47 protein-coding genes (2 of these 47 running past the window's edge) are annotated in these 57,671 nt (G+C 49.9%); 37 read left to right on the top strand and 10 right to left on the bottom strand.

Annotated features, from left to right (window positions below; translation table 11 throughout):
* On the top strand, positions 1–2,040 hold the 3' portion of the coding sequence (locus tag AC6ESO_RS20270) for a carbohydrate-binding protein (protein ID WP_497092948.1). The gene continues 894 nt to the left of window position 1, outside the view; only the last 2,040 of its 2,934 coding nucleotides appear in the window; the start codon falls outside the window, past its left edge; the stop codon is at positions 2,038–2,040.
* A 47-nt stretch (positions 2,041–2,087) separates the two neighbouring features.
* Here the strand turns inward: AC6ESO_RS20270 and AC6ESO_RS20265 are convergent, their stop codons facing one another.
* On the bottom strand, positions 2,088–3,893 hold the full coding sequence (locus AC6ESO_RS20265; RefSeq protein ID WP_497092947.1) for a cache domain-containing sensor histidine kinase: 1,806 nt from the start codon (positions 3,891–3,893) through the stop codon (positions 2,088–2,090).
* A 16-nt stretch (positions 3,894–3,909) separates the two neighbouring features.
* Positions 3,910–5,484, bottom strand: coding sequence for a response regulator (locus tag AC6ESO_RS20260; RefSeq protein ID WP_497092946.1), 1,575 nt, complete (start codon positions 5,482–5,484; stop codon positions 3,910–3,912).
* A gap of 200 nt (positions 5,485–5,684) precedes the next feature.
* Between AC6ESO_RS20260 and AC6ESO_RS20255 the strand changes: the two genes are divergently transcribed.
* The 3 genes from AC6ESO_RS20255 to AC6ESO_RS20245 all read left to right on the top strand — a co-directional run bounded on the left by AC6ESO_RS20255 (position 5,685) and on the right by AC6ESO_RS20245 (position 9,364).
* Positions 5,685–6,656 carry an ABC transporter permease subunit gene (locus AC6ESO_RS20255; RefSeq protein ID WP_494821633.1) on the top strand — a complete coding sequence of 324 codons (972 nt, stop codon included), beginning with the start codon at positions 5,685–5,687 and terminating at the stop codon, positions 6,654–6,656.
* A 24-nt stretch (positions 6,657–6,680) separates the two neighbouring features.
* Entirely contained in the window at positions 6,681–7,571 is an 891-nt protein-coding gene (locus tag AC6ESO_RS20250; protein ID WP_210660147.1) for a carbohydrate ABC transporter permease, read from the top strand.
* Between the two features lie 140 nt (positions 7,572–7,711).
* Positions 7,712–9,364, top strand: a complete 1,653-nt coding sequence (locus AC6ESO_RS20245; RefSeq protein WP_497092945.1) for an extracellular solute-binding protein — start codon at positions 7,712–7,714, stop codon at positions 9,362–9,364.
* A 247-nt stretch (positions 9,365–9,611) separates the two neighbouring features.
* On the opposite strand, the gene AC6ESO_RS20240 is transcribed toward AC6ESO_RS20245, so the two are convergent.
* Positions 9,612–10,184 carry a CGNR zinc finger domain-containing protein gene (locus tag AC6ESO_RS20240; RefSeq protein ID WP_497092944.1) on the bottom strand — a complete coding sequence of 191 codons (573 nt, stop codon included), beginning with the start codon at positions 10,182–10,184 and terminating at the stop codon, positions 9,612–9,614.
* Between the two features lie 221 nt (positions 10,185–10,405).
* Between AC6ESO_RS20240 and AC6ESO_RS20235 the strand changes: the two genes are divergently transcribed.
* On the top strand, positions 10,406–10,954 hold the full coding sequence (locus AC6ESO_RS20235) for a pyridoxamine 5'-phosphate oxidase family protein (protein WP_497092943.1): 549 nt from the start codon (positions 10,406–10,408) through the stop codon (positions 10,952–10,954).
* 37 nt (positions 10,955–10,991) lie between these two features.
* On the opposite strand, the gene AC6ESO_RS20230 is transcribed toward AC6ESO_RS20235, so the two are convergent.
* Positions 10,992–12,086: a sensor histidine kinase gene (locus tag AC6ESO_RS20230; RefSeq protein WP_497092942.1), complete on the bottom strand. Its 1,095-nt coding sequence runs from the start codon at positions 12,084–12,086 to the stop codon at positions 10,992–10,994.
* On the bottom strand, positions 12,076–12,780 hold the full coding sequence (locus tag AC6ESO_RS20225) for a response regulator transcription factor (protein WP_497092941.1): 705 nt from the start codon (positions 12,778–12,780) through the stop codon (positions 12,076–12,078). Before AC6ESO_RS20225 ends, AC6ESO_RS20230 begins: the two co-directional genes overlap by 11 nt.
* 200 nt (positions 12,781–12,980) lie before the next feature.
* Here AC6ESO_RS20225 and AC6ESO_RS20220 point away from each other — a divergent pair, with 200 nt between their 5' ends.
* The 19 genes from AC6ESO_RS20220 to AC6ESO_RS20130 all read left to right on the top strand — a co-directional run bounded on the left by AC6ESO_RS20220 (position 12,981) and on the right by AC6ESO_RS20130 (position 31,566).
* Entirely contained in the window at positions 12,981–13,826 is an 846-nt protein-coding gene (locus tag AC6ESO_RS20220; RefSeq protein ID WP_497092940.1) for a D-alanyl-D-alanine carboxypeptidase family protein, read from the top strand.
* A complete protein-coding gene (locus AC6ESO_RS20215) occupies positions 13,819–14,868 on the top strand; it encodes an acyltransferase family protein (protein WP_497092939.1) in 1,050 nt (349 codons plus the stop codon). The genes AC6ESO_RS20220 and AC6ESO_RS20215 overlap by 8 nt, the downstream gene beginning before the upstream one ends.
* A 94-nt stretch (positions 14,869–14,962) precedes the next feature.
* On the top strand, positions 14,963–16,039 hold the full coding sequence (locus AC6ESO_RS20210; protein WP_497092938.1) for a D-alanine--D-alanine ligase family protein: 1,077 nt from the start codon (positions 14,963–14,965) through the stop codon (positions 16,037–16,039).
* 14 nt (positions 16,040–16,053) lie between these two features.
* Entirely contained in the window at positions 16,054–17,295 is a 1,242-nt protein-coding gene (gene alr, locus AC6ESO_RS20205) for an alanine racemase (protein WP_497092937.1), read from the top strand.
* Between the two features lie 248 nt (positions 17,296–17,543).
* Positions 17,544–18,719: an epoxide hydrolase family protein gene (locus AC6ESO_RS20200; RefSeq protein ID WP_497092936.1), complete on the top strand. Its 1,176-nt coding sequence runs from the start codon at positions 17,544–17,546 to the stop codon at positions 18,717–18,719.
* 166 nt (positions 18,720–18,885) lie between these two features.
* A complete protein-coding gene (locus tag AC6ESO_RS20195; protein WP_497092935.1) occupies positions 18,886–20,097 on the top strand; it encodes a sensor histidine kinase in 1,212 nt (403 codons plus the stop codon).
* Positions 20,091–20,753, top strand: a complete 663-nt coding sequence (locus tag AC6ESO_RS20190; protein WP_497093014.1) for a response regulator — start codon at positions 20,091–20,093, stop codon at positions 20,751–20,753. The genes AC6ESO_RS20195 and AC6ESO_RS20190 overlap by 7 nt, the downstream gene beginning before the upstream one ends.
* A 200-nt stretch (positions 20,754–20,953) precedes the next feature.
* A complete protein-coding gene (locus tag AC6ESO_RS20185; protein ID WP_497092934.1) occupies positions 20,954–21,313 on the top strand; it encodes a hypothetical protein in 360 nt (119 codons plus the stop codon).
* Between the two features lie 307 nt (positions 21,314–21,620).
* Positions 21,621–22,781, top strand: a complete 1,161-nt coding sequence (msrA, locus tag AC6ESO_RS20180; protein ID WP_497092933.1) for a peptide-methionine (S)-S-oxide reductase MsrA — start codon at positions 21,621–21,623, stop codon at positions 22,779–22,781.
* The gene (msrA, locus tag AC6ESO_RS20175) at positions 22,771–23,733 is read left to right on the top strand and encodes a peptide-methionine (S)-S-oxide reductase MsrA (RefSeq protein ID WP_497092932.1); all 963 of its coding nucleotides are present in this window, start codon (positions 22,771–22,773) and stop codon (positions 23,731–23,733) included. Before msrA (AC6ESO_RS20180) ends, msrA (AC6ESO_RS20175) begins: the two co-directional genes overlap by 11 nt.
* A 99-nt stretch (positions 23,734–23,832) precedes the next feature.
* Positions 23,833–25,323 (top strand): spore germination protein, encoded by a 1,491-nt coding sequence (locus tag AC6ESO_RS20170; protein ID WP_497092931.1) that lies wholly within the window; start codon positions 23,833–23,835, stop codon positions 25,321–25,323.
* A 17-nt stretch (positions 25,324–25,340) separates the two neighbouring features.
* Positions 25,341–26,447 carry a GerAB/ArcD/ProY family transporter gene (locus AC6ESO_RS20165; RefSeq protein ID WP_497092930.1) on the top strand — a complete coding sequence of 369 codons (1,107 nt, stop codon included), beginning with the start codon at positions 25,341–25,343 and terminating at the stop codon, positions 26,445–26,447.
* A complete protein-coding gene (locus tag AC6ESO_RS20160) occupies positions 26,357–27,595 on the top strand; it encodes a Ger(x)C family spore germination protein (protein WP_497092929.1) in 1,239 nt (412 codons plus the stop codon). Before AC6ESO_RS20165 ends, AC6ESO_RS20160 begins: the two co-directional genes overlap by 91 nt.
* A 502-nt stretch (positions 27,596–28,097) precedes the next feature.
* Positions 28,098–28,544: a MarR family winged helix-turn-helix transcriptional regulator gene (locus AC6ESO_RS20155; RefSeq protein WP_497092928.1), complete on the top strand. Its 447-nt coding sequence runs from the start codon at positions 28,098–28,100 to the stop codon at positions 28,542–28,544.
* A gap of 82 nt (positions 28,545–28,626) precedes the next feature.
* Positions 28,627–29,025, top strand: a complete 399-nt coding sequence (locus AC6ESO_RS20150; protein WP_497092927.1) for a DoxX family protein — start codon at positions 28,627–28,629, stop codon at positions 29,023–29,025.
* Positions 29,026–29,126: 101 nt separating this feature from the next.
* Complete coding sequence (locus AC6ESO_RS20145; protein ID WP_497092926.1) at positions 29,127–30,074, top strand: ring-cleaving dioxygenase; 948 nt, start codon at positions 29,127–29,129, stop codon at positions 30,072–30,074.
* Positions 30,074–30,688: an alpha/beta hydrolase gene (locus tag AC6ESO_RS20140; RefSeq protein WP_497092925.1), complete on the top strand. Its 615-nt coding sequence runs from the start codon at positions 30,074–30,076 to the stop codon at positions 30,686–30,688. Before AC6ESO_RS20145 ends, AC6ESO_RS20140 begins: the two co-directional genes overlap by 1 nt.
* Positions 30,689–30,712: 24 nt before the next feature.
* Positions 30,713–31,324, top strand: a complete 612-nt coding sequence (locus AC6ESO_RS20135; protein WP_497092924.1) for a flavin reductase family protein — start codon at positions 30,713–30,715, stop codon at positions 31,322–31,324.
* 14 nt (positions 31,325–31,338) lie between these two features.
* Entirely contained in the window at positions 31,339–31,566 is a 228-nt protein-coding gene (locus AC6ESO_RS20130) for a DUF896 domain-containing protein (RefSeq protein ID WP_494821607.1), read from the top strand.
* Positions 31,567–31,636: 70 nt separating this feature from the next.
* On the opposite strand, the gene AC6ESO_RS20125 is transcribed toward AC6ESO_RS20130, so the two are convergent.
* Entirely contained in the window at positions 31,637–32,245 is a 609-nt protein-coding gene (locus AC6ESO_RS20125) for a nitroreductase family protein (RefSeq protein WP_497092923.1), read from the bottom strand.
* A 159-nt stretch (positions 32,246–32,404) separates the two neighbouring features.
* Between AC6ESO_RS20125 and xylB the strand changes: the two genes are divergently transcribed.
* The 7 genes from xylB (at position 32,405) to AC6ESO_RS20090 (ending at position 42,528) form a co-directional block, all read left to right on the top strand.
* Positions 32,405–33,904 (top strand): xylulokinase, encoded by a 1,500-nt coding sequence (gene xylB / locus AC6ESO_RS20120; RefSeq protein ID WP_497092922.1) that lies wholly within the window; start codon positions 32,405–32,407, stop codon positions 33,902–33,904.
* A 17-nt stretch (positions 33,905–33,921) separates the two neighbouring features.
* Positions 33,922–35,772, top strand: coding sequence for a glycosyl hydrolase (locus AC6ESO_RS20115; RefSeq protein ID WP_497092921.1), 1,851 nt, complete (start codon positions 33,922–33,924; stop codon positions 35,770–35,772).
* Between the two features lie 118 nt (positions 35,773–35,890).
* Positions 35,891–36,757 (top strand): M15 family metallopeptidase, encoded by an 867-nt coding sequence (locus AC6ESO_RS20110; RefSeq protein WP_497092920.1) that lies wholly within the window; start codon positions 35,891–35,893, stop codon positions 36,755–36,757.
* 59 nt (positions 36,758–36,816) lie between these two features.
* Complete coding sequence (locus AC6ESO_RS20105) at positions 36,817–37,512, top strand: response regulator transcription factor (protein ID WP_497092919.1); 696 nt, start codon at positions 36,817–36,819, stop codon at positions 37,510–37,512.
* A complete protein-coding gene (locus tag AC6ESO_RS20100; RefSeq protein WP_497092918.1) occupies positions 37,505–38,626 on the top strand; it encodes a sensor histidine kinase in 1,122 nt (373 codons plus the stop codon). Before AC6ESO_RS20105 ends, AC6ESO_RS20100 begins: the two co-directional genes overlap by 8 nt.
* A 259-nt stretch (positions 38,627–38,885) precedes the next feature.
* Positions 38,886–39,683 (top strand): DUF429 domain-containing protein, encoded by a 798-nt coding sequence (locus AC6ESO_RS20095; protein WP_497092917.1) that lies wholly within the window; start codon positions 38,886–38,888, stop codon positions 39,681–39,683.
* A gap of 238 nt (positions 39,684–39,921) precedes the next feature.
* A complete protein-coding gene (locus AC6ESO_RS20090; protein ID WP_497092916.1) occupies positions 39,922–42,528 on the top strand; it encodes a sugar-binding protein in 2,607 nt (868 codons plus the stop codon).
* Between the two features lie 157 nt (positions 42,529–42,685).
* On the opposite strand, the gene AC6ESO_RS20085 is transcribed toward AC6ESO_RS20090, so the two are convergent.
* The 3 genes from AC6ESO_RS20085 to AC6ESO_RS20075 are packed head-to-tail and all read right to left on the bottom strand — an operon-like array spanning position 42,686 to position 47,554.
* Positions 42,686–44,299 carry an extracellular solute-binding protein gene (locus AC6ESO_RS20085; RefSeq protein ID WP_497092915.1) on the bottom strand — a complete coding sequence of 538 codons (1,614 nt, stop codon included), beginning with the start codon at positions 44,297–44,299 and terminating at the stop codon, positions 42,686–42,688.
* Positions 44,296–45,744, bottom strand: coding sequence for a response regulator (locus AC6ESO_RS20080; RefSeq protein ID WP_497092914.1), 1,449 nt, complete (start codon positions 45,742–45,744; stop codon positions 44,296–44,298). The genes AC6ESO_RS20085 and AC6ESO_RS20080 overlap by 4 nt, the downstream gene beginning before the upstream one ends.
* Positions 45,737–47,554, bottom strand: a complete 1,818-nt coding sequence (locus AC6ESO_RS20075) for a sensor histidine kinase (RefSeq protein WP_497092913.1) — start codon at positions 47,552–47,554, stop codon at positions 45,737–45,739. The genes AC6ESO_RS20080 and AC6ESO_RS20075 overlap by 8 nt, the downstream gene beginning before the upstream one ends.
* Before the next feature lie 303 nt (positions 47,555–47,857).
* Here AC6ESO_RS20075 and AC6ESO_RS20070 point away from each other — a divergent pair, with 303 nt between their 5' ends.
* The 4 genes from AC6ESO_RS20070 (at position 47,858) to AC6ESO_RS20055 (ending at position 53,245) form a co-directional block, all read left to right on the top strand.
* The gene (locus AC6ESO_RS20070; protein ID WP_497092912.1) at positions 47,858–49,297 is read left to right on the top strand and encodes an ABC transporter substrate-binding protein; all 1,440 of its coding nucleotides are present in this window, start codon (positions 47,858–47,860) and stop codon (positions 49,295–49,297) included.
* A gap of 84 nt (positions 49,298–49,381) precedes the next feature.
* The gene (locus AC6ESO_RS20065; RefSeq protein ID WP_497092911.1) at positions 49,382–50,299 is read left to right on the top strand and encodes a carbohydrate ABC transporter permease; all 918 of its coding nucleotides are present in this window, start codon (positions 49,382–49,384) and stop codon (positions 50,297–50,299) included.
* A 17-nt stretch (positions 50,300–50,316) separates the two neighbouring features.
* A complete protein-coding gene (locus AC6ESO_RS20060; protein WP_494821592.1) occupies positions 50,317–51,159 on the top strand; it encodes an ABC transporter permease subunit in 843 nt (280 codons plus the stop codon).
* A gap of 25 nt (positions 51,160–51,184) precedes the next feature.
* A complete protein-coding gene (locus AC6ESO_RS20055; RefSeq protein ID WP_497092910.1) occupies positions 51,185–53,245 on the top strand; it encodes a DUF5107 domain-containing protein in 2,061 nt (686 codons plus the stop codon).
* Positions 53,246–53,564: 319 nt separating this feature from the next.
* Here the strand turns inward: AC6ESO_RS20055 and AC6ESO_RS20050 are convergent, their stop codons facing one another.
* Positions 53,565–54,143, bottom strand: a complete 579-nt coding sequence (locus tag AC6ESO_RS20050) for a GNAT family N-acetyltransferase (RefSeq protein ID WP_497092909.1) — start codon at positions 54,141–54,143, stop codon at positions 53,565–53,567.
* Between the two features lie 252 nt (positions 54,144–54,395).
* On the opposite strand from AC6ESO_RS20050, the gene AC6ESO_RS20045 reads away from it, so the two are divergent.
* Both AC6ESO_RS20045 and AC6ESO_RS20040 read left to right on the top strand, forming a co-directional pair.
* A complete protein-coding gene (locus AC6ESO_RS20045) occupies positions 54,396–55,970 on the top strand; it encodes a response regulator transcription factor (RefSeq protein WP_497092908.1) in 1,575 nt (524 codons plus the stop codon).
* Positions 55,971–55,993: 23 nt separating this feature from the next.
* A protein-coding gene (locus AC6ESO_RS20040; RefSeq protein ID WP_497092907.1) for a sensor histidine kinase crosses the window boundary here: on the top strand, positions 55,994–57,671 show its 5' portion. The gene runs 41 nt beyond the window's last position; only the first 1,678 of its 1,719 coding nucleotides appear in the window; the start codon lies at positions 55,994–55,996; its stop codon lies off the right edge, out of view.

Below are 57,671 nucleotides of genomic sequence, written 5' to 3'. Positions count from 1 at the left end.
CAGGTCATCACGGAAGCACCTCCACTTGGAGCACCGCTGGATAAGAAGAAGTTCGGGTCGATCAAGATCTCTGCCTATGCGGATGCAGTTGTCATCCAGAATGGTGACTATGCCGTTACATATCGCACGGATAACGGAGTGGCGGACTATGCCTGGAAGGATAAGACGATCGCCAAAGGCGTATACAGCAAGTTCGACGATAAGGCGAGCAGCTGCTATGACAGCCACAGCTTCTCTATGGCAGATGTGACCCCTCTGAAAGACGGGTTCGGCAAAGGCATTAAGGTGAAGTTCGTCAACAGCCAAGAAGGAAGTCCGACATTGAACCAATGGTACAGCTTTTATGAGGATACGCCTTATTTCTTCACTGGAACAGAAGCGGTATCCGCAGTAGAAATACAAACGAATTATATGGCTCCGCTCGTAACGAATACAACGGGTGGCATCGATATTGGCAGCTATACGGACGGGCGGGTATTATCCGTTCCTTATGACAACGATATGTGGATTCGCCATCAAGCCGTGCCTATCAATTCAGCAGACATGAGTTACGAAGTGTCCGCGATCTATGATAATGCCAGCCGTAACGGACTCATTGTAGGTTCGGTAACCCACGATACTTGGAAAACGGGGATTCAATTCATCGGCGAGAACGATCGCTTGAATCGGTTGGAAGTATTCGGCGGCGCGTCGACCGCGAAAACGCATGATTCGGTCCCTCATGGAACCATTAAAGGAACTGTGCTGACGTCGCCAACGGCATTCGTAGGATTCTATGGCGATTATCGGAAGGGCATGGAAGAGTACGGCAAGGCAAATGCGGTAATCGCTCCGCCGCTCGCATTCGGCAAAAAGGTTCCCGAAGGTGTGCCTGTCGGCTGGAACAGCTGGGGTGCTGTTGGCAGCAACCTGACTTATCAGGATGTGCTGGACACATCCGATTATGTGAAGCAGCATCTGCAGAAGGACGGCTTCAATAATAAGAAGGTCACCTATATCAATTTGGATTCGTACTGGGACAACCTATCGGAAACGCAGTTAGCGGACGTAGTTGCCAAGATCCACAAGAATGGACAGAAAGCCGGCATCTACTGGGGACCATTCGTCTATTGGGGCGACAATATGGAGCAGCAGGTGGAGGGATCCAGTTACAAATACGGGGATATCATCCTTCGTGACGAGTCCGGCAACCCGTTGCCTAAATTGGACGGCGCCTATGCGGTAGACCCGTCTCATCCGGGGGCTAAGGAACGGATCACCTATTTCCTTAACCGCTTTAAGAATCTCGGCTTTGAATATATCAAGCTGGATTTCTTGACGCACGGTGCTTTGGAAGGAAAACATGATGACCCTGCGGTTCAAACCGGAACGCAAGCGTATAACCAAGGAATGGCTTACGTCGACAGTCTTATTGCGGATAAAATGTTTATCAGTGCTTCAATAGCACCGCTGTTCCCAAGCCAATACGCGCATAGCAGACGTATTGCTACCGATACGTTCGGCAGCATCTCCGACACGGAGTTCCAGCTGAACGCGCTCACGTATGGCTGGTGGCAGAACGGCACGATCTATCCTTATACGGATCCCGATCATATGGCATTGTCCAGAGCGGGTTCCTTGACAGAGGCCAGAAGCAGGGTCAATTCCGCCGTCATTTCGGGTACTGTGTTCTTGGATTCGGATAACGTTCACGATGCGAAAGCACAGGAGTACATGGCGGCGCTGCTGACGAACAAGCAGGTTCTCGAGGTCGCTCAGATCGGAAAAGCATTCCGCCCGGTCGAGGGGAATACCGGTGCCAAGGCTGCGGATATATTCGTACTGAAGGATAAAGGCGATTATTACATCGCACTGTTTAACTACGGCAGCGCGCCTGTCGACAAAACAGTCGATCTGGCAAGGGCCGGATTGGATGGCAGCGCGGCTTACAAGCTGAAGGATCTCTGGACGGGGGCTGTTTCCCAAGACGTTCACGGCTCCCTGCAAGTGACGCTTGAGCCCATGGAATCCAAGCTATTCCGATTGTCGCCTAAGAACTAAGCGATGCAGAAAAACCGGAGGCCAGCGCCTCCGGTTTTTCTTGCTTCTTATAAAGGACCCCTTAACGGAATAAGGATTTTAACCGCCGTACCAATGCCCAAGCGGCTATAAATATGGACGCCGTAGCTTTCTCCGAAGGTCAGCTTAATGCGGCGGTCCACGTTACGGATGCCATAACCGGAAGTTCCGTCACTGTCACTATCCTCTTCACCGAGTATCCGTTTAAGCTTCTCCGGCCGCATGCCCATGCCGTCGTCGATGACATGGAGCACAAGGGTGTCTTCCTGTATACACGCCCTTATGATTACGTTGATGCCGGCTTCATCGTCCCATATCCCGTGATTGACCGCATTCTCGATAAAAGGCTGCAGCATCAGCTTGATAACCGGATATGGCAGCGCCGCTTCCTCAATGTCAAAGTGAACATGCAGGAGCCCTTCGAAACGCAGCTGCTGGATGGCAATGTAGGATTTCGTCAGCCGCAGCTCTTCGGCAAAGCCAACAATGGTTTTTCCTTTGTTTAGTGAGATCCGGTAAAACTTCGCAAGATGGGTAACCATGTCTTGAATGCGATTATCGCCGCTGCGCATCGCTAACGATGAGATGGAAGCCAGCGTGTTATAGAGGAAATGCGGATTAATTTGCGCCTGCAGCATGCTCATTTCCGCTTCCTTCTTCGCAATCTCCTTCTTATACACCTCGTTAATGAGCTCCTTCATCCGTCTGGCCATCTTCATCATGGCGAAGGATAGCAGTCCGACTTCATCATGCCAGGTCGAGACGGCTTGGACATCGAAGTCTTCCGATTCGATCCGGCGCGTGAGCTGCAGCAGCTTCTCGATTCGGATCGTGAACCACCGTGCCATTATATAAATAAGGATGATCGATAGAATGAGGCTGGCAATGGCAATCGTGAACAGACGGGAGAACGCGATCTTTACGTTCATTAAGAGGCTGTTATAGGACACGATGGAGACGGTTTTCCACCCATTGTCGATGGAGTTGAATACGACAAAAACACGCTCGCCTTTATACATACCGATGAAGCTGCCGGCTTTGCTGTTTCCCCAGTCGCCCCGCACGAATTCCTTTAGATTGTGGTTGATCTTGCTCTTGTCCTTGCCGGAAATAATGGCTCCATCCTCGGATACGATGAAGAGCTCTTTGTTGTTGTTTTCTTTTGCCATCAGGGCGTAAATGTCGGCTTCCGGAATATCCATGGTCAGGATGCCGTACGGGTAGTTCAGGCTGTTATTGTCCAGCAGACGAGCGAGTACGATGCGGGATGGTTTGCGCTCCTCAATACCTTGTGTCACCTGTTCGCTTGACGGATTGGTCGCGGGCATAACGGTGAACGTCACGCTCCCGTAGGATCTGCTGGCTAGACTATACCAGGGGTAACGCATCAAGTTGTTATCGGAACGTTTAATAAACACCTGGTCGGTCGGCAAGGTCAAATTGTTCGTATAAACCGTTACACTACTGAGGTCCGTGTTGGTGACCAGCAGATTTCGGAACGTGCTGTCGATATATTCATAGGCATCGACGTATTGGTTATTATCGGAATAATCCATGGTCAGGAAGTCGCGCAGGCGGCTGTCCAGATACAAGGAGGAGGAGACTTTGGAGTAAGAGTCGAGCTTCATCTTCAGGTTGGAGCCAATCTGATCGGTAGTGGAGAGCATGTTGGAATACATCTGCCGAGTCAGCTCGCTCTTCATTGTCTCATAGGAATAAATCGCCAAGAAAATAAGGGGGATTACGGAAACAAGTCCGAAGACGACAAACAGCTTGTTGCGTAAGTGCATATTGAGAAAAGGTCTTACAAGCAGACGATGAATGAGGCCGGGCACGAAGCGTCCCTCCGAATCAGTAAATTTGTTTGCGATAGTGGTTGGGAGTCATGCCCGTTGTCTTATGGAAAATGGAGCAAAAATAAGAGACATTCTCGTAACCGACTAAGCCTGCGATTTCATGGACTTTGAGCGATTTGTCGGCGAGCAGCGCGGTTGCTCGTTCCATTCGTGTCTCCGTAATGACCTCAAGAATGGTGCGTCCGGTCTTCTCTTTATAGATGGTGCGTATGTAGTTCGGCGATAAGTAAACTTCCTTCGCGATATCCTCCACGGTTAGCGGCTTGTGATAGGAACGGTCAATAATATCTTGAATGTGCCGGGCGATATGCTGATGGCGGTCTTTGTCCTTCTCGGAGAGGGCCATAATCAAGCTGTGGCAGACATGCAGGACATGCTCGCCAATATCGTCTAGCGTTTGGCAATGGCTCATAATCTCCCATTCGCTGCTGAACGGGCCGACTTGAAGCTCATTAATTGCGCCGCCGAAATGCTGTTCCACCGCCGTAATGAGACGAACGGCTGCGGAGCGGGCAAGATGGGGATGAACATGCTTCTCCCGAAGCTTATGGATGAAAAGATTGACCTCATGTTCCGTTTCCTCGGAGCGCTGATGCACGATGGTGCGGCAAAGTGCTGCCCGGTGTTCTTCAACTTCCACCTCTTCTGTAGTCGGCTTATGAATGTCTTCTGCCGAGAGCAGCGCCCCGTTACCGAAATAGAACGCCTGCCCCGCAGCGTCATGCGCTTCCTTAAAGAGGGTATAGGCATCTTCCAATCTTTCGCTTGTCCTGGATAGACCGATTGTCAGCGATACGGGAAAATCCGCTTCAATTAGCTTCTGTAATTGCTGCCAGGTCTCCCGTTCACCGTCAAAGAGGGAGTCCGGAAACACGCCGGCGAATGTACGATACTCCCAATCGATCAGCTCCCCAATATAGCCGAGCGCCATTAATCGGTTATGTACCGCTTCGCCAATGCTTCTCTCAAGCGGGTCCGGCATGCTCGCATCCGTAGCTGAACCGTCATTTCGGCTCGGGCGGTCAATGACCAAGCAGGCTGCTTTATAGGGACCGCGAAACGGCGGCTGGGTTATTGAATCCAACTGCAGCAGCTTCTGCACCAGCTCGATACGCCGATCCGGCGCTTCCTCCATAAGGAGCATCCGCAGCAGCTTCTCCTTGGCCATCTCTTCCGAGCGTTCCGTGAGTTTGGCTTCCTCGCACTTCTGTTTGACCTTCTCCATGAGATGCCTGAGCTCTTCCATGTCGATGGGCTTGAGCAGATAACCGGACGCTTCGACGGCGAGTGCGGCTTTAATATATTGAAATTCGTCGTGACCGCTTAAGAATACGATTTTGACCCGCTTGCGAACTTGCTTCGCACGTTTCACGAACTCCAGTCCGTCCATGATCGGCATCCGAACATCGGTCAGAATAATATCGGGATCAAGCTGATGGGTTAACTCCAGCGCTTCTCGGCCGTTACGGGCTGTTCCTACAACCCGTATCCCCATCGATTCCCAAGGCACATAATGGGTAAGCGTTTCCAATTCTATCTTTTCATCGTCTACGAGTAGTATCGAATGCATGTGAGCGCCACGTCCTTCCTATGTGAGAGCGGGATGATCGTTACTTGTATTATTGTAGTCGCCCTACGGTATTTCAACAATGGCACAGGATCAATTCAGGTGTTTTGGAGTATAAATCAGCGGATGTTTGCATGGAATGGCTGCGGAAAGCTCCCCTATAATGAGGATATTCAAGACGATAAGGCAGGGGGAGAGCGGATTTGAAAGCGCATATCGAACACCCGTTGCAGCGAGCGCCGCTGCTCGGAAAGAATAACGGAAAGTGGAAGCGTTTCCGTCAGCAAAAATATTTATGGCTCATGATCTTGCCCGCATTTATTTGTACGCTGCTGTTTTCCTATACCCCGATGTTCGGATTATATATGGCGTTCATCAATTATCAACCCGGCGGCTCTTTCTTTGGATCGTTTTTTCACAGCGAGTTTGTCGGACTGGATTGGTTTAAATACTTCTTCAATAATGGCGACTTCTGGCTGATCATGCGCAACACGCTGGCCCAAAGCTCGTTAAGCCTGCTGTTCGGGTTCCCGGCACCGATCATTCTTGCCATCGCGATTAATGAAATTAACAGCGGGGCGTTCAAACGGATTGTGCAGACGATTTCGTACTTGCCGCACTTCATCTCCTGGGTCATTGCGGCGAACATTATCATCACGCTGTTATCGTCGCAGGGACTTGTTAATAAAGTGCTGATGCTGCTGCACATTACCGACAAGCCGGTCGGATTCTTCCAGAACGGACACTATTTCTGGTGGATTATCGCTTCCTCCAACATGTGGAAGGACATGGGCTTCAACGCCATCATGTACCTTGCGGCAATCGCTTCGATTAATCCCGAGCTGTTCGAGGCGGCCAAGGTAGACGGCGCTTCCCGTATGAAGCAGATGCTGTACGTGACGCTGCCCGCGCTTCGGCCGACGATTGTCATCCTGCTCATTCTGGCGGTTGGGGGCATTCTGAATGCCGGCTTCGACCAACAATACTTGCTGCAGAACAACTTGGTGTTGAAGTATTCCGACGTTATCGACACCTATACGTACAGGTACGGGCTGCAAAATGGGATGTTCTCCTATGGCGCGGCGGTAGGATTGTTCAAGTCGGTAGTGGCGTTTATCTTGGTGCTGCTGGTGAATAGGCTGGCGAAGAAAGTAAATGATCAATCGCTTTTCTAAAGGAGTCTAGGGAGGAAAGAGAGCATGAAAAGCAGGGCAATGGGAGACATGCTTTACTCCGGCGCAGTGTATGCCTTTCTATTGGCAGTCGTATTCGCAACGTTCTACCCGTTCTGGAATGTGCTGGTTCTATCGGTTAACAGTGCGTCCGATACCATCAAGGGAGGCATCTACTTCTGGCCGCGGGAGCTTTCGTTTACGAGCTACAAAGAGATTTTAACCGACGGTCAAATCATCCACGCCGTGTGGGTAACCGTAGCACGGACGGTGATCGGGACGCCGCTTACGATTCTGGTCATCAGCTTGCTGTCCTATCCGCTGAGCAATCGCGATTTGGTGCTGAGAAAGCCGATTACGCTCTATTTCATCTTCACGATGTATTTCGGCGGCGGATTGATCCCGTACTACATGGTGCTGAAAAACGTACATTTGATCGACTCGTTCTGGGTGTTTATTTTCCCGGGGCTGATGAATGTGTTCTACATGATTCTCGTGCGGACGTATATCGAGCAGCTTCCTCAGGAGCTGACGGAGTCGGCTAAGATCGACGGCGCTAACGATCTGCAAGTGTTCATCCGCATCATTCTTCCTTTGACGACTCCGGTGCTGGCCACGATCGCTCTATTTACGGCCATCGGTCATTGGAATGCTTGGTTCGATTCGTATGTGTTCACCTATAAGCCCAGCTTGAAAACCCTTCAGGCGGTGCTAGTTAAGATACTTAATCAGTACCAAACAGGCAGCATGGTGTCCGAAGCCCAGCAGCTGGCAGATTCCTCGAAGAGGCTGGCCGTTTCGTCGGATACGATCCGTATGGCGGCGACTATGGTCGCAACGCTTCCGATTGTGCTCGTCTATCCGTTCCTGCAGCGATATTTCGTCAAGGGCATGACACTGGGTGCAGTCAAAAGCTGATCTATTGCGGGACATGAAAGGAGTGTGAGTGGAAGGCGGCTAATTCGGGCGCACAGTCAGCAAAATATCGTTTTACCACGGAATGTCTTTGGAAAAGTCGATTCATCATCTATCATTGTATTTGGGGGGAGCAACAATCTATGAAGAAGAAACGTATATTCACAGTCATGCTCACAATCACGGTCCTTATGACGCTACTTATCGGCTGCAGCAGCAAAGATAACAACACCGCAACGAATGAACAAGACGATACCGCGACTACGGCCAATTCGACGAATGCTACCAATGCGAACAATACAACTGAAACGTCGAAACCGGCAGAACCGATTACGCTTACTTTTTTCGATAAAAATACAGGCGATGCCTTCACAAACCCTGTAGCGCAAGAAGTCACCAAACGTACAGGCGTTACCGTTGAAATCCAGCAGCCGAGCGGCAATCCGTCGGAGAAGCTGAATCTGATGCTTGCGAGCGGCGACTTGCCGGATATTATCCTCATGGACCGCGGCAGCGATATCGTAAACAAATACATTGCAGCCGGCGCTATCATTCCACTTGATGATCTGATCGAGAACTTCGGACCGGACGTCAAATCCCAATACGGCGAAGTCTTGCAAAAGACGCGTTATACAGACGGTAAAAACTACTATTTGTCCAACTGGTATGGCATGGATAACAGTCCGGTATTCGGCGTTCAAATGCGCAAGGATCTGCTCAAGGAGCTCGCGCCGGACAAAGCGGAAGGCGGCCAACCGTTCACAACGGATGAATTCGAGCAGCTGTTGAAGGATTTTAAAGCGAAACATCCGAACATCGATGGGAAAGCTTCGATTCCGCTCACGTTAAACGCGGAGAATATGGGCGCTGTACTGGGCACCTTCAAAGGTATGTGGGGCATGAAAGCCTACTACGAAGATGGAGGAAGTCTGAAGTTTGACGTAAAAGACCCGAAATATCGCGAGATGATCCTATACATGAACAAACTGTACCGCGAAGAGCTGATCGATCCGGAATGGGCGGTCAATAAATCGCAAACATGGGAACAGAAGCTATCGAACGGTTACGTCTTCTCCACCGCTTCAGCCTATTGGGATCCGGGTAACGCGAACAACGCTTTGCTGAAATCGGGCGGAGCGGATCACCAGCTCTTCTCTTATAAAGTGGTTGCACCGGGAGTTGACCCTAGCGCGACGACATTCGGTCCGCGGAGCCCGCTTGGCTGGGATGCGATTGCCATCTCCAAGAACAACAAGCATCCGGAAGAAACGATGAAATTCATCAACTTCCTTGCCAGTGAAGAAGGGCAATATCTCCTCATGTGGGGGATCGAAGGCCAAACTTGGGATATGAAAGACGGCAAACATACACCGAAGCCGGAAGTTCTTCAAGGCTTGAAGGAAGACTGGGCTGCTGAACAGAAGAAAACCGGTCTTCAGAAATGGACGTGGTTCGTCAAGAACGGACTAGGCAGCGATGGTACGCCTTATCACATCGGAGACAACAACCGCGGCGAAATCGACCTGATGGCGTTCAAGAATCTATCCGATACCGTTTGGGATACATCACCGTACGACAATCTCGGACCAGGGGGCGGAACACCGGAATCGCTCAGCTACCAGAAGGTTCAAGATATTATGAAGCAATCCATCACGAAGATTATTATCGCGAAGAGCGAGCAAGAGGCAAACGCCGGCTTCGACAGCATGCTTGCCGAGATGAAAGCTGCGGGCGACGAGAATGTGGAAGCGATTATTACGGACAACTACAATAAGCGCCAAGAGCTTTGGAAGTAAACTGCGAAGCGTAAATTCTGCGGGGGTGCAGGGCAGATGCACCTCCTCAGGAAGCTGAGAGTACGGAAATGGAACTCTCAGTGATCAATAAGCGGGGAAAAGCAGCTGAGAGTTCGAAAACCGAACTCTCAGTGTTCAAGTGACTCACCAAGCCTCTGTTTTGTAAGCTGAGAGTACTGAAATGGAACTCTCAGTGATCAAAACGCGGGATGAAGCAGCTGAGAGTTCGAAAATGGAACTTTCAGCGTTAAGCGTTCGAAGGGCCGCCGGTTTCGGCGGCTTTTTGGCGTGCGCGGAACCGGCGGACTTTCATGAGGTTGCCGCAAGCTCTCTCATCGCAGAAGCGTTTGGATCGGTTCCTTGTTTCGTCATAGTAAACCGCCTTACAATCCGGATTATCGCAAATACGCAAGCGGGAGGGTTCGCTGTCTGTGAGTAAGCGGCCGAAAGAAGCGGCTACCTCCGCTCCGATGCGGGACCAGCCTGTTTGTAGAGGAGTGGTTTCCAAGCGGAAATCCGAATTCGACTCCGCGATATGCAGAATCATAGGTCCGCCTGACAGCGCACGGTTCAGCCCGTCCAGATTAACGGGATCCACGGAATCGCTCACCGTCAGCTTCTGGACGATATGGAGGATATGCCCTCGCAACCGTTTCAATTCATCGATTTCTTTCGCAGACGGAGCTCCCGGGTAGGGAAGGGCATGAATGGCCAGCCATTGCTCGAGCCATTCCGGCTTGTCCAACAGTTCTTCGGTATGACCGCTGCCTCTCCAGTCACGATAATCGCTTCTTAGAAAATCCTCCCATAATTGAAACATTGCTTCACAACCCCCTTGTCACATGTAGAATTTTCTATATTGTAACACCCATGTTGATCCTTAGCTAGTTACTTGACGGGCATAGCCGTTCATGATAAAGTGTGTTCCGTAACTATTATAACCAAATTAGATAGTTACTATTGAATTGGATTTCAATCCGCTGTTCATAGTAATCCTAATTCGTGTAAAAAGTAAACGAAAAAAGAAAAGGTGAATCTACCATGTACCCCATGCGCAATCAGAACCGCAGCTGTACGGATACAGACCAAATCCAGTCCTTTCTGGAGCAAGCTCGGACCGGATTTCTCGGTTTATCCTCAGGCGACGTGCCCTATGTCATTCCGCTTAATTATGCATGGCTGAATCATTCGATTTATTTTCATGGGGCAGAAGAAGGTAGGAAAATCAATTATATCGCCGATAATCCTCGGGCTTGTTTCACGGTCAGCGAGAATTATGGGACGATTACGAGCCCGGTGCCAGCCGATACGGATACCGCCTATATGAGCGTCATCATCGAAGGAGCTCTGCTTCCTGTAACCGATATGAACGAGGCGATGGAGGCGATGCAGGTCATGCTGGATAAATATGTACCGGGTTATTATGATCGACCGCTGGGGCGGGTTCATTTGGAGCGTTATGTTTCCAGCCTAGGCAGTAAAACCGCTATCTATAAACTACCTGCAGATACGTTATCGGCCAAAGAACAAGCAGCACCTTTGGAGCGTATGTTCTATGAAGGCAAAACCGTTCATCACGACCGGGCATAATGAAGCAGGGCAGATCTAAGGATCTGCCCTGCTGTTGTTATTTCGCGAGCGGGAGCTTCACCTCGAATGAGGTTCGCCCATCGTCGCTTGCCGCGGATATCGTACCGTGATGCAGCTCGACGATATTTTTGGCGATTGCAAGGCCGAGCCCCGAACCGCCCGTATTCCGCGAACGGGAATGCTCGCCGCGATAGAACCGTTCGAACAGCAGCGGAATGATGGATGCCGGCAATGGCTCGCCGTAGTTCGCAATTTCCACAAACGCTTGTCCGTTAGAGCTCCAAGTCGTGATGTCGATGCGCCGGCCGCTCTTCCCGTATTGGAGCGCATTCACGACCAAGTTCTCGAACACCCGGACAAGCTTGTCTCCGTCCGCGTCGATTACAATGGGATGATCGGGGAGAACCAAGCGGCATTCCATCTCCTCCTGTTCGAATTGCAAACGGAATTGGCCTGCCAATTGCCCGATCAGCTCGACCAGATTGATCGGAGACGGCCGAAGCTTCATGCCGCCGCTCGTCCTCGTAAACTCGAATAAATCATCGATCATCGATTTCAGATGCATCGACTTTTGGTGTGCGATTTGCACGTATTGCCGCAGTTCGACCTCGTCCCGGTAACGGTCATCATTGATCAGCCCTAAATACCCGACGATGGACGTCAGCGGCGTGCGCAAATCATGCGAAACGTTCGTAACCAGCTCAACCTTCGTCCGCTCGGCGCGCCGTTCTTCCTCGATCGACAGCTTCAGCTGCGCCGTCATTCGATTGATATTGTCCGCCAACGCTCCGAGCTCGTCATCTCTCCGAATCGGTAGACGGAATTCGAAATTCCCGCCCGCGACTCGCTCGATACCTTGCGAAATTTCCACCAGATAGCGAATGGTCGATCGGCTGAAGGCAAAGAAATAGAAAATAGTAAAAAGGAGGCCGGCTAAAGTAAAGGAAACCGGAATGCCTAGCTGTGATCGCATTGTTCCCACGAGATTGGAAACTAGTGGAAAGTCAACCTGATACGCTGCGTACGCAATCAAGCTGAGGAATACGACCGTCAGGCTGGACGCCAGAGCACTTAAGGCGAACAAATACAACATTTTGAAGCGAAGGCTCTCCCACGGTTTATTAGGGATCAATTTTATACCCAACTCCCCATACGGTCTGGATGAGCTTCACGCCGCCCAGTTCGCTCTCCAATTTATCGCGAAGCTTACTTATATGCACCATGACGGTGTTATTGGACTCCATGAACTTGTCCTTCCATACCGCTTCGAAAATCGCCTCCGCACTGAACACCTGCCTAGGATGGCTCGCCAGCAAATATAAGATATCGAACTCCGTCGACGTCAAATTCACGTTCCGGTCCTCTACCGTTACGGCATGCAGCTTCTTGCTGATTTTCAAAGATTGGATCTGGATTTCGTCTTGTTCCTGCACCGGCTGCGTTTGGGGGTTCAAATACATGGATCTGCGCAGCAGCGACTTTACCCTGGCCAGCAGCTCAAGGGCATTGAACGGCTTAACCATATAATCGTCGGCACCCGTAGTCAGCCCCATGATCTTGTCCATGTCTTCCGCCTTGGCGCTCAGCATCAGAATTGGAAGACCGTCATACTCCGCTCGAACCGTTCGCACGACCTCCAGACCATCCATCTCCGGCATCATGACATCAAGGACAATCAATTGGACCGATTCCGTGGCGATCAAGTCGAGTGCTTCGCGACCGTTACTGGCCGTCAGCACTTGATAGCCTTCGTTGGTCAAGAAGATTTTGATCAGCTTGGCGATTTCAAGGTCATCGTCCGCGATCAGAATTTGAATCGGATTCATAGAATCTCTCCGTTTTTATTAGGTTAAATAGCGCATTTGTAGCATTAGCTTATCAGATATCGTCTCCGCAACCTACCTGATGAATCCACAAATAAGAAAATCTTAAGGTTTCCTTTATGGCGTTTTATAAACCTCCTCGTCCCTGGACGTTATCGTAGAGTTGCTAGAACATTTAACGATAATGAGGAGGTTCGCGCGAGATGGAACAACTACAACAAGCCGAACAACATATAGGCTGTCATAGGAAAGCTAACTCCGTGCAAGCGGCTAATTCTGAGATTCACCAAGGTTATCTGGTCTTAATTAATCGCGAGAATCCCATTCGACAGACGGAAACTTCCGGGAGTTTAACGCCGCTAAGCTCGTTCCCGGCTATTCATACGCTGAGTGAGGATATGCTGCTGGATCAGACCTGTTTGTGGCAGTTGGTGCATTTACTTGAGGCTTGCGATGGAATAAACGATATTATCGCCGTCAGCGGGTATCGGACCCGATTGGAGCAGGAGCTGATTTATCAATCCTCGCTAGTCGATAATGGCCCCGAATACACGGCATGTTACGTTGCATTGCCCAATCAGAGCGAGCATCAGACGGGACTAGCGATAGACGTCGGGAAGTTAAACAAGGACGTGGATTTCATCGCGCCTTCCTTTCCGGATAGCGATGTCTATTTGACCTTCAAGCAGCTTGCGGCCCGATTCGGATTCATCCAGCGCTATAAGGAAGGAAAGGAAGCCATCACGCATATTTCTTGCGAGCCGTGGCATTTCCGATATGTCGGCTATCCCCACGCCGCCCTTATGGAGAGGAACGATTGGTGCTTGGAGGAATATATCGATCGGCTCCGAAGCTTCCCGTACGAAGGCGATCATCTCCTATTCGAGGATGATCGGGCGTACGTTGAGATTTATTATGTACCGGCGGATGAGGGGATTCATACGACCATCCCCCTAATACCTTGCGATCGATTCCTGATTTCGGGAAATAACAGCGACGGGTTTATTGTTACGGCATTTCGGGATCAAGGCAGCCAAGCTTATGTCTAAACCCAATTTCGGCGGACTCGATTGGCTTAAATTCGCTGTCGCGATCATGGTCGTGGCCAATCATACAGGGCCGTTTCTTTCTTACAGCGCGACAGCCGATTTTCTTCTCAGCAATTTGCTTACCCGCATTGCCGTTCCGGTCTTTTTCATGACGGCAGGGTTTCTATTCTTCCGTAAACTGACCGGGGACCCACTGAAGGATCGTAAAGCGTTGCGCGGTTACATGCTGAGAACCGGAAAGTTATATTTGATTGCAATCATACTGTACCTTCCGCTCAATCTGTATAAAGGTTATTTTTCGGATTCCTTCACCGTTTATTCGTTGCTCAAGGATATCGTGTTTAACGGTACTTTCTATCATCTGTGGTATTTACCGGCATTAATGCTGGGGTTGATGATCACATACGTGATTTATCGGATGAAGTCCTTGAACGTTATGCTGGCTATCGCGGGTTTCTTATATATCGTGGGACTGCTGGGGGATAGCTACTATGGCATCTTGCCAAGCGGCACAGGAATTACTCAAGCATACGCGGGCATGTTCACCGTGTTCGATTACACGCGTAATGGGTTCTTCTATGCTCCCATCTTCTTGGCACTGGGAGCTTGGGCAGCCAAGCAGCCGCTTCCGGCGAGATCGCCGTACACCAATGCAAGCTTGTTTGCGTGTTCGCTCGGCATGATGCTGCTGGAAGGATCGGTATTGAACGCCTTTGATATTCCGAGGCATGACAGCATGTATCTATTTGCGCTGCCAGCGACTTACTTCTTATTCCATTGGGCGATGCAGTGGAAGGTGGGATCGAACAAAACCTTCCGCGAGTGGCGGGTATGGGTCTACATTCTCCATCCAATTGCCATCGTGCTCGTTCGCGGAGCCGCTGAGGCAACGAATCTGGAACGGCTGTTTATCGCGAACAGCCTGCTCCATTTTGCCGCTGTGTGCCTGGTGTCCATCGGGATGTCCGCGGTTACGGTATGGATCGCCGAGAACAAACGGAAGCTCCGATTAAAAGCGAAGCTGCAAATAAGAAATTCTTAAGGAATCCTTTATGGCGTGTTATAAACCTGCTCGTCCAATGGCGTTATCTTAGAGATAGAGCATCAGAGAAGAAGTAAATTAGGAGGCATTACACATGAAAACGAAGCTGTACTTACTATATGGCGGCAAATCCGTCGAGCATGAGGTGTCTTTGAAAACGGCAGTTACCGTCCTTCTTTCTATAGATGAAAGCCGCTTTGAGGTTTATCCCATCTACATTACCCGCGACGGCTTATGGTGTACGCCCGGATCTCTTTCCAAGGATGGTTTAACGGTTGAGAAGTTAGTCGCGCAATCCTCGTTTAAAGACACAGCTCGCTCGATCGGAGAAATCTTGTCAGGCGTGCTGGCGCTGCCCGGACCCAAAGTTGTATTGCCGCTTCTGCATGGCTCCAACGGAGAGGACGGCACGGTGCAAGGCTTGATGGAGCTGCTGAACATTCCTTACGTTGGAAACGGCGTGCTGTCGTCCGCGCTTACGCTCGACAAGGCGATGTCGAAACAAATACTTGCGCAGGCCGGCATTCACCAAACGGAATATCTCGTGTGCCGCCAAGAGGAGTGGACAATGGATGATATGGCCATCCTTCGCGGCGTCGAAGAGAATATCGGCTATCCATGCTACGTGAAGCCGGCTTCCCTCGGATCGAGCATCGGCATCAACCGATGCTCGAACAGGGAAGAGCTGCTAGCCGGAATCCAAGAAGCGTTCTCCTACGATAAGAAGCTCGTGTTTGAACGCGAGGTGGCCGGCAGGGAAATTCAAGTGGCCGTCATCGGCAACGAGAAGCCCCTAGCTTCATTGCCCGGGGAGTTCATCCATGACCACGCGTTCTTCGATTATGAATCCAAGTACTTCGACAAGCGTCTTACGATGTCAATTCCCGCGGAACTGTCAGGCGACTTGACCAAGCGAATTCGCGAGCTGGCAATCCAAGCTTATAAAGCCCACGGCTGTGAAGGTCTTGCCCGCGTCGATTTCTTCCTCGATGGGGAAGGAGATTTGTTCCTTAACGAGATTAACGCGCTGCCCGGATTCACGAATTTCAGCATGTATCCGGTTATGTGGGAGCGTACCGACGGCACGACTTATGCGGAGCTGGTTGAAAAATTGATCGACCACGCCATCGCCCGCCACGAGAACAAACAAACGATTCGATATACGAAATGAGCGAGGTGAAAGGGATGCTAAGAGACACATGGGCTGAAGTTAGTTTAAGCCGCATTCGTGAGAATATGCAGACCATTCGCCGTACCTTGCATCATTCAGTCAAGCTCATGGCCGTCGTGAAGGCGAATGGCTATGGACATGGGGACATCGATTCGGCTGCAGCGGCGGAGTCCGCGGGAGTCGACTATCTGGCGGTCGCATACCTGGAGGAAGCACTTCATTTACGCGCTGGCGGTACGAAATTGCCTATTCTTATCTTGACGCCGATTAAGCCGGAGCACACGCAAATGGCGCTCGATCTCGACTTAACCTTAACCGTCACAAGTGCCAAATGGTTTGCCGAAATGCGGAATTTCATGCCTTATGCCGCTACGGGAAAGCTTCGGATTCATGTGAAAATGGACACGGGACTTGGAAGGATTGGCATTCGAACGCAACAAGAATGGGACGAACTTGTTCCATGGCTGCGAGCGGAGGACGTTGAAGTGGACGGCTTCTATACGCATTTCGCGACGGCAGGACAAGCCGACACGGACTTTCTGGAGCAGCAGGCCGCACGCTTTATAGAGATGAAGGAATGGAGCCGCTCATCCGGCTTAGCGATCCGGCATTATCATTGCGCGGGCAGTGCCGCGGCGCTGCGGTTTCCTCATCTGGCGATGGATATGGTGCGGATCGGGGCGGCCATGTACGGTTTTTATCCGGAGAAGCTCGTGCGATCCGTGAAGCTTGAGCCTGCGTTAAGCCTTCATAGCCGTCTGATCCATGTGAAGCGGCTGGCCAAAGGAGAGTTTCTCGGCTACGACAACTCGTACCAGGCGGAGGAAGACGAATGGATCGGAACGGTGCCGATCGGTTATGCCGATGGCTGGAATCAGCGGATGCAAGGTACGGACGTGCTGGTTGAAGGCCAGCGTGCCCGGGTAGTCGGCAAGATTTGCATGGACCAGCTGATGATCAAGCTTCCGAAACCGTGCCCGGAAGGAACGATGGTGACGTTGATCGGACGGCAAGGTGCCGAGCGCATCACGATTGCGGAGCTGGCCGAACCGCTCGGCTGCGCGCAGCAGGAAATTTCCACTTCGCTTTCTTCGCGCATCACGAGAATGTATACCAATTACGAGGAGATACGGCCAGCATGGGACAGCGTAATGCTCCCCTCTGTCTGCAGCGTGTCTAATATGATAACGGCAACGGGCGAATATGAAGGTTTGTATGTAACCTCTAAAAATAAATTAGATAGTTACTTGTGTTAAGCGGCGGATCATGATATAGTTCTGTTTGTAACCAATAAAACATATATAGATGGTTACATAAGTGGAGTGGGGAAAGCAAAACGCTAGACGACATCGATTTACATGCTTACCCAGAAGATCACTTTCTGTCTCGGCGAATTTCAAGCCCTGCAATGCTGGGCTGAGCATAGTTATCACGAGCTAATTACTTCACGATGCGCTAGATGGTTCGACCACCCACAAACTCATATCAGAAGGAGATTAACACCATGACTAAACCACAAAGTATTCGCCCGTTTCACGTGAATGTACCAGAAGCAGAGCTAACCGATTTGCGCAAACGCATCAACGCGACAAGATGGCCTGAGAAAGAAACCGTATCCGATCAATCGCAAGGCTCGCAGCTTGAAACGATGCAAGAGCTTGCTCGTTATTGGGCGAATGAATACGACTGGCGCAAAATTGAAGCGAAAATCAACGCTGTTCCGCATTTCCTAACCGAGATCGACGGTCTGGATATTCACTTCATCCACGTTCGTTCGAAGCATGAGAACGCGATGCCGATCATCATTGCCCACGGATGGCCGGGATCGATCGTCGAGCAAATGAAGCTGATCGAACCGCTGACTAATCCTACGGAGCATGGCGGAAGCGAAGCGGATGCATTCCATGTCGTTATTCCGTCGATGCCCGGTTACGGTTTCTCGGGCAAGCCGTCTGCGACGGGCTGGGGTCCAGAGCGCATCGCGCGCGCTTATGGCGAATTGATGACGCGTCTTGGCTACGAGAAGTATGTCGCGCAAGGCGGCGACTGGGGTGCTATCGTCGTTGATTTCATGGGCGTTCAGGAAGCAAAGGGATTGCTGGGCCTTCACACGAACATGGCCGGCGTGATTCCGCCTGACGTTGATGCGGCAATGTGGTCCGGCAACCCGCTGCCGGCCGGTCTCTCTGACGAAGAGAAGCTAGCGGTCGAGCAAGTTGGCGAGAATAAGTTCTATTACGCCTTCTTCATGGGAACGCGTCCTCAGTCACTGACTGGTCTTGTGGATTCGCCTATTGGTTTGGCAGCCTTTATGATTGACCACGACTGGAAGAGCCTAGCCCTGATCTCCAGAGCTTTTGCCGGAATCAATGAAGGCCTGACGCGTGACGACGTTCTCGACAACATCACGCTCTTCTGGTTGACGAACTCCGCGATTTCCGCGGCTCGTATTTACTGGGAGAACAAAAGCTCCTTCTTCGCCGTCAAAGGCGTGAAACTTCCGGTTGCCGTAAGCGTCTTTCCGGATGAGCTTTATGAAGCGCCGAAGAGTTGGACAGAGAAGGCTTACCCGAACCTGATCCACTACAACAAGCTTCCGAAGGGCGGACACTTTGCGGCCTTTGAACAGCCTGCGCTTCTTACTGCAGAAATCCGTACTGGATTGAAGTCACTGCGCTAATCGGAAATATGTCATTCTGCTCTGCGGCCCGCTTTGGGCCGCAGATTTTCTTTATTATAGGAAAGTAAAGGAGCTTGCCGTGAGCAGGCTCCTTTTTAGTGCCTTCATAGGACATTGCGATATGGTTAAGACTATTAGGGCAAAATTACTCCAAAGGGAGTTATAGATGATGCTGAAAGCAACGGATAGCATGTGGAAAAATTCGGTTTCGCTCAGATGGCTCTTCGGGCTGAAGCTCGTTTATGATTTAGTCCTGGCGGGGCTGTTTACTTCCGAGAACTACTGGAGACTAGGTTTTGTTGTATTCTCCTTACTGGTTTTTCTTTTCGTTAATCTCTATTACTCCAGCATGAAGAAACATTGGCTGCTACAGCTCCTCATCATTGATTTCATGGTATCGGCTTCATACGGCTATGTGTATATAGGCGGTAAATTACCCGATCCTTTATTTAAAGGCATTACGGCATTAGCGATTTTCATGTTAGTTAAGAATACGCGAGCGCTCATCGCATCCGGGGTGCTTCTGCTAGTCATCTATTTGAGTGTGATGACCACCATCGATTGGTCGCTGTATAGACGGTTTGATGTTACAAGCTATTTTATCTCCTCTTCCTTCATTGTGTTTGCATGCTTTGTCAGCTTCTTGATTCTTTTCTATAAAAGAGCCAGCACGGAAGCCATGCAGCTGTATGCGCAATTGATGCAATCCCACGAGAAGCTGCAGGAGTATGCCAGCCAGACGGAGGAGTGGGCAGCCGCGAGGGAAAGAGTGAGAATAGCGCGGGATATTCATGACACGGTTGGTCATAAGCTGACGGCAGTCTTGGTTCACATGCAAGTGGCTCGCAAGCTGAGCAGCCTGGACGCTCCACGCAGTGAACAAACCTATTTGGAATGTGAGCAGTTAATCAGGTCTGCCTTGCAGGAGGTACGTCTTTCCGTTAGAGCGATCAGAGACGAACCTCATACATCTACACCTTTACATGAAAATCTCGCCCGTTTATCGGAAGAGTTTACTAAATTCGCTGGGGTTCATACCGTTCTGGAAGTCGAAGGCACCCCGGTTGATCTCCCGATCGATTTACGATTGACGGCCTATCGCATTGTACAGGAATCGCTTACGAATGCTCAGAAACATGGCCATGCGACCCATATTGCCATCTTGCTGGCTTATGCCGAAACCGGATTTTCTTTAAGCATACGGAATGACGGAGATTTGCCTGCCGAACTGAAGCCGGGGTTTGGATTGATCAATTTGCAGGATAGGGTGAAGGAGTGGAACGGAGAGCTACATTTCAGGATGGACCAACAGACGGGCTTTGCCGTTGAAGTAACGTTTCCTTATTCAAAAGCGGAAGTGGAGGGACGACAATATTGAAAGTTCTGATTGTCGACGATCAGCGGCTGATGAGAGAAGGACTTGCGACCATCATCGGTTTGGAGCCGGGAATGGAGGTGGTCGGCACCGCTGAAGATGGAAGAGATGCCTTTGCTAAAGTAGTCGAATGGCAGCCGGACGTTGTGTTGATGGATATCCGCATGCCGGGAATGGATGGCGTGGAAGGAACGGAATTGATTCTCAAGCACTTTCCGGAGACGAAGGTATTGATTCTGACCACGTTCGATGATGCGGAGCTCATTATGAACGTATTGGAGAAAGGCGTTCATGGGTACTTATTGAAGGATATGCCGTCGGAGGCTATCATCTGTGCGATTCAATCCGTGTACAATGGGGGCACGGTGCTTCAACATGAAATCACGGCCATGCTGATTAATGAATTAAATAAAATGTCGGATAGGGGCTCAGATCAGACACACTCATTAAGTAAAGCGGAGCCGGATGAGCTGAAGCTAGTGACTGAAAGAGAGAAAGAAGTGCTCGCATTACTGGGGCAGGGGCATAATAATAAAGAAATTGCCGGCCTGCTGCATCTTACGGAAGGCACCGTGAAGAATCACGTGTCCAATCTGATCGCGAAGCTTGGACTGCGAGATAGGACGCAAGCTGCTTTATTTGCAGTACGTCATCTTTGATAATAGCGGGGCATGACTTTTGGTAGGAGGGCATGAAATTATGCATGGTTTGCAGTCAATCGAAGAGCTATTTTCATACCTCGTTCATGACTTTCCACAGATTTGCTCCTGTTCGATTCTTGTTATAATTGCGGGAAGGGACACCAAGTATGCTGAAATGCGAGATAGAGGATTAAAGATTGCCGGAAGGAAGGGAATTAATGAAAAAGGGCTGGTTTGAACTGGATAAGTACAGGCATGAAAATGATTATATCCGAGATTGCTCCAAAATGTGGAAAATCAATATTTATTCGTATGATGGCGAAGACGAATCAACGCCGGATGTAACCTTGATCTTGAATACGACCAAAGGAAACGGAAACGGGTATTGTTTGGTGGAGTTTTCTGTTACCTATGTAGGCCGGTCCATCATGTTTGAGGAGGTCATACAATTGGTCAAGAAACTGGACGAAATCAGCAGTAATAGTGATTCCGTTAGTTTGACCGAGCATTTGGTGGTCTGCCGCGAGTTTTTTGATTGTGGAAGGATTCTTCCAAAGTCACATGTCCATTCTGCTTAACGGAAGAAACCTATGAAGTCATGCAGTCCCTATGAGAAGGGGCTGCATTTTTTGTAAGAGCAGACAACATTGATGAATTTCCAAAAGTAACCATTAAAAATAAAATAGATAGTTACTTGTTTTCTTAGCGCGTGCATGATATATTGTAACCATCAAAACAAGTATAGATAGTTACTTACTAGGAGGAGGAAATTGAATATGTATAAAAAAGTAATCATTTGGTCTCTTCTCGTTGCTCTTGTTGGCGGATCCATTTATGAAATAAATTGCTTCTTGAACTATTAAGATCCGGCAGAGGAGAAAGAAATTGAAATTCAAAAAAAACATCTTGGTTGTACTATCGATTGCCCTGATATTCTTTATTGTTTATTCCGTTTATATGTCGTATCACAAGAAAGAAATAGCAAAGACGCAAGAGTTGTTAACTACGTTTATTGAAAATTCCAATACGCCTTACGAAATCGCCATTTTTGCAGGCGGATGTTTCTGGCCCATGGAAGAGGCTTTCGAGCAGGTTGACGGGGTCTTGCGCGTGGAGTCAGGTTATACGGGAGGACACACGAAGAATCCCACCTATGAAGAAGTGGGCTCCGGAAAAACAGGACATCTCGAGTCGGTAGAGGTTCTGTATAACCCGAATCAGATTACGTATGACGACCTCCTTCAGGTTTATTGGCGAAGCATTGATCCCACAGATGCAGAAGGACAATTCGCTGATCGTGGCAGCGACTATCTAACTGCTGTATTTTATAGCAGTAATGAACAGCAAGAGCTGGCTGAAGCATCAAGAGATGAATTAGCATCTTCTAAGAGGTTCGATAAGCCGATTGTCACGAAGATTTTAGCTGCATCTACCTTTTATAAAGCAGAAACGGAACATCAGGATTATTACAAAAAGAATCCACTCCACCACAAGCTGGCCGAGCTCGTCTCCGGCCGTAACTCTTTTCTGAATGATGCTTGGGGCGAGGATCGGGAATTGAAATTCCATGCTGTCCTAGGGTTCAATAAAGGGTTCAATAAAGAGGAAAAGCTGAAAACGCTGACTAAGCACCAATTCAACGTCACTCAGAAGGATTTCGAGGATCCGCCATTCGAGAACGAATATTGGGCCAACGAAGAGGCAGGTATTTACGTCGATATCGTTTCGGGCGAGCCATTGTTCAGCTCGGCGGACAAATATGATGCCGGTTCGGGCTGGCCTAGTTTTACTAAACCGCTAGAGCCGGACAATATTGTCTTGAGACCAGACGGCGGATTGTTCTCGTCGTCCTCGACCCAAGTAAGAAGCCGGTACGCGAATTCTTTTCTAGGTCATGTCTTCCATGATGGGCCCAAACCAACGGGACTGCGATACTGCATAAACTCTTCAGCTATGGTATTTATTCCGAAGGCTGAGCTTGATAAGAGTGGATATGGCGATTATGCCGCTCAGTTTGGAGAGGAGAAGCAATCCAATGAGAGATGAATTCGCGCTTCGCCATTTTAACAAACACATCAAACAATTCATTCGTGTACTCAATCGATGTCCGGCGAAGAGACGGAGCATCATACCGGAAGGCTTTAAGAATAATATCCATTGGCATTTAGGGCATGCTCTTGTCATCGCGCATTTCGATGTTCTTGTCCTTTCGGAGCAGCCCAACTTGCTTCCGGGCCGCTATCAAGATTTCTTCGCGTATGGTACGAAACCCGCGGACTGGCAGGGCGAACCGCCTGAGTGGGACGAATTGATCGCCAAGTTCAAAGAACTGAACAAGCATGTCCACGAGACGTTGAAAGATAGACTGGATGAACCAGTGAGAGAAAACAACCTGCACGCCCGGAATATCGGTGAGCTCATCTACTTGACCACGCTGCATATGAATTATCACCAAGGTGTCGTTTACGGCATGCTTCATTCATTGGAAGCGAAAGCTGCTGAAGCTCAAGACAAAGGCAATAGAGACGAGACGAATTTACCTGTCGAAACCGCAATCTTCACCGGTGGCTGCTTCTGGCATATGGAAGAGGCGTTCCAGAAGCTGGATGGCGTCTCGGATGTGTATACGGGCTACTCGGGGGGACGGGATACCAATCCGACCTATAATAAAGTGGTTTCCAGAACCACGGATCAGCTTGAAGCCGTTGAGGTTCATTACAATCCGGAACGGATTACGTATGACGAGCTTCTTAAAGTGTTCTGGGAAAATGTTGATCCAACGGATGATCAGTCCGCCATCTTCTATCAGAGTCAGAAGCAGAGGGAGCGGGCTGAAGCATCTTGGAAGGAAATGAGATCGTCCAGATGGTTCCATAAACCGGTTGGAACGAAGATTGCCGAGGCAACCGCGTTTTATAAGGCGGAGGACGAAGATCAGGATTATTACCGAAAAAGTACGCTGAGCTATAAGGTGAGCGAGTTTCTGCAGTCCCTATAACGCAGGGGCTGCTTTTTTGATTTCACATAATTTAGAAGCGGGATGAACATAACTATCTATATCTATACGGTTGTAGTGGTTATGGGAGGCCTATCCTCGATGTCTATATATTTAGGAAGTAAGATGTGTTTAAAGGGATATTTAACAGACACATTTTCCGGTGATGGTGATTTCGTTTCAAGAACGATACCTGTTTGGAGCGGACATTTTGAAGTAAGTGTTAGTTACATCGAGAATCTCATTGAAAATGAACTCATTAACCATTATGTAATCGAAAGATTGCAGGACCTGGATTCGGAAGATCGTCTTCAATCGCCAGGCGAGTTTATGGATAGAATGAAATCAAGGGTTATTTCCGCTGCGAAAGTCTTTAGTTCGGACGACAAGGATCAACTCGTTCAAGCTATCCTTACAGGTCATGTTGTAGTAACGAGTGACGATAGCGATTGCGCTTTAGTCATCCCATTACTAAAGCGTGAAGTAGGTGAAAAATCAGAAACAGAGCCTACTATACAGAGCGGTAATGAAGCTTTTACATCAAGCTTAAGTAAAAATTTCAACCTTTTAAGAATGAGATTACCTTCTCCGAACTTAATGTTTAAACAGATGGAGATCGGGAGGACTTCCCATACGAAAGTAAGAATCGCGTGGCTGAAAAACGTGGCCAAACCTCAAATAATCGAAGAGATATGCAGTAGATTAGCTCGGATCGACATCGATATCGTCCATTCGATATCGGTCTTAACGGAACTAACCGAAGATAATCCGTTAACGATTTGGCCGCAATATAAGCTGACCGAACGCGTTGATGTCACCGTCTCTAATATAGCTGAAGGACGCGTAGCGATACTGTGCGATAACTTCTCCTTCGTTATCATTGTACCTTTATTGATCTTACAGGAATTTCAGACACCCGATGATTATTCGCAAAAATGGATGTTCAGTTCGATCATGAGAATTACCCGAATTTGCGCTTTTTTTCTTTCTTCGACATTGTCTGCCCTGTACGTATCGTTTGTAGCCTTTAATCATTCCATCATTCCTCCGGCTTTAGCCTTTCGGATATCTGCAGGCAGAAGTGACGTTCCGTTCCCTTCCGTCATTGAGGTACTGCTTATGACCTTTATGATTGATGTGCTTAAAGAAGCAGGAATAAGACTGCCGAAAGGTTTGGGACAGAGCATCGGCTTCCTTGGGGCCGTCGTGATCGGCCAGTCGGCTGTGGAAGCAGGTTACGTCAGCCCTGTCGTAATCATCATTGTTGCGGTCTCTGCGATTTCAAGCTTTGCGCTGCCTTCGATAAACCTCACCAATATGTCAAGAGTAGCTAATTACGGTTTAATATTTATGGCTACCGTATTAGGACTGTTTGGTGTTATTATCGGTATCCTCTTCTTACACTGGAGATTGGTTACCCTTCGCTCGTTCGGCGTATCGATTTCCCATCCTATGGATGGCGGTGAAATGAGCCTGATGAAGGATCTGCTCGTAAGGTCTCCCGTGTGGAAATTGAGAAATCGCTCCAAAGTATTATCCGATAACGTAACTTCGATAGGGGATAGCACTAGGAAGCCGAGTCCCAAAGAATAAAGGGGGGATCAGGGAACGTGTTGCAAAAGCAGAAGATTTCGAGTTTACAAGCCATCTTTCTTACCTTTGCAAGCGCTTATGGCGGCGTTTTTTTCTACCACTCCTACAATACCAGCCTGGCAGGGAGAAGTGCGTGGATTGCGGAGTTCGTAAGCGGTTTTATTAACATTGGCTTTGCCTTATGGGTATTGAGCGTTGCAAAGAAGTATCCCGGCAAAAACATCTTCCAGATTGTCGAGATGGTTGGCGGGAAATGGATCAGTACGATTTTCATTGCAGCTTACGTTGCCTTAAACATCGTCCTATCTTCCTTGCTGTTAATGATGTGCGGAGGACTGGTGAGGACCATTGCTTTGCACAATACACCGATGTGGGCACCCATGCTTCTGATTACTTTTCTGTCCTTCTTAATCGCAAGCAGTGGTATTGAATGCTTAGCCAGGATGAGCGTTACGTTGGAGATTGTTTTCCTCGGTCTCATGTTTTTACCTGTTCTCCTTATCGGAGTTATCACGCAGTTCGATCCTTCGAACATCTTCCCTATGATAGACAGCGATGCTCCTTCCTTTCTAAAGGCTGTATTACTGGCAGGAGGAGGGCATTCTGAAGTGATTCTATTCCTGTTCATTATGGTTGAATCGCTGCATCAGCCGGGGAAGCAATTTACCTCACTTACGGTAGGGTTACTTGTATCCGTTGTACTCTTGCCCGGAGCCGCATCGTTCTTATTTTCAGCAGCTATTTCTCCGGAGGAGGCTTCCAGAATTTCTTTTGCAGGCGTCAATGTGGCTTCTTCCATCACAATTGGCACGTTCATTCAAGGTTTGGAAATTTTCATATTTATTCCTTATGTAATTATCACTGTGCTGAAGATGGCAGGAAATTTCTACAGCAGCGGGGTAGCTTCAGAATCTGTTATGAAAAGAAGCTCCAAACTTCTCATCATCATCATTACGTTGGTTACATTCATCATTGCGTTGAATTTGCGTTCATTTAACGAAGCCTTCTACGGGTACATAAGGGTCATTCAATATTGTATCTATCCATTCTATCTCGTTGTCCTTTGTACAGTTTCCATCCTGATCGTTGCAAAAGGAAAAAAGGCGGTAGTAAGGGAAACATGAACTATTCAAAAGGGATACAACTCCTTCTAACGGTGGTTATTCTGAGCGTATGCACCGGATGCTGGGATTACATGGAGTATGAAAGCATGGCTTTAGTTCGCGCAATCGGTCTTGATATGGACAACAACGGTCAAATTCTGTTGACTTACGAAATCATAAAAACACGAAAACAAGACAAGCAAAGCGGGAATTCCAATGTAGTGGTTCAAGGGACAGGGAAGACAGTGCCGGAAGCTTTCGATAACATGCAAACCAGCGTTCCGGGCGAACTGTTCTTGGGTTATGTTACAACGCTCATCATCAGCGAAAAAGTGGCTAAACAACATCTGAAGAATTTCATGGATTTATTATTTATTACGCCCAATATAAGAGAATCCGTATTTCTGGCCTTTACCAAGGAGAAACCGGACAAAATACTGAGGATGCCGGTTGGGAAATCGGGGCTGTTGGTCGGGGATGCGTTAGTGGGTTTTTTTAAGGTTACACCTCGTACAGGCGCTTCATTTCCAGTCAGGATCAAAGATTTCAATAGAATGCTGATGGCAGAGGGAATAGAGCCTGTCGCCCCATTGGTGGAAATAATTGGGGAAGGGAATATCAAGGTGTCGGATATGGTTGTATTCAAAGGCTTCATGCCGGCAGGCGTGCTGGTTGGAAACGAAAGTAAGGGATTTGGACGAATTGTAAATCAAAAAGTACAAGAACTGTCCTCGGTATCCGTAAGAGCACCTGGCACGGGAGCTTCTGTAAAAGCCGTATTCAGGCTTCAGGATAATAAGTCGAAAATAAAAATTAAAACGGGCAGCAAGGTACCCGAAGTATTCATTACGACAAAAGCCACTGCTACGATGTACCAATTCGACAGTACGGTTAAAGCCATAACATCGGAGATCCTTCGCGAATGCGAGAAGGAGCTGGAAGGTACGGTGAAACAAGAACTCGAAGCCGCAATAACGAAAGCGCAAAAAGAGTATAAATCCGATTTCTTGGGAATCGGGTCTCATTTCTATCAACAGCATCGCAAAGCATGGAAGAGTACATTTAAGCCCAAATGGGACGAGGTTTTTCCGGAGGTTCCTATTCATGTCAACGTAAAAGTAAAAGTCCTCAATTCAGGAACCAAAGTGGTTCCGTTAAACGAACAATAAGCGGGAATCCATCTCAGCCCCTTTCAGCTTTTGTGGGCGACCTTCAACTAACATCCCCGCGCGGGGGTACGAGCGGGCCTCCAGGTTACCGTGCGAGTCGCAAAGCGGCGAGCACCTGGTAACCATCATCCCGTCTTTCCAGCGCTCAAAGTAAAGCGTGTCCCGAACGGGACGAAAGCGAGATCAAGCACGCACAATCTCATACGCGTCTCTGAGGCGGACCACGTTATCATGGTCCCGCAAGGGACACCAGGTAGCTAAAACCCGCCTCAAGTTAAGCGTGTCCCGAATGGGACGAAAGCGATCATACGCACCAAACAAACTCGCGAGCGCTTCTCTGCAGCGCCAACGTTATTCACATTCCGGGTGTCCCTCGGGGTCCCCCTTTCAGGGGGATTTAGGGGGTATGAAATTATGAATTTGTTGTTGACTTTAATCTCGAAATGTTTTATCTTTAATTCAAGATAATTAAATCCAAGACATCTGAGGGAGGTGAGTGCAAATGTCATTCCAAATCGATGACGACCAAGCGGTCTCGCTGAAAACATTCGTTGTGTTATCCAAAGCGTTCAGAACATTGATGGACCGGGCCGTTAAAGATATGAAGCAATATGAGCTGTCATCCTCCGAGTTTACGATTCTCGAAGTGCTGTACACCAAGGGACGCATTCCGCTGCAGCAAATTGGGGAGAAGATCCTTGTCACTAGCGGAAGCATCACGTACAACATCGATAAGCTGGAGAAGAAAGGGCTGCTCAAACGAGTCCCATGCGAAACAGACCGAAGAGTCATTTATGCGGAGATCACACAGGCCGGAAACGACTTGTTCGATGACATTTTTCCCAAGCATGCGTCTTCCATACATCTGATGTCACAAAGCTTATCCAACGAAGAAAAACTGACCCTTATTGAACTTCTTAAGAAATTGGGGAAAGGCGTAGAAGGTTAGAAGCTCCATGCACCACTTCTTTTATCTAATATCTTAAATTAAAGATTATTAAAACCAAAACAAAATGGAGGCAGAAATTAAAATGGTAGCATTAGGATTGTTAATTATTCGCGTAGTGATTGGTTTGTTGTTTATCGGGCACGGTGCACAGAAGCTGTTTGGCTGGTTCGGCGGTTACGGTCCAAAGGGAACGGGCGGCTGGATGGAATCGATCGGCATGAAACCCGGCGTGCTGATGGCAGTTGCGGCAGGGTTGATGGAATTCGTCGGCGGGGCACTCTTTGCTGCAGGATTATTTACGCCGGTGGCGGCCGCCCTTATTGCGCTAACCATGCTTGGAGCAATTGTGAAAGTGCATGGCAAGAACGGAATTTGGTCAACGGCGAACGGTTATGAATACCCGCTTGTACTTCTCGCAGTCGTAATCGGTGTAGCGTTCGCCGGAGCGGGTTCGTATTCGCTCGATGCCTTGTTTAACTAATCGCGAACACCTCATTTATTTTCGGGAAAATGGCGGAATACTAACAGAAATAGCTACAGATCGTGTACTTCAATTACAATAATCTATGGGAGTGATTATTCATGTCATTACAAACTGCAGGTATTCACCATATTACAGCCTTTGCAAGCGATCCTCAGGCCAATGTCGATTTCTACGCAGGAACACTGGGTCTTCGCCTTGTCAAAAAGACGATTAACTTCGATGCACCTGATGTGTATCACCTATACTTCGGCGACAAAGCCGGTACTCCGGGCACGATCATCACGTTCTTCCCTTGGCCGAATTCCCGCAAAGGCAAAGTTGGCGGCGGGCAAGTGGGGATTACCACATATGTGGTTCCTGTAGGAGCGCTCAGCTTCTGGGAAGATCGTCTGAAAGGCTTCGGAATTGCAACGACCAAGGTTACTCGCTTCTCTGAGGATTATCTTCAGTTCTCGGATAACGAAGGGCTGCGGCTTGAAATTGTAGAGCGCGAAGCGGGAGCGAATAGCGAGTGGTCCTTCAGCGGCGTTCCTACCGATAAAGCGATCAAAGGATTTGGCGGAGCCGTACTGTTCAGCACCAAATCAGCGCAAACCATACACGCCCTTGAGCATATTTTGGGTATGGGCAAAGTCGGCGAGGATCAAGGTTATGCACGTTTCCAAACCTCTGCAGATATCGGGAACATCATCGATGTACCGGTAGCCGATATGGAGTGGGGAGCAGGCGGCGCAGGCACGGTGCATCATATTGCGTGGAGAGCGAAAGATTTCGAAGAGCATGCGCAGTGGCAAACGGAAGTACTGAACTCCGGTTATCAGCCGACTCAAATCATTGACCGACAGTACTTCAATGCGATTTACTTCCGGGAAGCCGGCGGCATACTGTTCGAGATCGCTACGGATCCACCGGGATTCGCGAATGATGAAGCTGCGGACGCGCTGGGTGAGAAATTGATGCTGCCATCTTGGTTCGAACCGAAACGGGAGCAAATTGAAGCCAATCTGCATCCGATCCAAGTTCGTGAGTTGGAGGCGAATAAATAATGAAGCATATTTTCGAACAGGGTACATCATCCAGTGCGCCAACCTTAGTGCTGCTGCACGGTACAGGCGGAACGGAGAGAGATCTGATTTCACTTGGACAACGGATCTCTCCTGGTTCTTCCTTGCTAAGCATTCGCGGTAACATTCTGGAGAATGGCATGCCGCGCTTCTTCCGGCGATTGGCGGAAGGCATCTTCGATGAAGCGGATCTGGTATTCCGCACTAAAGAGCTATATGACTTCTTGGATGAAGCCGCAGCCCAATATGGCATTGACCGCAGCAGCTTCGTAGCTGTCGGATACTCGAATGGCGCGAACATCGCCGGAAGCCTTCTGTTCCATTATGCCGATGCTTTCAAAGGTGCGATCCTGCATCATCCGATGGTTCCGCTGCGTGGCATGGAGCTGCCTGACTTGTCAGGCACTCCGATCTTCATCGGTGCCGGCACGAACGACCCGATCTGCTCAGCAAGCGAAACCGAAGAGTTGCAGCAGCTGCTCGGCGGAGCGGGAGCCGACGTTGCCGTGCATTGGGAGAACTACGGTCATCAGCTGACCGCTTCCGAGGTCAATGCAGCCACGAAGTGGTTTCAAGAGCATTTTCCAGAAGCTTAATGGATGCTCGAAGGGAGGGACGATATGATCTCTATAGATCCGGCAGCGCAGGGTGAGCGCGATAATTATAAACTCCTTATCGGCAGTGTCGTTCCGCGTCCCATCGCGTTTGTGACTACACGATCGGAGCAAGGGGTATTGAACGGCGCACCATTCAGCTATTTTTCTATCGTTTCCAGCAATCCGCCGCTCTTATCGATAGCTGTTCAACGTAAGAATGGCAGGATGAAAGATACTTCGCGAAATGCGGTTGCAACGGGCGAGCTTGTTATTCACATCGTGGATGAGTCCAATGTGGACGCCATTAATGAAACTGCGGCAAATTTGCCTCCGGATGAAAGCGAGGTAACATTAGCAGGACTCACGCCAATTGATAGTGAAACCGTAAAAGTACCGGGAATCGCAGAGTCCAAGATCAGAATGGAATGTGTGCTGGAACAGGCGCTGGAGCTTGGCGGAACAGGCGGTACACCGGGATGCGACCTGTTGATCGCGCGCGTTGTCCGTTTTCAGATCTCGGAAGAGCTTCTGGAGCACGGAAGAATCGATGCGCAGAAGCTGGCACCCGTCAGCCGGATGGCAGGCAATTTCTATGCAACCCTGGGCAGAATGTTTGAGATGGAACGTCCGCAATAGAGGAGTGAGCCCTTATGCTGAACATACTTAATCGAATTAATGAGCTATCAAGGAAACAGAAAGAATCCGGATTAACGGATGCGGAGAAAGCAGAACAAGCCGATCTACGCAAAGAATATCTACGCATCTTTCGCGGTTCTGTAGGCAGCCTGCTCTTGCATTCCACGATCATTGATCCGGACGGTAATGACGTTACGCCGGAGAAGCTAAAGCAGGAACAGGCGAGAAGATCGGCGCACTAGCACTGGCTGTATAATTAATGTTCATCCTACTAATAAAAAAGGAAGCAGCGAGACAATCGCTGCTTCCTTTTTATTTGAAAACCTTGAACCGATCTTCGATCGGCATGAACTGCTTTTCTCCTGCCGGCGCGGTTGGTTTGCCGAATGGCATATGGGCGATAAGCTTCCAATTCTCAGGGATGCCCCATTCGGTTTTCACATTCTCATCGATTAACGGATTGTAATGCTGAAGACTTGCGCCTAACCCCTCGTTTGCCAAAGCGGTCCAGATCACAAATTGATGCATGGCACTCGTGTGCTGGGACCAATCCGGGAATTTATCCTGGTATGTAGGGAACTGCGCCTGCAGCCCTTGGATAATGCTCTCATCCTCGAAGAACAGAACGGAGCCATAGCCGGCTTTGAAGCTGTCCATCTTCTGCTGGGTGGATTCAAAATGTTCGGCCGGTACGATCGCTTTCAACACCTGCGTTGTAATATTCCAAAGTTTATCGTGCTGCTCGCCTAAAAGCAGAACAATCCTCGTGCTCTGGGAATTAAAGGCCGATGGCGTGTGCTTTACGGCTTCTCTGATGATTTCTTCGATACGGCTATCTGGAATAGGCGATTCTTTGCTGAGCGCATAAATGGTTCGTCTCTCGCGGATCCCCGATAGAAACTCATTGCTGGTCGTAGCCATTGGTACCTCCTCTAAAGCTGTTTTAAAAGCACCTTATTATTTGGTAAAACACGAATAGATATGTATGCTTGTCTTCATTTGGAAGCTTGTGTATGATTGTTGTGACTATTCTGTATATTGATTATATGTTATAGAGGGAAACTCGTGGAGGTGGAGGCAATGGAAGCTCTGCTGGGGATCGATATTGGAACCTCAAGCGTCAAATCCATGCTCATGGATGCAGAAGGCCGAATGCTCGGGTTTGCTCAATTGGATTATGAGACGCACATGCCAGCCCCTTATTATGCGGAACAAGATCCGGAGGAATGGTGGAATCTGACCTGTAAGACCACAGCTATGGCACTCCAGCAGGCGAACCTCCAAGCGGACCGGATTATTGGAATCGGCCTCTCCGGTCAGATGCATGGACTGGTAGTTCTTGATGAGGAAGGCCGAGTGATCCGGCCATCGATTATATGGTGCGACCAACGAACAATTGCCGAGAAGCACGAACTGGAGAAGGCATTCACACCGAAACAACTGGGCGAGCTTATTCAAAATCCGGTAGCCACCGGGTTCCAGCTGCTTTCGCTAATGTGGATGAAGAGCCATGAACCGGAATTGTATCGTCGCATTCGTTCCGTGATCCTCCCGAAAGATTATGTTCGCTACCGGCTAACGGGCACAATCGGTGTAGAAACGACGGACGCTTCCAGTACTTCGGCTTTCCATGTGGCAGGCAGGTGCTGGTCGGAAGAACTTCTCGCGAAGACGGGCATTGATCAAGCCTTATTCCCATCCGTGGGAGAGCCCTGGGAAATCAGCGGATCCGTTACGCAGCAAGCAGCGGCAGAAGGTCCATTCGCGCTGGGTACTCCGGTCGTGTACGGCGGGGCCGATCAGCCGATGCAGGCTATTGGCAACGGAGTCATTGCACCGGGAACAGTCTCTTGCACGATTGGAACGGGCGGCCAATTGTTTGCTCCCATCGTTCAGCCTGTCTATGATGAGCTGCTTCGAACGCACAATTATGTACACGCTGTGCCGGATCGCTGGTATTTGCTCGGGGCCTCCATGAGCGCAGGGCTTTCGTTAAAATGGCTGGCCGGGCAAATTTTGCGCGAAACCGATTATCAGCGTTTGGACGAACGGGCTCAAGCGATTTCAGCCGGCAGCGAAGGAGTTATTTTCTTGCCTTACCTGGCTGGCGACCGTACACCCCATATGGACCCGCATGCCAAAGGGATGTTCTTCGGCTTGACGTTGAAGCATAGCGATGCCCATCTCGTCCGCTCGGTGCTGGAAGGAGTCGGGTATTCCATGCGGGATAGCTTGGAGATCTTTAAGTCGCTTGGCGTTGGGATGGATAAGCTGATTGTTTCCGGGGGCGGTGCGAAGAGCGGCCTGTGGAAGCAAATTCTCGCGGATATACTCGGGATCGATGTGTATGTAAGCACCATGCGGGAGCAGGCTTGTTTCGGAGCGGCGATGATTGCAGGTGTGGGCGTGCAAGTGTACAGCAGCGTGGAATCGGCTTGCTCCGCGATCGTAAGCATCCACGAGCAGCCTATTGTTCCCATTCAAGCGAATGTGGATATGTACAACTTAGGCTATAAAACATACAAACAGCTTTATGAGCGTAATCGGGACTTATTTCTTCCTACTACGGAAACGGAATAGAACGGAGTGAATCATTCATGAGCCAGCCGGTAGACATACCTTGCGATTTGATTCTAAATAAACGGGAAGCTACCCGGTTCAATTGGGGTAATGTTCAAAGTTTGTCGATGCAAATGACGATTGCGCCAGCTACAGACGAGGATTATGTGTCCATCGTTCAGCAGGGCCAGGAGCACAAGCACAAGGAGATCATTCGCCTGTATTCCGGAACGTCGGCTGCTGCACAGAAGCCTTCGATTATCGTGGAATTCCGTACAGACGCGCGCGCGAACCCATTAACCTTATCTGTCCCATGGGATTCGATTGGCAGCGAGAGTCACTCCCTATTCGTCGGCTATAACGGTTACTCGCTTCGTTTCTATGTCGATGGCGTGCTGGTGGATGAAGATTGGCCGATGGGTTCACTGCCGTTAGAGAACGTGGAGATGAAGGTAGGGGAGGCCTGCGACAAGCTCTATCTGTGGAAAAATGCGATCGCCCCGGAGAAACCTTCAACGGAGCTCGAGGATCAATATCTTGGCGTGGAGCCAACGTCGATCCAGTATTGGAGACCGCGCGGACACAATACCGGTGTCGGGGACTGCATGCCTTTCTTCGATGGCGAACGATTCCGCTTGTTTTACCTGTACGACCGCAGAGGTCATGCGAGCAAATGGAGCCTTGGCGCGCATCAATGGGCACAGATTAGTACGCATGATTTCAAAACGTGGGAGCATCATCCCATGGCCGTTGCGATTACAGCAGACTGGGAAGGTTCGATCTGCACAGGCTCTCTGATCGTGAAGGACCATACGTATTATGCCTACTACGCCGTTCGGGCTACGGACGGTTCCCCGGCCAAATTAACGTATGCCACAAGTACGGACGGTTCGGCATTTCACAAAACAGAGCAGTACATAGGGCTATCCAACAAGTATTCGCTGGCATCTGTTCGGGACCCTCATGTGTTTCAGGATGAGGCCGGCTTGTACCATATGTTAATCACAACGAGTCTTCTCGCGCCTTCTCGCAATCAGGGCTGCTTAGCCCATTTGACGTCGGCGGATCTCGTGAGTTGGACGGAGCAGGAACCGTTTATCGTACCGGGGTACCATGATGAACCGGAATGCTCGGATTATTTCCAGTGGAATGGCTGGTACTACCTGATTTTCAGTAATGACGGTGTAGCGCGGTATCGGTATTCGCGGGATCCAATGGGGCCGTGGCTGCGGCCGGCGATGGATGTATTCGATTGCGTGCAATGGCGCGTGCCGAAGACAGCCGCCTATCATGGTGGCCGAAGGATTGCTGCCGGGTTCCTGTCCTCGCCGGATAGGTACGCAGGAGAACTCGTCATTCGTGAGCTTGTGCAGCATGCGGATGGTACATTAGGGTTCAAGCCTATGCCGGAATTGGCAGAGGAGCCGGTTACTTCGCATGAGATAAACCCCGTAGCACTGAGTGATTTCAACGGACTTATGGTTCGCGATATCGAACTTGATGGGGCCACTGACCTCATCCTGACTTGTCAGGCGACCCCTGGAAACCGCAATTTATATTACGGTATATCGCTTGCCGGCCCGAACGGGTTCGAGGACGGTTATGATATCCGATTTGATCCTTCTCGTCGTAAAGTCGGCATTTATCGTGCCCATTGTTCCTCTTTGCTTGAGAATGAAGCGGCTTCGATCTATGAAGTCGAAGCCCTGCATGAGCCTACCTCGATTGAGGTAGTGATCAAACAAGATTGGATCGACCTTTGCGTGAATGGCAATCGGACCTTGATTTCGAGATTCCAAAGGCCGGTTCAGGCACCGTTGAAACTGCGGTTGTTTGCTCAATTTGGCAGCGTCTCGTTCGATGATATTCGAGTAAGGGAACTGGCTTAATCATTTGAAGATGTAGAAACAATTGAAGTTTAAGAAATCCTTTAGGTTTACCCCCACTTCTTCTTAAAAAGTTTTCTTTATCCTTAAGTACATGATGGGATAAGGGAGGCTTGATGAGATGAAGAAGTGGGTTTTTTGTTTTGTTATACTAGTAACACTGCTGTTTGTTTACGGCATTCGGGAGACTAAATTGAACGCCGATAACGAAATCCAACTGAATGAAGGTAGGCCAGCTCAAGCGGCAACGTCCCAAATGAGCGAGCTTCACATAGGTGTAGATCAGATCTCTAAAGGTGATTTATTGCTTGTGAATAAGGATCATCCGGTACCTCCGGGAAGCGAAGAGACCGGCGCGGTTAATCTGGCTGAGCATCTGGAGCTGGTGAACGGGTTCCGTTTACAGGATAATGAGATTGAGCTCGCGCCAAGCTTGGCGCGTAAATTCGCGGAGATGGTCAAAGCGGCGAAGAACGATGGCGTGAGCCATTTTATCATCAACAGCGGGTATCGGAATAATGAAGAGCAGAATCAGCTTTATGCTCAAAAGGGTGCAGATTACGCGCTGCCGGCGGGCTACAGCGAACATAATTTAGGGCTATCGCTTGATATTGGTTCGACGCAAGCGGAGATGAGCCAAGCGCTTGAGGGCAAATGGCTGAAGAAGAATGCATGGCGATACGGGTTTATATTGCGGTATCCGAGTGACAAGACGGAGATTACCGGGATCGAGTTCGAGCCGTGGCATTTCCGTTATGTGGGGTTGCCGCACAGCGCGGTGATGCAGAAGAAAAATTTTGTCCTGGAGCAGTATTTGGACTACCTGAAAGAGAAGAAGAGCATTACTATTACCATCGATAAAGCAACCTATGAAATCTCGTATTATCCGATCTCCGGGGATACAACCATTCCGGTGCCGGCAAATGGCAGCTATGAGCTGTCGGGCAACAATATGGACGGTGTCATTGTGACCACGAGAATCGCTTAAACTTAGTGGTATGAAAAGAATGCGCATGCCTAATGCTAATGGAATCCAGGGAGGAACGAATGAAGTCGATCACAATTCTAATAGCGGATGATGAGGCGGAAATTGCCGATTTAATCGAGCTGCATTTACTCAAAGAGGGCTACAATTGCATAAAAGTCGCCGATGGGCACGAGGCGGTTGCCGCTATTCAGAAGCATCCCATCGACTTGGCCATCCTGGATATTATGATGCCGAAGCTGAATGGCTATGAAGCGACCAGGCAAATTCGCGCTCATTATAACCTGCCTATTATCTTCTTAAGCGCCAAAACGACCGACCTCGACAAGATTACCGGTCTCGTCAGCGGAGCGGATGATTATGTAACCAAACCGTTCAATCCCATGGAGCTGGTTGCTCGCGTGAATGCGCAGCTGAGGCGCTCCATGCAGCTGAATCAGCCCGCAGCAGCGAAGCAATCGGTTGTGGAATCGGGCGGTTTGCTGATTAATCCGGAACAGCGTACCGTAATCCTATATGGGGAAACGATCGAAATCACACCGAAAGAGTTTGATATTCTCTATTTGCTTGCCAGTCATCCGAAGAAAGTCTTCAGCGCGGAGCAAATTTTTCTTCAGGTATGGGGGGAAGCTTATTTTGAAGGCAACAATACGGTCATGGTCCATATTCGTACGCTGCGGAAGAAGCTTGGCGAAGACGTTCGTAAAAACAAGCTGATTAAAACGGTTTGGGGAGTGGGGTATTCCTTCCATGGCTGAGATGTTCCGCAGCTTCCGGTTCAAAATGCTTCAGTTTTTCGGATTGAGCATGTTTTTGTCGGCGGGCATTACTTATTTGCTCTATAAAGTGCTGCAGCTGTACTATTGGACCACTAAGCGTGAAAGTCCGCTCTATAAGATACGGGCTTTCATTGGCGAAATCGGGGATATCAATTTCTTCATGATTGTTTTTATCCCCCTCTCCATTTTGTTTTTCTACCTCCTCACGAGCCGTTATGCGTCCTATTTTCGTGAAATATCGAGCGGGATCAATCAGCTTGCCAATGGTGATTTCAACAATCGCGTACGGATCTCATCCGATGATGAATTCGAGGATATTGCCCGGGATATTAATCTAGCGAGCGAGAAATTGCAGCAGGCGCTGGCGAGAGGCGATTTTGCGGAGAACAGCAAGGAGCAGCTGGTCTTGAACCTGGCCCATGATTTGCGTACGCCGCTGACCTCGGTGCTCGGTTATCTGGATTTCATTCTTCGGGGCGATCAGCTGACAGCGGAGCAAATCAACCACTATACGAGCATCGCGTACACGAAGTCGCAGCGGTTAGAGAAGCTGATTGACGAGCTGTTCGAAATTACGCGAGTGAATTACGGCAAGCTGCCTTTGGAGATGAAACCTATCGATCTGAGCGAGCTTCTCATCCAATTAAACGAGGAGCTTTTTCCTGCTGTGGAGAAAAATAACCTGGCCACCCGGTTGAATGTGGCTCCTCATTTGACCGTATTGGGGGATGGCGAGCTGCTGGCACGCGTATTTGAGAATTTGCTGACCAATGCCATCCGCTATGGCAAAGAGGGTCTGTTTATCGATATCAATGGGCAAATCGAGGGCGAGGAAGCGGTTATTCAGGTGGTTAACTACGGCGCTAGCATTCCACCGGAGGAGCTGCCGTTCATCTTCGATATGTTTTACACAGGTGATAAAGCACGGACCCATCGCGAAGGAAGCACGGGTGTGGGCTTGTCCATCGCGAAGAATATCGTGACGCAGCATCAGGGGAGCATCACGGCGCAGAGCGACGTCATCCGAACGCTGTTCGAGGTCCGTCTGCCGCGACATATAGAGTCCGATGGACTCGGGGATGGGCATGGCTGAGCGGTTCGCCCGCGGGGGGATAGGGTTAGTTTGATTGCTGAGAGTTCGACACCACGACTCTCAGCTTTTTTTAACGTATTTTCGGTGCTGAGAGTTCGGTTTTCGTACTCTCAGCCTCTATCGCGCGAGCAGCGGTGGCGGGTTAGGCGAGAGACTCATGCACGATGAGTCTCTCGCTAGCGAATGAACACCTACGCGGAGTATGATTGGAATATTGCGCGAAGAGCGATAAAAGGTGTTTGGATAGGGGGATAAACGGATGTATATCGGCGTTGATGGCTCCAAGAATCAATGGGTAGCTGCCCTGCTAGAGGGCACTAAGGAAGAGACGACAATCCGCTATGTTCAGGTGGAGCATTTGGAAGAGCTCTGGGCTGAATTCGGAACCGGCTGCTGCAAGCTGCTGATCGATATGCCGCTTGGACTTAGCAGCAGCGGCAAACGCAGTTGCGATGAATTCGTTATGGATCTGCTTGGTCCTGCCAATAAGAAGAGATGCTTCCATGCGCCTAGCTACAATGCGCTAGAGGAATGGCGGCGGCATTCACGCGCTGACTCCGAAGGCGTACTATCCATGTCGCCAAGAGAGAAGTACAACGCGATTAATGGCATTAACGTGAAAGATACGCAGCTCAATTTGACCCCTCCCGGCTATGCCTTGGTCCCTCGAATCGCGAATGTACGGGAGTTTGTGTTAAGCATCGCGGACCGTTCCATGGTCTCGGAAGCGCATCCTGAAATTTGCTTCATGGCCTTATCGAATCGCGGCAGCTTCTCGAGCAAGCATCATCTCCCCGGTCTATTCGAAAGGCTCGCGGTTATTCAGGCTCATATTCCAAACTACATCGACCTTGCCGCAAGAGGCGGAAACTCGATCTGGAACGGTGTTTCAGCTAAGATGGACGATGTCCTGGACGCGACTGTCCTCGCGCTGACGGCACGAATGATCATTGAGAACCCCGCAAGTATCAGGCGATTGACGAACCAGCCGCCAATCAACGATCCGTCGGGCGTTCCGATTGAAATTGTCTATGCACAGCATCGAGCTGAAACGTGAGGACTTGCCTGCAATTATCGCTTGCAGCAACAATCACAATTCCAATAGAACAGAGGTAAAGATCTTCAATTGACGCCTATGTGGCGGTAAAGTACGATAGGCGCGAAGCGCTGTTGAAATCATGTGCTACCAACATTTACAAAGGGGGGAGATTGGTTACTTACCGTACAAAGCAACGTATGAAGGCTTCTATCCATCATGGGTCGGCATGATTAAAACTCTATTGGGAGGTTCTATCATGAAAAGAAGCAGCAGGATATCGCTTGTACTGGTCATCGCCATGCTGGCTATGTTGGTCTCAACGTTAGCCATGCCAGCAAGTGTTAGCGCTTACAGTACGCCGAATACAAGAGGCGGAATAATGGGGCAATGGTATTATGGGACGCAAGCCGAGCTCAATACGGCCGCAGATAATGTTGTGGCCGCAGGCCTGAAGTGGGTGCGGTTGGATCTGAAATGGGACATCGTGCAAGCAGGCGGAGCGACCTCCTACGACTGGAGCTGGCCGGACAAAATGGTCAATACCGCTCTGAGCAGAGGGCTCAAAGTCATGCTTGTGGCCGGCTATACGCCAAGCTGGGCGAACGGCGGCAACTCGGATACGCGTTATTATCCGAATGCCGCGAATATTAATGCGTGGAAGAACTTCCTCGATCTTGCCGTAAGACGTTACCTGCCGCTTGGGGTAACCACCTATGAGATCTGGAATGAGCCGAACTACTCGGTCCAATCCAGTCCTTCCTTATTCGTGAGCAACATCCTAATCCCGGGATCGACTGCCATCCGGGCCGCTTCCGCGGATTTGCATGTACCGGTTACGATCGTAAATGGCGCACCGGCGAACCTGATCAATGTATCCGGAATTGTGGATCCTTACGCATGGGTGACGGGGATTTATGCAAACGGCGGGAAAAACTATTTTGACGCCTTAGCGATCCATCCGTATTGCTGGCCTGCCGCTCCGACAACACCTAGTGTCTGGAACGCTCTATTGCGAGCAGATGAGATTCATACCATTATGGTCAACAACGGGGACGGGAATAAACAAATCTGGGCAACGGAATTCGGGTATCCCACTTCCGGTCCAAATACGGTAACCGAGCAGCAGCAAAGCGACTATATCGTGTCTGCTTTCCAAGTCTGGACGCAGTCTGCATGGGCAGCTTGGACAGGACCGATGTTCCTGTACACCTACAAAGATGGCAGCACGAATTTGAATGATCCGGAATCGAACTTCGGTTTGCTGCGTTACAATAATACGTTTAAGCCCGTTATGAGCCAGCTTCTCTCGATTATGACGAACTCGCCTCCACCGCCGGCTCCGGCCACCTCAGGTTATGGCGGAACAACCCCGCCACCAACCACAGGCACCTTTAATGCGACCCCAGTCGGCTCAGCGGTAACGATCGATGGCAATTTGGATACGGCTTGGACCGGGAAAGTAAGCAATGCCATCTCCAAAGTATCGATTGGAACGGTATCGGGTTCATCGGATCTCTCCGGTAACTTCGGCGTGCTGTGGGACAGCACCAATCTCTATGTCCTGGCAGATATTAATGACGATACGCTTAGGAATGATTCGACTGCAGCATCGGATGATGACAGCATCGATATTTATTTGGATATGAACCATGATCATTCGACGACGTACGGCGCTGATGATTTCATGTATCAGCTCGGCTATGGGGACACGGCGGTCAGTGAACTCAAGCATAGCGCCACGTCAGGCGTGAGCATGGCGACAACAGCAAGAACAGGCGGCTACCGAATCGAAGTGAAGATTCCTTGGGCGACGCTCGGCAAGGTGCCGACGGCCAATATGAGCTTCGGCTTCGATATGATGATTAATGATGATGACGATGGGGGCGGGCGCGACTCGCAAATGGGCTGGAATGACGGAACCGCAAATGCGTACCTCAACCCAAGCCTATTCGGCGACGGAACGTTAATCAGCGCACCGCCATCAGGCGGAACTACGGTTTATGAGGCGGAGAACGGAACATACGCCGGCGGCGGTCAGCAGCAGACGGCAACCAATGCGTCCAATGGCAAAGTCGTTGGCAACTTGAACAGTGTCGGTGCTTCCTCTCAAGTGAATAACGTCGATGGAGGCGCAGGTGGCAACGCCACTCTGGTGATCCGCTTCGCAAACGCGAACACCGCTGCAAGAACATTAAGTCTGTACGTAAACAGCGTGAAAATCCAGCAGACCAGCTTCGCGCCGACGGGCAGCTGGAATACGTTCGCCAATACGAGCTCCATTACGATTCCGCTGAATGCAGGCGCCACGAATACGATTAAGATCCAGCGGGACTCGGCCGATAATCCGGCAGCGGATATCGACAGCTACACGGTGACAACGGCAAGTTCTTCAAGCCTCTTGGTTAACGGCTTCGAGAATGCGGCCCAGTGGGCAGGCGAGGCTGCGCGAACGGCGGATACAACGAAGAAAACGGAAGGTACTCAGTCAATTAAGTTCCACTACACGGTACCTGCAAGCGGCTGGGCTAATGGTTATTACACCATTAGCAGCCCTTATGTGGACATCGCAAACGCCGCCAGCCTGAAGCTCGATGTCTATCCGACAACGCAGTCGCCATCGGGGCAGACCGAGCCGATCGTGCTCAAGCTGCAGGATCAGACAGGCGGCGTCATCTACGAGGACCGGCTGCCGAATCTGACGGCGAACCAGTGGAACACGGTGACCATTAGTTTGACTGGTATTGCTCAGGCCAACCGTCATCAGATTAACAGCGTGAATCTATATCTCTGGTCCGGATTTACGGCTCAAATTAACGGTAGAACGACACTGGATTACTACTTCGATAACCTTAGCGTGCAATAAGCGATAAACCACTAGAAAAGGTACAGCCCTCCAATAACGTTGAAGGGGCTGTACCTTTTTGAGATGTCTATTCCATTTGGGCGTGAATCGGCTCTTCGGTAGAAAGAAATGCACGGCGGTCTGGCAGTGTGCGAATAAGCACGCAAGCTTGAAGCGCTTATTTAATGCCGAGCTTCTTCGCTTCCGCATTAACCTCGTTAATCATTCGATCCAGCCCTTTGGCCTTGTAGCCGTCAATGATGGACTTCCATATGACCTCAACGGGCAGCTTGCTGATCATCACGCGAATCATATCATCGTTGTCGAAGATGGTGAATGTATCCTTCGTCCGCGTGGATAGGTTCGTCAGCCTCGGCTCGTACGCCTGCTTACTCGTCATGCGCAGGGCGTAGTCAATCAGCTCCTGCTGCGCATCGTAGGCTTCGGGGGAAATGCCGGAAAAATTCGGATCCAGCCCAAACATCCCATCCCAATTGACCAAATTCGCGAAGGCTGTGAACGATGGGTACTTTAATAGAATGTTGGTACTCGGATCGCTCTTCTGTATGGCATCTTCGCTCTTGGTGTAATCGACATCGATGAGCCCGTAATGCCGCATCTCCAGAAATTCCGGAGAGTTCATGTAGTCAAACAGCTGCAGGATGCGGTCCATCTTAGCTTCGGACACCTTCGACGAGATGTAGCTCTCGGACCAGAAGGTCTTGAACACCGCACCGTATCGGTTGCCGTCCATGCTTAGCAGAGGCTTGAGGAACCGGACGCTATCGTAGAAATCCTCATCCTTCGGGTGCAGCTTCTGCCAGCGATTCTTGTTTATATTGGAGTCCACGGAGCGGAACATTCCGGATGTGATGAGAGCCGCCACCTTGCCTTCGGCAAACTTATCAAAGCCCATGTTGCCCCTGGTGATCGGCAGATCCGGATCAATTAACCCGGCCGTATAGAAATCCCGAAGCAGCTGCAGGGATGCAATGGCATGTTTAGAGAATACGGCAGGAATAAAGCGCCCATCCTCCTTGATCCATTTAAAATCGCTGCCGCTGCCGTCGCTTGTTGCAGCAGGTGAGCCGTACAGCCAGAACAATCCGCCCAGCAGCAGCTTGGAGACGGAGGTTAATCCCGTAATATGTTTGTTCTCCGGGTCTTTATCGACGATCGCTTTGAGCATGGCCCGGAATTCATCCCATGTCTCCGGTTCTTTGGTGATGCCCGCCTTCTGAGCCAGATCCCAACGATAGGCGACCAATCGATCCAGGACGTTATAGTCGGTACTGTCATAGGTTTTGCGCGGGATAAAATAAAGCTTGCCATGATCTTTAAGGTCTTGAAACTCTGGTGTCGCCAAGTACTTGGCCAAATAAGGATAGGCGGATAAATCGCCGGGCAGCGGCTTGATGACGCCTTGATCCCTCCAGTTTCGGTAGTACTGGGTATTGACGGCATCGACGGCGAAAATATCAGGCAGCTGGCCCGTGGATGCCCACATTTGAAACTGCTGCACGTAATTCGCAGTCGTTATCGGAATCGGCTTGATTGTAAGGTTGAGCTTCTTCTCTAAACGTTGGACAAGCGGGTCCTCTTCCAGCGAGTTATCCGTCAGCTCCCAGATCGCAACGGAAATATCCATATGCTCCGCCGGAGCAGTGGAAGCGGGCTGTGTCGGCAAACGCTGCTGATCGGCGCTGCTGCGGCAGCCTGCAGCAGCTGCGACAAGCAGCGCAATCACAAGCATCAGAGCCAGAGGCCGTGTCATGATGTTCATTCCCATCATTCCTCGCCGCCCCCATTGCTCAGTAATCGGTACTGCTTCGGGGTTTGCTGGGTGTTCTTTTTGAAGATGCGCGTGAAATAGAAGTAGTCTCGGAAGCCGATCGTTTCCGCAACCTCGCCAATGGGCAGATTCGTCGTACGCAGCAGGTTCTTCGCTTCTTTTAACCGCACATTCGTCAAGTATTCCGTGAATGTCACTTTGATCTCGCGCTTGAAGAGCTGGCTCAAGTAGTTCGGATGCAAGTAGAAGAGGCGCGAGATGCTTTGGATAGAGATGTGATTGCGATAATTTTCATGCATATACTTAATGATTTCTTTCAAGTTTGCGTGTTCGGTTTCCCCCTTCGCAGCGCGGGATGCGCTTACAGGTTCGGGGGCTAAGGACTCCTCGTTTAAGCTTTCTTGCAAACTGTCGATCATCTGATCGAAGCTGGGGTAGAGATGATATAACTGCTCCTTGCTGAAGATGTAATCGTCCTCGGACGAATGGGAAGCAGAATGAAAATAAACGATATTATAGATCCGCAGCGTGTGGTAGATCGTCAGGCATTGCTTGTTTGAAGGTAGACTCATCTCATCCAGCAAGTCTTTAGCTAAGGCAAATTCGCTCTTTGCAACTGCGCGCTCAAGCTTTCGGATCAACAGCACAGCATGATCGTCCTTCGCCTGTTGTTCCTCCCAATACAAATCCCTGCGGTTATGAATAAAGAAATCCCAGGCGCGCACCGTGCATTGTTCGATTCGCTGCATCATGCCTTCCAAATTTCGATCCGATTGCAGGATGCCTATCCCCAGAATCCCATCCGGGATCGGTGAGGAGAGGGCTGCTGTTAACGCTTCCCGATCAAGTGCTTGCACCCAATAAACACTGCGGGCATAACCGAGATTAATGGCTGCATAATTGGTTTCCGCTAGGAAGGTTAGCCGGCCTTTGCCCACGGAAACGAGCAGATAAGGGGTGTCTGAGGTAATGCCGGCGTCATCCAAGATTTCGTTGAAAGCGGATTGTGCCCTTGATGCAGCAGGATCATCAAGCAATTCCAGCAGCTTGCCTTCGCGTTTGTGCTTGATTTCATCCAAATTGCCGGCAGCCGTTTGGAGCAAGGTATGGATTTCATGGTCGTCGAAGGGCTTCAGGCAGTAGCCGAGCACGCCGTAATTCAATGATTTCTGCACATAGGCGAATTCAGCGTAGCCGCTAATGACGATGATTTGAATATTTTTATCCAGCTCTTTAATCTGCTTAATTAATTCAAGGCCGGACAATCCCGGCATTCGAATATCGGTGAACACGACATGCGGCTGAAGCTCTTGAATCAGTTGAAGCGCTTTGGTGGCATTATTCGCCTTGCCCGCGACATAGAAGCCGGACTTCTTCCAATCCACGCCTGCCGCCAAACTTTTCAGAACAAGGTTCTCATCGTCCACGAGAAGTACTTTATACACGGATATCCCCTCCCGGTTGTACGTAGTGACTTGGCATCGTAAGGGTTATGCATGTTCCATGGCCGGCTTCACTTTCGAAGGTGAGCCCATATTGAAAGCCATAGGCTAAACGCAGCCTATTATTCACGTTAAGTAAGCCAATGCTGTCGCTGTCGGATGAATCCTGGCTGTCACGGCTTAAAGAGGATGGCTTCTCCAGCAATTTGCTTTGTATACGGTGCAAGGTATCTTCATCGACACCCATTCCATCATCGGTGATGCGGAGCACGAGTGTCTTCCCATTCTCGACCTCGCCGGTGATAGTGAGGTTTCCTTTGGACGTCTTCGGTTCAAGTCCATGGAAAATCGCATTCTCGACGAGCGGCTGCAGAATCATTTTCAAGACGGATACTTGCAGGGCTTCGTCCGTGAACTGATAGATCACGTCGAAACGATCCTCGAAACGGATCAGCTGCAGGTACACATAGGACTTGACCGCGTTCAGCTCCTGATCGAGCGTGACATAGCCGGAGCCCTTGATGCTGTAATGGAACAGCTTGCCGAGCGCCTTCGTCATTTCGACGATTTGGGGAGCTTCGGCTTCGAGGGCGACGCCTTTGATCGATTCTAAGGTGTTATATAGAAAATGCGGATTGATCTGGCTGCGCAGATAAGCCGTGGCGGCTTTCTCTTTCTCGATCTCGGCCTCCAGCAGGTGGGTGTTCGTCTCGACGAGGCGATGCGTGAGATTGTCGATCTCGCTTAACATGCCGTTCAAATTCTCGGCAACCACGTTCATTTCCACATTGCCTTCGAGGTGGATGGTTGATTTCAAATCCTTGATGCTGCCGGACTTTATGCCGTTAATGAATCGCACGAGCCGCTGAATGGGCTGCACGATGTTGTTGGTTATAACCGCGAAAGGGATGGCCATTAATAGAATCGATAGGATGACGATCAGAATACTGCGGTTGCGAACGGAGTCGAGCTCCGCCAGCAGCGCTTCCTGGGGAACGAAGCTAAGCACGGAGGCATTGATCTGGTCCAGCCGCTGGATTTGGATGGCTCCCTTGACCCCGCCTATGGAATCCGTCAGCTTCTGCTCGCTATTATGCTGGCTGCTTAACGTACTAATCGTTCTAGTGATATCGGGAGAATTGGTCTCCGGATATACGCTGCTGAAGCGATCGATGAGATAGAAACCGACGCCGGGCTCCGCCTTGCTCTTGTCGCCATCGAAGAACATCGCCTCCACGTCGACAATGACGGCTATGTAACCGATCCGGTTGCCGTCCGTGCCGTTGCCGAGGTCGCTGGAATAGATATTCTGAGCGAACAGCATGCTGTTCTTCGAAGCGGAGCTGTAGTCGTAGGGCTCCAAGCCGCTGACATACACGGACTTGCTGGACGCAATTTCTTTATTGGAGCGCTGCACGAAATCGATGCTGCCGTTAAGGCTGTACCGCATGCCGCTGGTGCCGATTAAGACGATATCCCGGAAGCCTTTTCTGCCTGCCTTTAATGAAATGATCTTGCGGTCCAGTTCATTGCTCATCTCGTACAGCAAGCTGGGGTCGTTCTGCGTCATGAATTTCTGCACGAAGGGATCGAACCCTAAGCTGAGGATAATCTGGCTGATTTCATCGGTCTTTTGCGAGAGGTTGAGCTTGAATTTGCGAATGGTATCTTCGGTATATTGATTGTTGTTCTTGATTACGATTTGGGAGGTTTGCGTGTATAAGGAGTAAATAATCATCAGCATGATGATTACAATAAGGGCAACGGCTAGCTTAAGCTGCGTCTTGATGCGCATTCTCGTTAAGATTCCCATGATAGCACCTGTCCGTATCGTGATTGAGATGGCGTTTATGTAAATTAGTATAACATCATCGTTTTCGAAAGAGTCGGTTTCAGGCAAAGCTCTTAATTTAATCCATATTCTTATAATTGGTTTACATACTTTTAACACTTCAAGTTGCTTATAGGAGGGGGGACCGACGTTCCCTCTCTATTTGTTTGCGTTCGGAGTGGGCTTATTTCTATCCAGTTTTATCTAATCTGCGGTCATACTTCCCTGCGCTTCATGCGCCTATAATCACACTTGTAAGCCATTACATGCCGGGGGGAATTCACTTTGATCAAAAGAAAACCATTAGCCGCATTAACGTTAACGACGATGCTGGCGCTGTCCGTATTGTCGGGCTGCGGGAAGTCAAACAACGATGCTGCGACAACGAACGCTTCTGCGAATGAGAAGGAATCCACGAACATAGCTGCAACTGCGAATACAAGCACGAATACGAATGCTGCCAATGCGACAACAGACGAAAGCACTGCAGCAGGCCTGGAAGGGAAAGTCGTTTTCTGGTCGATGTGGAGCAATGCGGAGCCGCAGGCTAAAGTCATCGATGAGGCGGTCAAAGAGTTTGAGGCGGCCAACCCGAAAGTGGACGTCGAAGTGAAATACAACGGCCGCGATATTAACAAGCTGATTAAGCCGGCTCTAGAAAGCGGCGAGCAAATTGATATATTCGAGCAGGACCCGGGCTCGGCGCTCGGCAATTTGAAGGATCATGTCTTGAAGCTGGATGAGCTCTTGGAGCAGCCGTCAATCGGTATCGATGGCAAGTCCGTGAAGGACTCCTTGCTTCCATCGCTGATGGATTGGGTCAAATCACTGGCTGCACCGGCAGGTCTGGAAGAGGGCTACTATGCGATCCCTCAGCAGCCTTACGCAGTTCTGTTCTTCTACAATAAAGCACTGTTTGCGGGGGCCGGCATCACGGCAGTTCCTACCTCGTGGGATGAGTTTCTGGCGGATTGCGAGCTGCTTAAGAAAGCAGGCGTAGAGCCATTAACATTCGATGATGCCTACCGCGATCTCTTCATCGGCGGTTACCTCGGAAGCGCAATGGGCAGCGACTGGACGGACAGCCTGGTCAAAGACAAAACAGGCGAGATGTGGAAAGATCCGATCGTGCTCCAGTTCGCGAAAGACATGCAAATCTTGAATGAAAAAGGCTACTTCTCCAAGAAAATCGCAGGCAACAAATATCCGGCAGGCCAGCAAGATCTGGCACTGGGCAAAGTGGCCATGTACTTGAACGGCACTTGGCTTCCTAACGAAGTAGCGGCAACAGCGGGTCCTGACTTCCAATGGGGTTCGTTCCAATTCCCTGTCGTGGCCAATGGCAATGACAAGGGCGGCCAACAAGGACTTTCCTTCGGCGCGCAAGGCCTCCTGATGAATAAGAACAGCAAGAATATTCCGGCTGCATTCGAGCTGGTGAAGTACCTTGTCGGCAAGAAAGCGCAAGAGGGAATGTCGGCGCAAGCGCTTGCGATTCCGGCTACGATCGATTCGACATGGCCTGCTCCGCTTGCGGAAGCTGCGGTTGCATTCGGCAACGCGAAGGTTAACATGCCGTGGGGCTTTGGCATCGACAACGGCGGCGATTTCTCGAGCGGCACGGTTCTCCCTACATTCATGGAGCTGGCAACAGGCAAGATCAAGCCGGAAGCGTATGTGAGCAAAATGGCGGAGCAAGCGAAAAAGTTCTATGACGGTAAATAAGTAACGCTATTGGTATCGGAACGCGGCGTTCATGGGAACGCCGCGTTTCTGAATTTAAAGCTGACATGTTGCGGGGGTGCTGTCATGAGAATGAAAAAATCTATTATCGCGCTGTTCTTAGCGCCGGCTGTCATCATCTATCTGGCCATTTTCCTCTATCCGACTTTGCGCACATTTGCTATGAGCTTCTATAATATCCCGACGCTCTCCAGCCGCATTGCCGAGTGGAAGTTTGTTGGACTCGTGAATTACAAGGATGTAACGAGCAGTACGTATTTTATCGGATCGGTCAAAAATGTGCTTGGCATCTGGGCGATTGGCGGCGTGCTGATTTTCGTCTTTGCTTTCCTCTATGCGGCCATCCTTACTTCCGGAGTGAAGGGGAAAAACTTCTGGCGGTCGCTCATCTTCCTGCCGAATACGGTGTCCGCGGTGGTTATGTCCGTTGTATGGCTCCAATATATTTACAATTCGAGTTTCGGATTGCTGACTACCGTATTTAATCGCCTTGGTTTAACGGCGCTTGCCAATATACAGTGGACGGATAACGAGCATATCTATTATGCGATGATTATGGCGTTCAGCTTTGGTTCGATCGGTTATTTCATGCTTATTCTGAATGCCGGCATCAACCGGATTCCCGGCGATTTCTACGAAGTAGCCACCTTAGAAGGTGCGAGCCCGTGGACGAAATTTTTCAAGATTACGCTTCCGCTTCTGCGGGATGTATTTCGTACAACGCTGGTCCTGTGGACCATTACGGCGTTCAATTTCTTCGTATGGTCGGCGACGTTCGGGCTTGATGATCCGCATACCGTTACACCGGGGTACTACATGTATCAGAAGGTGTTCGGCATGTCCAAAGGGAACTCCGTGCTGACCGATGGCGGCGCATTCAACGTCGGATCAGGGGCGAGTGTCGGCATCTTGATTACGTTAGCGACGCTGCTTGCATCCGCGCTCATCAGCCGGCTTTTCCCGAAAGACCGTTTGGAATATTAAGAGGAGGAGGGACCTTCATGCGTAGCGTTGCAATGCGAAAGAAAATGAATCTATTACCGGCGTACATTCCGCTCTATGCCTGGCTGCTATTCTCCGTCATTCTATTTGGTTGGGTCATCCTGGCTTCGCTGAGTTCAACGAGAGATATTTTCACGAACTCCCTATTGAAGAGCGGCATCCATTTTTCCAACTATACGGACTTGTTCAAGCAGCAGGACATTGGGCGGTATTTTGCGAATAGTGTTATTTATACGGTTACGGCCTGCATCGGCATCGTCGTCGTTGCGGCTCCGGCCGCGTATATGCTGGGCCGAGCGCAGTTTAGGGGACGCGGGCTGCTGAACATGATGTTCATGTCCGCGCTTGCGATTCCGAGCATTCTCATCTCGATTCCGCTGTTCTCGATTTTTGTGGAATTGAAGCTGACCGGCTCGATCATCACGTTGATTCTCGTTTATATTTGCACGAATGTCCCGTTTGCCGTGTTTTTCCTCACCAGCTTCTTCGCCTCGGTTCCCAAAGAACTCGAGGAATCTGCCGCAATGGACGGCTGCGGTCCGATTCGGGCGTTCATTCAAATCATTCTGCCGGTAGCGCAGCCGGGCATCATCACGTTATCGATCTTCAACTTTCTTGGGGTGTGGAACGAATACTTCTTCGCGCTGATCTTCTCCAATGATGCCAATTCGCGCACGCTCGCGTTATCGCTGCAGTCGATCGTTTACGGGTATGCCAATACGGGCAATTACGGCGGTATCTTCGCGGCCTGTATGGTCGTGTTTCTGCCAAGCTTTATCGTGTATCTGTTTGTATCCAAGCGTATTATTTCGGGATTGACTGTAGGTGCCGTTAAGGGATAAAACCGTGGGGAGATGATGGGCCGCCATGTTGGTGACGACCGCAAGTCTGACGATTGAGGGAGCAAGGCCGGAAGGGGAGAACCCCCTGCCGATGTTCAGAAGCAAGGAGAAGCATCGCGAAGTAACGGATAACGGCAGTCTGACGCCGGAACATAAGCTATATATGGGCGATAATACAGGCGATCGCTATTTGCCGTATCGAATGCAGGACCGGTATTCGAGGAAACGCGGGACGATTGAACTGAAGACGATTGTGCTGGAAAATGACGTGCTGAAAGCCGTCTTTCTGCCGGAGTACGGCGGAAGGCTGTATTCGCTGCAAGAAAAGGCAACCGGGCGCGAGATCCTGTACAAAAATCCGGTGTTTCAGCCGGCCAACTTGGCGATTCTGAACGCATGGTTCTCGGGCGGGATCGAATGGAATATCGGTCACATTGGCCATACGTTCACGACCTGTTCGCCGATGCACGCGGCTAAGCTCACGGATGATGAAGGGAACGAGTTCCTGCGCATCTACGAGTATGAGCGGTGCAAGAATCTGTTCTGGCATATCGATTTTCATTTGCCTCCCGGCGCCAGGCAGCTAGGGGTCTATGTTCGGATCGTGAATGATCAGGCGGCGGCGGTGCCCATGTATTGGTGGACGAACATCGCCGTAGAGGAAACGGAGAAGTCGCGGGTGTTCTCGGGGACCGGCGAGGTCATCTATATCGATCCTGCGCAGAAGGGCTACGGTGCCGACAAGTTGCCTATTCTTCCATCTGTTCCGGGCGTGGATGTATCGTATCCCATGGGATTCCCGTATGCGAGCGAGTATTTCTTCCAGACGCCTGCCGCTGAGAAGTCGCCATGGGAAGCCGTCGCCTATGAGGATGGCCGCATGTTCTTCGAGCGATCGACTTCGTTGCTTCGCTATCGTAAAATGTTTTGCTGGGGCAATCACGCGGGGGGCAGACGGTGGTGCGATTTCTTGGCCAAGCCGGGCGAAGGCCACTACATCGAGGTGCAGGGCGGGTTTGCACCGACGCAGCTGCACGGCATCGAGATGCCTGCGCATTCCGTATGGGATTTCACGCAAATGATAGGGATGCTGAATATCGATACGGAATCGGCTTATCAAGAGAATTGGGATCAAGCGCGTGATTATATAGAGGCGCAAGTCAGTCAGGAGCTCAGCGAGGAAGAGGTGTATGCCAAACATGCGAGATTTCAGGCGCATGCGGGCAAAACGCCGGAATTGTCGCTGCATACGGGCTCTGGCTGGGGTGCGTTAGAGCGAGTGCGTAGGGAAGCCGAGGGTGGTGGCGGTGGTAGTGCTGAAACTGCTGCTACTGTTGCTACTGCGATCCCGGAGGGCTTCGTCTTCGCGAATGAGACGCTGGGGGCGGAGCAGCAGCCTTGGCTTGTCCTTCTCAGGGAAGGATATCTTCCTGAGCATGATGTTGAGGAGATTCCGCCCTCGTGGATGATGCAAGAAGAGTGGATGGATAGGCTGAAGAGCAGCCTTGAGCAAGCGGATAATCGTAACTGGACGGCGCTCTTGCATCATGGAGTGATGCTCTATGAGAACGGGCTGGACGCGGAAGCGATTGAGGCATGGGAAGCATCGCTGCGATTGAAGCCTTCGGCATGGGTATTCCGAAATTTAGCCGTGGTGATGAAGCAGCGAGGCGAGACGGATCGCGCGCTGGCTTATTATGAGCAGGCGTATGCGGTATCCGGTCGTTTCCCGGACCGTGCATTCGTGGAAGAGTATCTCAATCTTGTCATTCAGAATAAGGACTACGAGCGGGCATGGCAATTGTATGAATCGTTGCCTCCGGCATTCGCGAGCAGCGACCGTATTCAAATTATCGTAGGCGCAGTCGCGCTGGAGCTTGGCCATGACGCTTTCATGGAGAAGCTATTCGCTACGGAGTTCGCTGTGATCCGCGAGGGCGAAACCTTGATCATCGAGCTATGGTTCAAGTACAGCGCCAAGAAGCTCGCGGAACAAAGGAACGTCGAACTTACGCAGGCACTGATCGAGGAAGCGATGCAGCAATGTCCGCCGCCGCTGCATATTGATTTCCGGATGATCGGCTGAAGAATGGGCGGGGCATCGGTTAATAAATGTTGCAGGAAATACAGCATTGTACCCGTCCCGTAGCTCATTATCGCTAAGTGTTGCACAAAATGCAGCATTATTAGAGAAATGGCAGCTCGGCGGTTATAGAAGGGGAGAATGTTGCAAATTTCGCAACATTTCCTCTCTGAAACCTCCTTTGCTCTTTGAATGTTGCATAAAAAGCAACATTCAAGGAGCATGCTTGCCAGTGATGATCAAAGTTGGATGGCAGAACATGCGCATGTGCTAATCCCATAACCACCCAACGGATTTCCCATGAAAGAACCCCGCGTTATTCCTAACGCGGGGTTTGTTTTGTAAACTTATAAACCGCCTTAATAAACCCGCCAAACACCTCGTGGCTGTACGTAAACCCGCGGCTGAGGTAGAAGTTCAGCGCCGCCTCATTGCCATTGGAAACATAGATGAAGATGATGTCCACATGAGGGGAGCTCTCCAGCCAGTCGATCGACATGTCGAACAGCTTGGAGCCAAGCTTCATATCCCGATAGCCGTCGCGGATATATAAATTGTTTAAGCAGCCGACTTTAGCGGGCAGGTCGTCCCAATCCGGATAGAAGCCTTTGCCTCCGCGGGGAGCCCAGTCCGGGTAGGCATTTCTGCTGCTTTCCTTGATTTCGTCGATCGTCGAGAATACATAGCCAATCGGCATACCATCGTCCTTCGCGACAATAACCTGGCTCTCCAGTGCATGGTCATAGCTTCGTTTCATCCGCGTATCGAAATTCATCGCATCAAACACTTCCGGCAGCATTGTCGCCCGGGATTGCTGGAATGCCATCAGTTCATTGCAGAGCGCTCTGCATGGCTCGATATTGCCGTCCTTGATCACTTCAATTGTAATGTTCCCCATCATTTCACCTCATTCATAACTTGACGGTTGTTGTCCGAATGCCTAGCCTTAGAGTATCACAGAACAGGTAATAGAGCGCAATCGCAGCATTTTCTTTAGAAAACGAAGCAAAACCTATACTTCTTTAAGTTTACGAAAGCAGGATGTCTTAGTAAAATGGATTGAATTTGAAAATACTAAAGGAACAAAAACTTTTTGGTGACGCGACTTGTAAGCGATTACAGTGATAAATAAACCAAAATCGGAGGCATTCCTATGAGAAAAGCGATTCTGGTTGACGATGAAATGTTTGCCCGCAAAGGACTTGTAGGGCTTATCCCTTGGGAGGAATATGGCTTTCAGATCGTTGGCGAGGCGGAGGATGGGGAAGAAGCGCTCGCCCTAATCGAGCGTCAGATGCCGGATCTCGTCATTACCGATATTCGTATGCCTGTACTGGACGGGCTCGAGCTTATTCAGACCGTTCAGGAGCGAATCAGCAAGGATATTAAATTTATCATTATTAGCGGTTATGGCGATTTCAAATATGCGCAGCAGGCTGTTCGTTACGGCGTTCATGATTATTTGCTGAAGCCCATTGACGAGAACGAGCTCATGGAAACGTTAGCGCGCATTAATGAGACGCTTGATGAGCGTCCGCCGTGGCAAGAAGGGAGCAAGCTCCTATTCCAAATCTCCCTGTTCGAACAGCTCCTCTCGGGCAAATCAGATGAGAAGCTGCTTGCGGATGCGGCGCTGTTCTTGGGGCTGCCGATCAATAAACAGCTGCGATACGTTGCGCTTGAGCTCAATAATGTCCCTCCTCACCTCAGTGAGGAAGAGAAGAATGAGCAAATTGGCGAGGTGAAAGAAGCCGTCCTTAAAGTGCTCCGGAGGTACGCACCGGACAAAGAAACTTTCATCTACATTCCGAGTATGTACGGACTTGGATTTCTGATTCCATCGGGCCAAGGACCGGATTGGGTGAAGCGGCTGGCTGATGATCTAATCCGGGCGACAGCAGGAAGAAGCGAAGGCGTATCACGCGTCTATGTTGGCGATCGAATCAACGGACTGGATCAAGTGAAAGCTTCTTACACGACGGCTATGGAAACGATGAAATATAAATTCGCGCAGGCGCCCAAAGAAGCGATCCTCTATGAGGATATCAAAGGCATGGTGCTGCAGTATAAAGAGATCGAGCAGACCCAGTATGTCGAGCTGATGGAGCGTTTGGAAGAGCATGACGGCGAGGGCGTAATGAAGCTCGTGGATGCGATGTTTGCTGCTTTCCGGGAGCAGGGTTTTGCCTTGGAATCGATACGCGCTTCGATCTCCAGATGTGTGCACGGGGCAACTAGAATCATCCAAACGATGCAAGGCGATGCGAATAAACTGGCGGCCTTCAATCCCATTATGCACTGGTATAACGAACCTCGAACATTGGAGAGCGTTAAGGGTCTGCTGATGGAATTTTTAACGGAGTGTACGGCATATATGGCGTCGCTGCGCAGCAAGATAGGGAAAGGCGAGATTGGCAAAATCAAAAGCTATATCGAAAGCCACTACGCCAGCAATATCAGCCTGAAGAGCATTGCCAAGCTCTTCTATATGAATCCGGTTTATTTGGGTCAGCTATTCAAGAAGTCATATGGCATGTATTTTAATGAGTTTCTGCTGCAAATTCGGATTCAAGAGGCGAAGAGCCAGCTTCGCCAGACGGATAAGAAAATTTACGAGATCGCGGCAAACGTCGGATTCGGCAATGCGGACTATTTCGTCTGCCAATTCGAGAAAGTGGAGGGGAAAACCCCGACCGAGTATAAAAATGCGATGATCGCAAAAACATAGAAGGCGCAGGAGGATTCACGTTCATGAGAATAAGCAGCGCCTTCCATAACATCAGGCTTCGAAGCAAGATGCTGATGATTTATTTTCTATCGGTATTAATTCCGGTTGTGCTCACGAACGTCATCTTCTACAACATTACGACGAATAACGTGAAGAACCAGAAGCTGAAAGACTTGTCGCTGGCTATCGAGCAGATGCGCAACGAGTTCATGTATCAGATCGATGCCGTAGTCGGCATCTCTTCCGTCCTTTATAACGATTCCATTATGAACGACTATTTGGATCAACGCTATGTGTATTCGTCCGATTACGTCATGAACTACCACTCCTATATTACGGACATGCTGGAGAAATACGCGCCTGTATACAGGGCGATTCAGAATATTACCATCTATACGGATAACGATACGATCATTTATGGCGGCTATGTCTCGCCTATTTCGCAGATTAGTCCCGATGCAGAGTGGTATAAACGGCTGGTAAGCTCAGGCACGTCTAATCCGATTCTTGTGCGCAATAATGAGTCTGCATCCGATCCATCGATCAGCATTGTCAGGCGAATGAGCAGCTCGGCGGGGCAGAATAATTTCGAGAAAATCATTAAGATTGACCTTGATCCCGGGCTCATCCGGCAAGTATTAAGCAATGTGACGCTGGAGGGCAACGTTTATTTGCTCGAAGGGGATACGGTTCAGTATTCTTCCGGCAAAGCGGACGGCGACGATATCTCGGACAATGACGGCATCGTATTCGAAGAAGGGTTCGCGAACAAGGAGTATTTGCTGAATTGGCGCGTTGCAGGCAAATTTCAAGAGCGAGAAGTGTTGGTAGAAGTCCGGAAGTCTAGGGAATTCGTCATCTATATGGCGCTCCCGAACATCCTTGTTCCTACGCTCATTATTGTTTGGTTCACACGCTCGCTCAATCAGCGGTTATTCCGTATCCTGAGGCAGATGAAGCGGGTGAAGAACCACAGCTTCGAGCTGATCGATAACGAAGAGACCAATGACGAAATCGGGCAGCTGACAACGGAATTCAACCGAATGACGATGCAAATCAAAAGTCTGATTCACGATGTCTATATGGCCGACATTCAGAAGAAAGAGCTGGAGCTTAGCCGCAACCAGTCGCAGCTGCATGCGCTCCAGAGTCAGATCAATCCGCATTTTCTATTCAACTCGCTGGAGACCATTCGCATGCGGAGCTTGATGAAGTCCGAAGAAGAGACGGCCAAAATCATTCATCATATGGCGAAGATCTTCCGTAAGTCTCTCTCCTGGGGCAGAGATATGGTAACGGTTAGAGATGAGCTCGATTTGGTCGAGAGCTTCCTGCAGATTCAGAAATACCGATTCGGGGACAAGCTGGATTACAGGATCGAGGTAGATCCGGACTGCGCCACAGAGAAAATTCCGAAGATGACGCTGCAGCCGCTGGTAGAGAACTCGAGCATCCACGGCATTGAGCCCTTGAAGAATGCCGGTTTGATCACGATTAGCGTGAGCAAATCTCCGGGTGGACTCCTCTGCGTGGTCAGTGATAACGGCGTGGGCATGACGGAAGAGAAACGAAACGAGCTGCTGCAAAATCTGTATTCGACCGAGGAAGAAATCGGGGAAAGCATCGGCATACGCAATGTTTATTTGCGTCTGAAGATGTTTTATGGCGACCGGGCGACCTTCGACTTGGAGAGCAGCAAAG

Source organism: Paenibacillus rhizoryzae (assembly GCF_059686995.1).
The sequence above is the reverse complement of the archived record's forward strand: the minus strand, read 5'-3'. Positions and strand labels throughout refer to the sequence as shown.

Excerpts from the sequence above, each read along its gene's own strand:
- AC6ESO_RS20260 (WP_497092946.1), bottom strand. The coding sequence starts at position 5,484 with ATGCATTCGATACTACTCGTAGACGATGAAAAGATAGAATTGGAAACG.
- AC6ESO_RS20250 (WP_210660147.1), top strand. The coding sequence starts at position 6,681 with ATGAAAAGCAGGGCAATGGGAGACATGCTTTACTCCGGCGCAGTGTAT.
- AC6ESO_RS20245 (WP_497092945.1), top strand. The coding sequence starts at position 7,712 with ATGAAGAAGAAACGTATATTCACAGTCATGCTCACAATCACGGTCCTT.
- AC6ESO_RS20240 (WP_497092944.1), bottom strand. The coding sequence starts at position 10,184 with ATGTTTCAATTATGGGAGGATTTTCTAAGAAGCGATTATCGTGACTGG.
- AC6ESO_RS20235 (WP_497092943.1), top strand. The coding sequence starts at position 10,406 with ATGTACCCCATGCGCAATCAGAACCGCAGCTGTACGGATACAGACCAA.
- AC6ESO_RS20225 (WP_497092941.1), bottom strand. The coding sequence starts at position 12,780 with ATGAATCCGATTCAAATTCTGATCGCGGACGATGACCTTGAAATCGCC.
- AC6ESO_RS20220 (WP_497092940.1), top strand. The coding sequence starts at position 12,981 with ATGGAACAACTACAACAAGCCGAACAACATATAGGCTGTCATAGGAAA.
- AC6ESO_RS20215 (WP_497092939.1), top strand. The coding sequence starts at position 13,819 with ATGTCTAAACCCAATTTCGGCGGACTCGATTGGCTTAAATTCGCTGTC.
- AC6ESO_RS20210 (WP_497092938.1), top strand. The coding sequence starts at position 14,963 with ATGAAAACGAAGCTGTACTTACTATATGGCGGCAAATCCGTCGAGCAT.
- alr (WP_497092937.1), top strand. The coding sequence starts at position 16,054 with ATGCTAAGAGACACATGGGCTGAAGTTAGTTTAAGCCGCATTCGTGAG.
- AC6ESO_RS20200 (WP_497092936.1), top strand. The coding sequence starts at position 17,544 with ATGACTAAACCACAAAGTATTCGCCCGTTTCACGTGAATGTACCAGAA.
- AC6ESO_RS20195 (WP_497092935.1), top strand. The coding sequence starts at position 18,886 with ATGATGCTGAAAGCAACGGATAGCATGTGGAAAAATTCGGTTTCGCTC.
- AC6ESO_RS20185 (WP_497092934.1), top strand. The coding sequence starts at position 20,954 with ATGAAAAAGGGCTGGTTTGAACTGGATAAGTACAGGCATGAAAATGAT.
- msrA (WP_497092932.1), top strand. The coding sequence starts at position 22,771 with ATGAGAGATGAATTCGCGCTTCGCCATTTTAACAAACACATCAAACAA.
- AC6ESO_RS20170 (WP_497092931.1), top strand. The coding sequence starts at position 23,833 with ATGTCTATATATTTAGGAAGTAAGATGTGTTTAAAGGGATATTTAACA.
- AC6ESO_RS20155 (WP_497092928.1), top strand. The coding sequence starts at position 28,098 with ATGTCATTCCAAATCGATGACGACCAAGCGGTCTCGCTGAAAACATTC.
- AC6ESO_RS20150 (WP_497092927.1), top strand. The coding sequence starts at position 28,627 with ATGGTAGCATTAGGATTGTTAATTATTCGCGTAGTGATTGGTTTGTTG.
- AC6ESO_RS20145 (WP_497092926.1), top strand. The coding sequence starts at position 29,127 with ATGTCATTACAAACTGCAGGTATTCACCATATTACAGCCTTTGCAAGC.
- AC6ESO_RS20140 (WP_497092925.1), top strand. The coding sequence starts at position 30,074 with ATGAAGCATATTTTCGAACAGGGTACATCATCCAGTGCGCCAACCTTA.
- AC6ESO_RS20135 (WP_497092924.1), top strand. The coding sequence starts at position 30,713 with ATGATCTCTATAGATCCGGCAGCGCAGGGTGAGCGCGATAATTATAAA.
- AC6ESO_RS20130 (WP_494821607.1), top strand. The coding sequence starts at position 31,339 with ATGCTGAACATACTTAATCGAATTAATGAGCTATCAAGGAAACAGAAA.
- AC6ESO_RS20125 (WP_497092923.1), bottom strand. The coding sequence starts at position 32,245 with ATGGCTACGACCAGCAATGAGTTTCTATCGGGGATCCGCGAGAGACGA.
- xylB (WP_497092922.1), top strand. The coding sequence starts at position 32,405 with ATGGAAGCTCTGCTGGGGATCGATATTGGAACCTCAAGCGTCAAATCC.
- AC6ESO_RS20115 (WP_497092921.1), top strand. The coding sequence starts at position 33,922 with ATGAGCCAGCCGGTAGACATACCTTGCGATTTGATTCTAAATAAACGG.
- AC6ESO_RS20110 (WP_497092920.1), top strand. The coding sequence starts at position 35,891 with ATGAAGAAGTGGGTTTTTTGTTTTGTTATACTAGTAACACTGCTGTTT.
- AC6ESO_RS20105 (WP_497092919.1), top strand. The coding sequence starts at position 36,817 with ATGAAGTCGATCACAATTCTAATAGCGGATGATGAGGCGGAAATTGCC.
- AC6ESO_RS20100 (WP_497092918.1), top strand. The coding sequence starts at position 37,505 with ATGGCTGAGATGTTCCGCAGCTTCCGGTTCAAAATGCTTCAGTTTTTC.
- AC6ESO_RS20095 (WP_497092917.1), top strand. The coding sequence starts at position 38,886 with ATGTATATCGGCGTTGATGGCTCCAAGAATCAATGGGTAGCTGCCCTG.
- AC6ESO_RS20090 (WP_497092916.1), top strand. The coding sequence starts at position 39,922 with ATGAAAAGAAGCAGCAGGATATCGCTTGTACTGGTCATCGCCATGCTG.
- AC6ESO_RS20085 (WP_497092915.1), bottom strand. The coding sequence starts at position 44,299 with ATGATGGGAATGAACATCATGACACGGCCTCTGGCTCTGATGCTTGTG.
- AC6ESO_RS20075 (WP_497092913.1), bottom strand. The coding sequence starts at position 47,554 with ATGGGAATCTTAACGAGAATGCGCATCAAGACGCAGCTTAAGCTAGCC.
- AC6ESO_RS20065 (WP_497092911.1), top strand. The coding sequence starts at position 49,382 with ATGAGAATGAAAAAATCTATTATCGCGCTGTTCTTAGCGCCGGCTGTC.
- AC6ESO_RS20060 (WP_494821592.1), top strand. The coding sequence starts at position 50,317 with ATGCGTAGCGTTGCAATGCGAAAGAAAATGAATCTATTACCGGCGTAC.
- AC6ESO_RS20055 (WP_497092910.1), top strand. The coding sequence starts at position 51,185 with ATGTTGGTGACGACCGCAAGTCTGACGATTGAGGGAGCAAGGCCGGAA.
- AC6ESO_RS20050 (WP_497092909.1), bottom strand. The coding sequence starts at position 54,143 with ATGATGGGGAACATTACAATTGAAGTGATCAAGGACGGCAATATCGAG.
- AC6ESO_RS20045 (WP_497092908.1), top strand. The coding sequence starts at position 54,396 with ATGAGAAAAGCGATTCTGGTTGACGATGAAATGTTTGCCCGCAAAGGA.